The sequence below is a fragment of the Thalassobius sp. Cn5-15 genome (assembly GCF_022347685.1).
Lineage (GTDB): Bacteria > Pseudomonadota > Alphaproteobacteria > Rhodobacterales > Rhodobacteraceae > Thalassobius.
In genome coordinates this window covers 226,189-282,001 of the sequence record NZ_JAKRGF010000002.1, presented here as the reverse complement: position 1 = coordinate 282,001, position 55,813 = coordinate 226,189, and the positions used below count along the sequence as shown (strand labels likewise).

The 55,813-nt window shown below is 55.5% G+C and carries 62 protein-coding genes and 1 tRNA gene (2 of these 63 running past the window's edge); 39 read left to right on the top strand and 24 right to left on the bottom strand.

Translation table 11 applies throughout. The features are described from left to right. The 4 genes from MHM86_RS07240 to MHM86_RS07225 all read left to right on the top strand — a co-directional run. On the top strand, positions 1–479 hold the 3' portion of the coding sequence (locus tag MHM86_RS07240; protein WP_239197482.1) for a glycosyltransferase family 2 protein. Its footprint begins 391 nt before the window's first position; the window shows 479 of its 870 coding nt (coding positions 392–870); the start codon falls outside the window, past its left edge; its stop codon occupies positions 477–479. A gap of 134 nt (positions 480–613) precedes the next feature. Then, the gene (aroA, locus tag MHM86_RS07235; protein ID WP_239197480.1) at positions 614–1,960 is read left to right on the top strand and encodes a 3-phosphoshikimate 1-carboxyvinyltransferase; all 1,347 of its coding nucleotides are present in this window, start codon (positions 614–616) and stop codon (positions 1,958–1,960) included. A 147-nt stretch (positions 1,961–2,107) separates the two neighbouring features. Next, complete coding sequence (locus MHM86_RS07230; protein WP_239197478.1) at positions 2,108–2,713, top strand: d(CMP) kinase; 606 nt, start codon at positions 2,108–2,110, stop codon at positions 2,711–2,713. A 154-nt stretch (positions 2,714–2,867) separates the two neighbouring features. Beyond that, positions 2,868–3,500, top strand: a complete 633-nt coding sequence (locus MHM86_RS07225; protein ID WP_239197476.1) for an NAD(P)H-dependent oxidoreductase — start codon at positions 2,868–2,870, stop codon at positions 3,498–3,500. 93 nt (positions 3,501–3,593) lie between these two features. Here MHM86_RS07225 and MHM86_RS07220 read toward each other — a convergent pair whose 3' ends face one another. Further along, entirely contained in the window at positions 3,594–4,427 is an 834-nt protein-coding gene (locus MHM86_RS07220) for a glycosyl transferase (protein WP_239197474.1), read from the bottom strand. A gap of 309 nt (positions 4,428–4,736) precedes the next feature. Between MHM86_RS07220 and rpsA the strand changes: the two genes are divergently transcribed. From rpsA to MHM86_RS07165, 11 genes are all read left to right on the top strand, one after another. After that, entirely contained in the window at positions 4,737–6,416 is a 1,680-nt protein-coding gene (gene rpsA, locus MHM86_RS07215) for a 30S ribosomal protein S1 (RefSeq protein ID WP_239197472.1), read from the top strand. A gap of 190 nt (positions 6,417–6,606) precedes the next feature. After that, positions 6,607–7,641 (top strand): DUF1963 domain-containing protein, encoded by a 1,035-nt coding sequence (locus MHM86_RS07210; protein WP_239197470.1) that lies wholly within the window; start codon positions 6,607–6,609, stop codon positions 7,639–7,641. Positions 7,642–7,977: 336 nt separating this feature from the next. After that, positions 7,978–8,259, top strand: a complete 282-nt coding sequence (gene ihfB, locus MHM86_RS07205; protein WP_058318315.1) for an integration host factor subunit beta — start codon at positions 7,978–7,980, stop codon at positions 8,257–8,259. A 7-nt stretch (positions 8,260–8,266) separates the two neighbouring features. Then, the gene (locus tag MHM86_RS07200; protein ID WP_239197468.1) at positions 8,267–8,632 is read left to right on the top strand and encodes a lipopolysaccharide assembly protein LapA domain-containing protein; all 366 of its coding nucleotides are present in this window, start codon (positions 8,267–8,269) and stop codon (positions 8,630–8,632) included. Between the two features lie 7 nt (positions 8,633–8,639). Then, positions 8,640–9,284, top strand: coding sequence for a phosphoribosylanthranilate isomerase (locus MHM86_RS07195; RefSeq protein WP_239197466.1), 645 nt, complete (start codon positions 8,640–8,642; stop codon positions 9,282–9,284). A gap of 32 nt (positions 9,285–9,316) precedes the next feature. Further along, on the top strand, positions 9,317–9,745 hold the full coding sequence (locus tag MHM86_RS07190; RefSeq protein WP_239197464.1) for a GNAT family N-acetyltransferase: 429 nt from the start codon (positions 9,317–9,319) through the stop codon (positions 9,743–9,745). A 173-nt stretch (positions 9,746–9,918) separates the two neighbouring features. Beyond that, positions 9,919–11,172: a tryptophan synthase subunit beta gene (gene trpB / locus MHM86_RS07185; RefSeq protein WP_239197462.1), complete on the top strand. Its 1,254-nt coding sequence runs from the start codon at positions 9,919–9,921 to the stop codon at positions 11,170–11,172. Between the two features lie 125 nt (positions 11,173–11,297). Further along, positions 11,298–12,026 carry a DUF4344 domain-containing metallopeptidase gene (locus MHM86_RS07180; RefSeq protein WP_239197460.1) on the top strand — a complete coding sequence of 243 codons (729 nt, stop codon included), beginning with the start codon at positions 11,298–11,300 and terminating at the stop codon, positions 12,024–12,026. 208 nt (positions 12,027–12,234) lie between these two features. Then, positions 12,235–12,828 (top strand): PepSY domain-containing protein, encoded by a 594-nt coding sequence (locus MHM86_RS07175; protein WP_239197458.1) that lies wholly within the window; start codon positions 12,235–12,237, stop codon positions 12,826–12,828. 140 nt (positions 12,829–12,968) lie between these two features. Further along, positions 12,969–13,451, top strand: coding sequence for a hypothetical protein (locus tag MHM86_RS07170; protein WP_239197456.1), 483 nt, complete (start codon positions 12,969–12,971; stop codon positions 13,449–13,451). A 42-nt stretch (positions 13,452–13,493) separates the two neighbouring features. Further along, a complete protein-coding gene (locus MHM86_RS07165) occupies positions 13,494–14,027 on the top strand; it encodes a LuxR C-terminal-related transcriptional regulator (protein ID WP_239197454.1) in 534 nt (177 codons plus the stop codon). Here the strand turns inward: MHM86_RS07165 and MHM86_RS07160 are convergent. The 3 genes from MHM86_RS07160 to pth form a co-directional block, all read right to left on the bottom strand. Next, positions 14,012–14,386 (bottom strand): DUF2237 family protein, encoded by a 375-nt coding sequence (locus MHM86_RS07160; protein WP_239197452.1) that lies wholly within the window; start codon positions 14,384–14,386, stop codon positions 14,012–14,014. The genes MHM86_RS07165 and MHM86_RS07160 overlap by 16 nt on opposite strands. An 84-nt stretch (positions 14,387–14,470) precedes the next feature. Then, positions 14,471–15,637, bottom strand: a complete 1,167-nt coding sequence (locus tag MHM86_RS07155) for a serine hydrolase (protein ID WP_239197450.1) — start codon at positions 15,635–15,637, stop codon at positions 14,471–14,473. Between the two features lie 90 nt (positions 15,638–15,727). Next, a complete protein-coding gene (gene pth / locus MHM86_RS07150) occupies positions 15,728–16,465 on the bottom strand; it encodes an aminoacyl-tRNA hydrolase (RefSeq protein ID WP_239197448.1) in 738 nt (245 codons plus the stop codon). Between the two features lie 214 nt (positions 16,466–16,679). On the opposite strand from pth, the gene MHM86_RS07145 reads away from it, so the two are divergent. Continuing rightward, positions 16,680–17,003, top strand: coding sequence for an antibiotic biosynthesis monooxygenase (locus tag MHM86_RS07145; protein WP_239197446.1), 324 nt, complete (start codon positions 16,680–16,682; stop codon positions 17,001–17,003). Positions 17,004–17,099: 96 nt separating this feature from the next. On the opposite strand, the gene MHM86_RS07140 is transcribed toward MHM86_RS07145, so the two are convergent. From MHM86_RS07140 to MHM86_RS07120, 5 genes are all read right to left on the bottom strand, one after another. Beyond that, positions 17,100–17,726 (bottom strand): 50S ribosomal protein L25/general stress protein Ctc, encoded by a 627-nt coding sequence (locus MHM86_RS07140; RefSeq protein ID WP_239197444.1) that lies wholly within the window; start codon positions 17,724–17,726, stop codon positions 17,100–17,102. A 148-nt stretch (positions 17,727–17,874) separates the two neighbouring features. Beyond that, positions 17,875–18,504 carry a hypothetical protein gene (locus MHM86_RS07135; protein WP_239197442.1) on the bottom strand — a complete coding sequence of 210 codons (630 nt, stop codon included), beginning with the start codon at positions 18,502–18,504 and terminating at the stop codon, positions 17,875–17,877. Positions 18,505–18,609: 105 nt separating this feature from the next. Then, positions 18,610–19,773, bottom strand: a complete 1,164-nt coding sequence (locus MHM86_RS07130) for an alpha-hydroxy acid oxidase (RefSeq protein ID WP_239197440.1) — start codon at positions 19,771–19,773, stop codon at positions 18,610–18,612. Positions 19,774–19,984: 211 nt separating this feature from the next. Next, positions 19,985–20,776, bottom strand: a complete 792-nt coding sequence (gene trpA, locus MHM86_RS07125) for a tryptophan synthase subunit alpha (protein ID WP_239197438.1) — start codon at positions 20,774–20,776, stop codon at positions 19,985–19,987. Positions 20,777–20,864: 88 nt separating this feature from the next. Beyond that, positions 20,865–21,284, bottom strand: a complete 420-nt coding sequence (locus MHM86_RS07120; protein ID WP_239197436.1) for a VOC family protein — start codon at positions 21,282–21,284, stop codon at positions 20,865–20,867. A 168-nt stretch (positions 21,285–21,452) separates the two neighbouring features. On the opposite strand from MHM86_RS07120, the gene ychF reads away from it, so the two are divergent. The 3 genes from ychF to MHM86_RS07105 all read left to right on the top strand — a co-directional run bounded on the left by ychF (position 21,453) and on the right by MHM86_RS07105 (position 24,635). Then, entirely contained in the window at positions 21,453–22,550 is a 1,098-nt protein-coding gene (gene ychF, locus MHM86_RS07115) for a redox-regulated ATPase YchF (protein WP_239197434.1), read from the top strand. Positions 22,551–22,740: 190 nt separating this feature from the next. Continuing rightward, positions 22,741–22,830 (top strand) — tRNA-Ser (locus tag MHM86_RS07110). A 92-nt stretch (positions 22,831–22,922) separates the two neighbouring features. Further along, complete coding sequence (locus tag MHM86_RS07105) at positions 22,923–24,635, top strand: site-specific integrase (protein ID WP_239197432.1); 1,713 nt, start codon at positions 22,923–22,925, stop codon at positions 24,633–24,635. A gap of 12 nt (positions 24,636–24,647) precedes the next feature. Here MHM86_RS07105 and MHM86_RS07100 read toward each other — a convergent pair whose 3' ends face one another. Further along, on the bottom strand, positions 24,648–25,070 hold the full coding sequence (locus MHM86_RS07100; protein WP_239197430.1) for a helix-turn-helix domain-containing protein: 423 nt from the start codon (positions 25,068–25,070) through the stop codon (positions 24,648–24,650). A gap of 171 nt (positions 25,071–25,241) precedes the next feature. On the opposite strand from MHM86_RS07100, the gene MHM86_RS07095 reads away from it, so the two are divergent. Together MHM86_RS07095 and MHM86_RS07090 are read left to right on the top strand one after the other, a co-directional pair. After that, positions 25,242–25,538, top strand: coding sequence for a hypothetical protein (locus MHM86_RS07095; RefSeq protein ID WP_239197428.1), 297 nt, complete (start codon positions 25,242–25,244; stop codon positions 25,536–25,538). Between the two features lie 316 nt (positions 25,539–25,854). Further along, positions 25,855–26,229, top strand: coding sequence for a hypothetical protein (locus MHM86_RS07090; protein WP_239197426.1), 375 nt, complete (start codon positions 25,855–25,857; stop codon positions 26,227–26,229). A 479-nt stretch (positions 26,230–26,708) separates the two neighbouring features. Here the strand turns inward: MHM86_RS07090 and MHM86_RS07085 are convergent, their stop codons facing one another. Then, positions 26,709–26,894 (bottom strand): hypothetical protein, encoded by a 186-nt coding sequence (locus tag MHM86_RS07085; protein WP_239197424.1) that lies wholly within the window; start codon positions 26,892–26,894, stop codon positions 26,709–26,711. Between the two features lie 250 nt (positions 26,895–27,144). On the opposite strand from MHM86_RS07085, the gene MHM86_RS07080 reads away from it, so the two are divergent. Next, entirely contained in the window at positions 27,145–28,224 is a 1,080-nt protein-coding gene (locus MHM86_RS07080; RefSeq protein ID WP_239197422.1) for a recombinase family protein, read from the top strand. Here MHM86_RS07080 and MHM86_RS07075 read toward each other — a convergent pair. Further along, entirely contained in the window at positions 28,167–28,895 is a 729-nt protein-coding gene (locus tag MHM86_RS07075; protein ID WP_239197420.1) for a hypothetical protein, read from the bottom strand. The genes MHM86_RS07080 and MHM86_RS07075 overlap by 58 nt on opposite strands. A gap of 52 nt (positions 28,896–28,947) precedes the next feature. Further along, the gene (locus tag MHM86_RS07070) at positions 28,948–29,508 is read right to left on the bottom strand and encodes a recombinase family protein (RefSeq protein WP_239197418.1); all 561 of its coding nucleotides are present in this window, start codon (positions 29,506–29,508) and stop codon (positions 28,948–28,950) included. Between the two features lie 379 nt (positions 29,509–29,887). Here MHM86_RS07070 and MHM86_RS07065 point away from each other — a divergent pair, with 379 nt between their 5' ends. From MHM86_RS07065 to MHM86_RS07055, 3 genes are read left to right on the top strand one after another with little or no spacing between them, the layout of a single operon-like run. Further along, on the top strand, positions 29,888–31,474 hold the full coding sequence (locus MHM86_RS07065) for a hypothetical protein (protein WP_239197416.1): 1,587 nt from the start codon (positions 29,888–29,890) through the stop codon (positions 31,472–31,474). Between the two features lie 30 nt (positions 31,475–31,504). Next, on the top strand, positions 31,505–32,410 hold the full coding sequence (locus MHM86_RS07060; RefSeq protein ID WP_239197415.1) for a UbiA family prenyltransferase: 906 nt from the start codon (positions 31,505–31,507) through the stop codon (positions 32,408–32,410). Between the two features lie 35 nt (positions 32,411–32,445). After that, on the top strand, positions 32,446–33,066 hold the full coding sequence (locus MHM86_RS07055) for a hypothetical protein (RefSeq protein WP_239197413.1): 621 nt from the start codon (positions 32,446–32,448) through the stop codon (positions 33,064–33,066). A 333-nt stretch (positions 33,067–33,399) separates the two neighbouring features. Here the strand turns inward: MHM86_RS07055 and MHM86_RS07050 are convergent, their stop codons facing one another. The 4 genes from MHM86_RS07050 to MHM86_RS07035 form a co-directional block, all read right to left on the bottom strand. Beyond that, positions 33,400–34,122, bottom strand: a complete 723-nt coding sequence (locus MHM86_RS07050; protein WP_239197411.1) for an HNH endonuclease — start codon at positions 34,120–34,122, stop codon at positions 33,400–33,402. Positions 34,123–34,241: 119 nt separating this feature from the next. Then, entirely contained in the window at positions 34,242–35,078 is an 837-nt protein-coding gene (locus MHM86_RS07045) for a DUF4435 domain-containing protein (RefSeq protein WP_239197409.1), read from the bottom strand. Continuing rightward, positions 35,062–36,354 (bottom strand): AAA family ATPase, encoded by a 1,293-nt coding sequence (locus MHM86_RS07040; RefSeq protein ID WP_239197407.1) that lies wholly within the window; start codon positions 36,352–36,354, stop codon positions 35,062–35,064. The genes MHM86_RS07045 and MHM86_RS07040 overlap by 17 nt, the downstream gene beginning before the upstream one ends. Next, on the bottom strand, positions 36,351–36,593 hold the full coding sequence (locus MHM86_RS07035) for a helix-turn-helix transcriptional regulator (RefSeq protein ID WP_239197405.1): 243 nt from the start codon (positions 36,591–36,593) through the stop codon (positions 36,351–36,353). The genes MHM86_RS07040 and MHM86_RS07035 overlap by 4 nt, the downstream gene beginning before the upstream one ends. 85 nt (positions 36,594–36,678) lie before the next feature. Here MHM86_RS07035 and MHM86_RS07030 point away from each other — a divergent pair, with 85 nt between their 5' ends. Then, positions 36,679–37,056: a hypothetical protein gene (locus tag MHM86_RS07030; RefSeq protein WP_239197403.1), complete on the top strand. Its 378-nt coding sequence runs from the start codon at positions 36,679–36,681 to the stop codon at positions 37,054–37,056. Between the two features lie 10 nt (positions 37,057–37,066). Here MHM86_RS07030 and MHM86_RS07025 read toward each other — a convergent pair whose 3' ends face one another. From MHM86_RS07025 to MHM86_RS06995, 7 genes are all read right to left on the bottom strand, one after another. After that, positions 37,067–37,291: a hypothetical protein gene (locus MHM86_RS07025; RefSeq protein ID WP_239197401.1), complete on the bottom strand. Its 225-nt coding sequence runs from the start codon at positions 37,289–37,291 to the stop codon at positions 37,067–37,069. Next, positions 37,288–37,551, bottom strand: a complete 264-nt coding sequence (locus MHM86_RS07020; RefSeq protein ID WP_239197399.1) for a hypothetical protein — start codon at positions 37,549–37,551, stop codon at positions 37,288–37,290. Before MHM86_RS07020 ends, MHM86_RS07025 begins: the two co-directional genes overlap by 4 nt. A gap of 174 nt (positions 37,552–37,725) precedes the next feature. Beyond that, positions 37,726–38,001, bottom strand: a complete 276-nt coding sequence (locus tag MHM86_RS07015) for a hypothetical protein (protein ID WP_239197397.1) — start codon at positions 37,999–38,001, stop codon at positions 37,726–37,728. 106 nt (positions 38,002–38,107) lie between these two features. Next, on the bottom strand, positions 38,108–40,138 hold the full coding sequence (locus tag MHM86_RS07010) for an AAA family ATPase (protein ID WP_239197395.1): 2,031 nt from the start codon (positions 40,136–40,138) through the stop codon (positions 38,108–38,110). Between the two features lie 121 nt (positions 40,139–40,259). Continuing rightward, complete coding sequence (locus MHM86_RS07005) at positions 40,260–40,535, bottom strand: AlpA family transcriptional regulator (RefSeq protein ID WP_239197394.1); 276 nt, start codon at positions 40,533–40,535, stop codon at positions 40,260–40,262. Between the two features lie 108 nt (positions 40,536–40,643). Next, positions 40,644–41,087, bottom strand: a complete 444-nt coding sequence (locus MHM86_RS07000) for a hypothetical protein (RefSeq protein WP_239197392.1) — start codon at positions 41,085–41,087, stop codon at positions 40,644–40,646. Continuing rightward, the gene (locus MHM86_RS06995) at positions 41,087–42,361 is read right to left on the bottom strand and encodes a site-specific integrase (RefSeq protein WP_239197390.1); all 1,275 of its coding nucleotides are present in this window, start codon (positions 42,359–42,361) and stop codon (positions 41,087–41,089) included. Before MHM86_RS06995 ends, MHM86_RS07000 begins: the two co-directional genes overlap by 1 nt. Before the next feature lie 655 nt (positions 42,362–43,016). Here MHM86_RS06995 and MHM86_RS06990 point away from each other — a divergent pair. The 13 genes from MHM86_RS06990 to MHM86_RS06930 form a co-directional block, all read left to right on the top strand. After that, on the top strand, positions 43,017–44,138 hold the full coding sequence (locus MHM86_RS06990; RefSeq protein WP_239197388.1) for an MHYT domain-containing protein: 1,122 nt from the start codon (positions 43,017–43,019) through the stop codon (positions 44,136–44,138). Positions 44,139–44,249: 111 nt separating this feature from the next. Continuing rightward, positions 44,250–45,104, top strand: a complete 855-nt coding sequence (locus MHM86_RS06985; RefSeq protein ID WP_239197386.1) for a xanthine dehydrogenase family protein subunit M — start codon at positions 44,250–44,252, stop codon at positions 45,102–45,104. Positions 45,105–45,117: 13 nt separating this feature from the next. After that, positions 45,118–45,612 (top strand): (2Fe-2S)-binding protein, encoded by a 495-nt coding sequence (locus MHM86_RS06980; RefSeq protein ID WP_239197384.1) that lies wholly within the window; start codon positions 45,118–45,120, stop codon positions 45,610–45,612. Further along, the gene (locus tag MHM86_RS06975) at positions 45,609–48,038 is read left to right on the top strand and encodes an aerobic carbon-monoxide dehydrogenase large subunit (protein WP_239197382.1); all 2,430 of its coding nucleotides are present in this window, start codon (positions 45,609–45,611) and stop codon (positions 48,036–48,038) included. The genes MHM86_RS06980 and MHM86_RS06975 overlap by 4 nt, the downstream gene beginning before the upstream one ends. Before the next feature lie 57 nt (positions 48,039–48,095). Further along, positions 48,096–48,971: a MoxR family ATPase gene (locus MHM86_RS06970; RefSeq protein ID WP_239197380.1), complete on the top strand. Its 876-nt coding sequence runs from the start codon at positions 48,096–48,098 to the stop codon at positions 48,969–48,971. Further along, positions 48,968–50,149: a VWA domain-containing protein gene (locus MHM86_RS06965; RefSeq protein ID WP_239197378.1), complete on the top strand. Its 1,182-nt coding sequence runs from the start codon at positions 48,968–48,970 to the stop codon at positions 50,147–50,149. The genes MHM86_RS06970 and MHM86_RS06965 overlap by 4 nt, the downstream gene beginning before the upstream one ends. Continuing rightward, positions 50,146–50,928 carry an XdhC family protein gene (locus MHM86_RS06960; RefSeq protein ID WP_239197376.1) on the top strand — a complete coding sequence of 261 codons (783 nt, stop codon included), beginning with the start codon at positions 50,146–50,148 and terminating at the stop codon, positions 50,926–50,928. Before MHM86_RS06965 ends, MHM86_RS06960 begins: the two co-directional genes overlap by 4 nt. After that, positions 50,921–51,529, top strand: coding sequence for an NTP transferase domain-containing protein (locus tag MHM86_RS06955; protein WP_239197374.1), 609 nt, complete (start codon positions 50,921–50,923; stop codon positions 51,527–51,529). Before MHM86_RS06960 ends, MHM86_RS06955 begins: the two co-directional genes overlap by 8 nt. A 106-nt stretch (positions 51,530–51,635) precedes the next feature. Continuing rightward, complete coding sequence (locus tag MHM86_RS06950; RefSeq protein WP_239197372.1) at positions 51,636–52,088, top strand: CoxG family protein; 453 nt, start codon at positions 51,636–51,638, stop codon at positions 52,086–52,088. Then, complete coding sequence (locus MHM86_RS06945) at positions 52,075–53,055, top strand: XdhC family protein (protein WP_239197370.1); 981 nt, start codon at positions 52,075–52,077, stop codon at positions 53,053–53,055. The genes MHM86_RS06950 and MHM86_RS06945 overlap by 14 nt, the downstream gene beginning before the upstream one ends. 295 nt (positions 53,056–53,350) lie before the next feature. Then, entirely contained in the window at positions 53,351–54,526 is a 1,176-nt protein-coding gene (locus MHM86_RS06940) for a substrate-binding domain-containing protein (RefSeq protein ID WP_239197368.1), read from the top strand. A 126-nt stretch (positions 54,527–54,652) separates the two neighbouring features. After that, positions 54,653–55,417 (top strand): ABC transporter ATP-binding protein, encoded by a 765-nt coding sequence (locus tag MHM86_RS06935; RefSeq protein WP_239197366.1) that lies wholly within the window; start codon positions 54,653–54,655, stop codon positions 55,415–55,417. After that, on the top strand, positions 55,410–55,813 hold the 5' portion of the coding sequence (locus MHM86_RS06930) for an ABC transporter ATP-binding protein (protein WP_239197364.1). It continues 319 nt past the right edge of the window; the window shows 404 of its 723 coding nt (coding positions 1–404); the start codon lies at positions 55,410–55,412; the stop codon falls past the right edge of the window. The genes MHM86_RS06935 and MHM86_RS06930 overlap by 8 nt, the downstream gene beginning before the upstream one ends.

The following is a 55,813-nucleotide window of genomic DNA, read 5'->3' as shown; positions in this document are numbered from 1 at the left end:
CCTATGTGGTCGATCTTTACGCCGATAACCTTGATCGTCACCCTGACGCCGTTTCGCTGGACAGCGCGCATCTGGATAAATCGGGGTATTATGCGCTGGCCCGTCCTGATCCTGACAACCACAATCATCCCAAGGAACGGCAGTTGGATTTCTTCGGCGGCCTGCGTTGGCGTTATGAGGAACACATTCCCGCCAAACGACGCAAGATTGACCGGATCGCGCTGTTTCGCGCCAAAGAAGGCCTGCGCCTGCGCGAAGATCACACCTTCAATGACGAAGAATACAACACCTACGCCTGCCCGTGGCACCATAACCTGACCGCAGCGCTGTGTTCCTTCCGCACCGCCAAAGCGCTGAAGCGGAACCCGGGATCGACGTTTGAAATTGATACCTTCCGCTGGCACAACTCTGCCCCGTTTGAATGGCATTCGCGTCAGCTGCTGGATCTGGGCCTGATGGAGCCGGGGCAGTGGTTCTAAGGTCGGGAATTTGAGTATCTAGAGGGCATTGAAACGGTGCGCGTCGGGCGCCCTGTTTCATTTGTCCCTTTGGCCATATAGACGCACCTCTGAGTTTGCGCTATCAGCGCCTAAGACTATGAGGAGAGCGCACCATGTCCGGCCACGGCACCCCCATTCCGATGTCATCGCATAAATGCGGCCCGCTGAAGGGTGAGGCCCATGTCCCCGGCGATAAATCTATCAGTCACCGGTCGTTGTTGTTCGGCGCGATGGCAGTAGGTGAGACCGTGGTCACCGGCCTGTTGGAAGGTGAAGACGTGCTGGATACTGCGAAAGCCATGCGTGCCTTCGGCGCGGAGGTGACGCGCGATGAGGATGGCACATGGCATGTGCATGGCGTCGGTGTTGGCGGCTTTGCGGAACCCGGCAATGTGGTTGATTGCGGCAACTCCGGCACTGGTGTGCGTCTGATTATGGGCGCGATGGCGACGACGCCGATTACCGTGACCTTCACGGGGGATGCATCGCTGAACGGGCGGCCGATGGCGCGGGTGACGGATCCGATTGCTTTGTTCGGGGCGCAGTCCTATGGCCGCTCTGGTGGCCGGCTGCCGATGACCATTGTTGGCGCGGCTGATCCGGTGCCTGTGCGTTATGAGGTTCCGATGCCGTCTGCGCAGGTGAAATCTGCGGTTTTGCTCGCGGGTCTGAATGCGCCGGGGGAGACTGTGGTGATTGAGAAAGAGGCGACCCGCGACCACACCGAGCGGATGCTGGCAGGTTTCGGTGCTGATATCCGCACCGAAGTGACCGACGAGGGCCGCGTCATCACCCTGAAAGGTCGGCCTGAACTGACACCGCAAACCATCGTGGTGCCGCGTGATCCATCCTCGGCGGCCTTCCCTGTCTGTGCGGCGATCATCACGCCTGGATCGGATGTCTTGGTGCCCAACATTGGTTTGAACCCAACCCGGGCGGGCTTGTTTTATGCGCTGCAATCCATGGGCGCGGACCTGACGTTTGAGAACCCGCGCGAAGAGGGGGGCGAGCCGGTGGCGGATCTGCGCGCGCGGTTCTCGCCCGATCTGAAAGGGGCCGAGATTGACCCCGAAGGCGCGGCCAGCATGATCGACGAATATCCGGTGCTGTCCGTTGTCGCGGCCTTTGCCGAGGGTGATACCGTGATGCGCGGTGTGAAAGAGTTGCGCGTCAAAGAAAGCGACCGAATTGATGCGATGGCCAAGGGTCTGCGCCTCAACGGCGTTGAGGTGGATGAGGGCGAGGATTGGTGGATTGTCAAAGGGCGCGGCCACGGCAATGTGCCCGGTGGCGCCACCTGCGAGAGCCATCTGGATCACCGTATCGCCATGAGCTTCATGGTGATGGGCATGGCGGCAAGCGCGCCGGTGTCTGTCGATGACGGCAGCCCGATTGCCACTTCTTTCCCGATTTTTGAGGATCTGATGGGCGGTCTTGGTGCTGATTTGCGCCGCGACTGATCGCTGGCCGTTGTTTGTAGAGTGAAGCCCGGCCCAAGCGGCCGGGTTTTGCCGTTTTGAAGGGGCATCACGAGGGTGCGCCATAATTCCACCTTGAGGCAGGGCGGGGGGTGCAGTACCCCTCTGCTTGAGGAAGAGGAGCGAGACATGCCATTCACCATCGCAATCGACGGACCCGCCGCTTCAGGCAAAGGCACCATTTCCAAGGCTGTCGCAACGCATTTCGGCTACGCGCATCTGGATACGGGGCTGCTCTATCGTGCCGTTGGGGCGAAGGTTCTGGCAGGGGCCGATGCGATCGAGGCCGCACAAGCCCTGCGGGCAGAGGATCTGGAGAGCGGCGATCTGCGCACGGCTGATGTGGCGCAGGCCGCCAGCAAGGTTGCGGTGATCCCTGAAGTGCGTAGCGCGTTGGTGGATTTTCAAGTGGCTTTCGCCCGTCGCGATGGCGGTGCGGTGCTGGACGGTCGTGACATCGGCACGGTGATCTGCCCCGAGGCGGAGGCCAAGCTGTTTGTTACCGCCAGCGCCGAAGTGCGCGCGACCCGCCGCTTCAAGGAGCTGTCGGAAAAGGGCAGCGAACAATCCTATGACGATGTGCTGTCGGATGTGATCGCGCGCGACAAGCGAGACAGTGAACGTGCCACTGCACCGCTGAAACCGGCGGATGATGCGGTGTTGGTCGACACGTCTGATCTGTCGATTGCTGCGGCGATTGAGGCGGCGATTGCGACCATACGCGACCGTATGTAATTTTATCCGTAGTTCTACGGCGCGACGCTACGGCAGCTCTGCGCATTGGTATATGCTGTGCTGATGCCCCCTTGCACTGGGCGGGATCATCCCCAACTAACTGTTTCTGAATTTAATTGCCCTTATCGAAGGGCGTTTGCGGGATGAGACAGAGATGCTGATCGAAAAACTGAACTGGCGCTATGCGACCAAGAAAATGGACCCTTCCAAATCCGTATCGGACGAGAAGCTGGAAACCATTTTGAAGGCCATCGAACTGGCGCCGACCTCCAGCGGGTTGCAGCCGTTTGAGGTGCTGGTGGTGACCAACCCCGAGCTGCGCGAGAAGATCAAACCGGTGGCTTGGAATCAACAACAGATCACTGACGGTTCGCACCTGTTGGTGTTTGCCGCGTGGGATAACTATTCTGAGGCGCGCATTGATGCGGTGACTGATCAGATGGCGGATGAGCGCGGCGGCCGCAGCGAGTTGCTAGAGGCTTATTATACCAACCTGAAAAACAACTACCTGCCGCGTGACGCGCAGGTGAACTACGAACACGCGGCCCGTCAGGCCTACATCGCGCTTGGCTTTGCCATGGCTGCTGCTGCTGTAGAAGAGGTAGATTGCACCCCGATGGAAGGGTTCGATCCCGGAGCGGTTGATGAGATTCTGGGCCTGAAAGAGCGCGGCTTGCGGTCGGTTTTGTTGTTGCCGCTGGGTTACCGTGACGGTCAGGGCGATTGGCTGGTGAACCTGAAAAAAGTCCGCCGTCCCCGGGATCAGTTCATCACTGAGGTGAAGTAAACCGACCAGATCCGGCCAAACCCGGATAAGGGCATCAAAAAGGCCGCAGGGGATCGTCCGCTGCGGCCTTTTACATGTCTGCGATCCGGTGGGTCAGTCTGTCTTGCGCTCTGCTGCGGTGGAGGCGTCGGCCTTGCCCCAGATGTCACTGACCCACTTGGCGGGGAAATAGAACTGTCGCAGGGCCCGCAGTGGGCGCTTCATGCTGAAGGCGCGTTTGATATGGGCGCGTCGGGGCAGGTGTGGCAGGGTCTCTTTGTATTGGCCGACCATCGCGTCGGGCGGGTTCAGCGATCCGGCGAAAATCACCACGCGGCAATCCCGCGGCACCTTGGGGGCGGTGAAATAGTTCAGCGGGAACCGCGGTATGCACTGGATGCGGAAGTGTTGCACCCATGTGCGCGGCCAGAACTTGATGCCGTTCGGGGCGTTCTTGGTCACAAAATGCTGTTCAAACCGGTATTTGTCGGCGACGGCCTGCGGATCATTGGCAAAGATCTGTTGCAGCGGCGCCAGCGCCCCCACCGGCATCCGGTAGATCGAGGTCTGGCCCAGACGGTGCAGTGGTTTGGCGGCATTGCGGGCCAGAACCACATCGTCGGGGTCACCGTATTCAAAGAAGGAATCAAGCGACCCGGTGATCACGACATCTAGATCAATGAACAGAAACGCGCCTTTCAGATCACCTAATTCCGGCGCCCAGAGGCGGGATTTCGGCCATTTGCCCAGCGTGTTTTTGGGCATAAAGCCGGGCATTGGCGGCAGGTCAAAGCAATCAATTTCGGGCAGGAAATCGTCGCTGTTGTCAGTGAAGCAGACAAAGCGGAAGGGCGGGGTGATATTCGCCTCGACCATTTTGTAGAGGCGGTTCACATAAGGTGCGCCGTATTTGGTGCCCCAGTTGATGCAGACGATTTGCTTTTCCATGCGTGGTGGCTACCAGCGGCCCGGCTGTACCGCAAGGGCGTTCAGGGAACGACCGTTCGACAGGCGCGTCAGAGTCGTATTTTCCTTGCTATATTGGCTGTCAGGGCCTATACGCGCGATCAATCTTGTGACCGTAAAGAGTCGCGGATGAGGTGAGGAGGGTTTGAGGAATACTCAGGCCCTTGTTCTTTGTTTGTGTGTCGCCTCATGCCACTGCTCGGTTGCTGCGGCGCAAGATATCATGAACCCAAGACCTGCGGAGACAACCGTCGGCCAGTTAAAACGACTTGTAAAGGATTGATACGCCAGATGGCTATGACCTCGATGGAAGAGTTTGAAGCACTCTTGAACGAAAGCTTCGAAATGGACACCCCGACCGAGGGTTCCGTTGTTAAAGGCAAGGTAATCGCGATTGAAGCGGGCCAGGCCATTATCGACGTAGGCTACAAGATGGAAGGCCGCGTTGAACTGAAAGAATTCGCAAACCCGGGTGAAGCTCCTGAAATCGCTGTTGGCGACAATGTTGAGGTTTACCTGCGCGCTGCTGAAAACGCCCGTGGCGAAGCTGTTATCTCGCGCGAGATGGCACGCCGTGAAGAAGCCTGGGATCGTCTGGAAAAAGCCTATGCTGACGAACAGCGTGTTGACGGTGCCATCTTCGGCCGCGTCAAAGGTGGCTTCACCGTTGATCTGGGTGGCGCAGTAGCCTTCCTGCCCGGTTCGCAAGTGGACGTACGTCCCGTACGTGACGCTGGCCCGCTGATGGGTCTGAAGCAGCCGTTCCAGATCCTGAAGATGGACCGTCGTCGTGGCAACATCGTTGTGTCGCGTCGCGCGATCCTCGAAGAGTCGCGTGCCGAACAGCGTGCTGAAGTTATCGGTAAACTGGCCGAAGGCGATTCGGTTGACGGTGTTGTTAAAAACATCACCGAATACGGTGCCTTCGTTGACCTGGGCGGCGTAGACGGCCTGCTGCACGTCACCGACATGGCATGGCGCCGTGTGAACCACCCGTCCGAGATCCTGTCGATCGGTGAAACCGTTAAGGTTCAGGTCATCAAGATCAACAAAGACACCCACCGCATCTCCCTGGGCATGAAGCAGCTGCAAGAAGATCCGTGGGATCTGGTTGCCGCCAAGTACCCGCTGGAATCGGTTCACAAAGGTCGCGTCACCAACATCACCGATTACGGTGCATTTGTTGAGCTGGAGCCCGGCGTTGAAGGTCTGGTTCACGTGTCCGAAATGTCCTGGACCAAGAAAAACGTACACCCCGGCAAGATCGTTTCGACCTCGCAGGAAGTGGACGTCATGGTTCTGGAAATCGACGCCGGCAAGCGCCGCGTGTCGCTGGGCCTGAAGCAGACCATGCGCAACCCGTGGGAAGTCTTCTCGGAAACTCACCCCGAGGGCACCGAAGTCGAAGGCGAAGTCAAGAACATCACCGAATTTGGTCTGTTCATCGGCCTGCCCGGCGAAATCGACGGCATGGTTCACCTGTCCGACCTGTCTTGGGACGAACGTGGCGAAGACGCGATCCAGAACTACCGCAAAGGCGACATGGTTTCGGCCGTTGTCTCCGAAGTGGATGTTGAAAAAGAACGCATCTCGCTGTCGATCAAAGCCCTGGGTGGCGACAAGTTCGCCGAAGCAACCGGCGGCGTTAAGCGTGGCTCGATCGTAACCGTTGAAGTGACCGCAATCGAAGACGGCGGCATCGAAGTGGAATACGAAGGCATGAAATCCTTCATCCGTCGTTCCGATCTGTCCCGTGACCGTGCCGAACAGCGCCCCGAGCGTTTTTCGGTTGGTGACAAGGTTGATGTGCGCGTGACCAACGTGGACAACAAGACCCGTCGTCTGGGCCTGTCGATCAAAGCACGCGAAATTGCCGAAGAGAAAGAGGCCGTGGAACAGTACGGTTCCTCCGACTCCGGTGCGTCGCTGGGCGACATCCTGGGTGCAGCGCTGAAAGGCGGCGACGAGTAATCGTCCGACCCTGTGAAATTAGAAAGGCCCCGCGGTTTGCGGGGCCTTTTTTGTTTGGGCGGGGTGGGGCGGTGTGCGGGGATCGTTTGTCTTGTGTTGCCCTTCTTGGTTTCGCCTTTATCGTGTCTAAGTCGCGCCATCTGTCGTCCCTAGGCATAGGTGAATTTTTATCATTCCGAGGAGACCTTTTATGTCCCAGACCCCGACCGACCCAAAAGAAATTCGTGCTGAACGGGTGGAAGCGTTTCTTGCTCAGATCACACCGCTGATGGCGTTTGACGCATACGCCTCCGTTGATGGGCTTGACCCCACGATGAAGCGTTATGTGGATGGTGATTTTTCGCAGGTACATTTTGATGAAATGACTGCGCGGATGCTAAAATACTACGCGCCGATGACGGAGGAAGAGATCGCCAGCGAACTGGCGTTGCGCCGCCGCCCGGCCCTGATGTTAGACCTGATGCCCACGGCTGATCTACCGGGTGCGCCGGGGTGTTGGGCGGGCGGCTTGCCCAATTTGCCACCTGAAATGGCGTGGCCAATGGCGGATATCGAAGGGGATGAAAGCGTTCCGATGCATTTCATCGCCCAGATAGATTTAGCGCAGGTGCCGCGTCTGCCGGGGATGCCCGACATGCCGAAAACCGGGACCTTGTTCTTCTTCTTCATGCAGCTGTGGTATTATGACTTTGAGGGCGATCATGAGATGTGCTGCCGCGTGCTCTATTCGCCGGATGCTGCCGACACCCACCCCCCAAGGGACATGCCGCAGATGCCAGATCTGTCACAGTTCGAGGTCGAGTGGGAATTCCTAGAAGCTTACGAAGAAAGGGGCGCGACCACCGGTCCGTTCCGGCAGTGGAATTTTGATTTCCACCCGTTCGAAGATGTGTCGGGCGTCGATGTGCAGCATCGCCGGCTTGACGTTGCCATCACAGATGAGAACCATGAGGTATGGGAGGCCTTGCAGGCGCGTGCCGACGAACGGCTGAAGCCCTTTGCCGAGACTGTTGAAGACGGAGATTTCTGCGCCCCTGTGCAGCAGTTTCTGGGCAGTCATTATCAACTCAACACTGGGTCCCCATTCCATCTGCTCAGCATGGAGCCAAGCATCACAACCGGATTTTTTGATGAGATCTGCAGTATTGATTTCGCCTTCGAGGATCAGGAGGCTTACGATAATTTTGATGTCTCGCGCGTGACCATCAAGGTTGTGGTGTCCTGAGGACTATGAGGGCATGCCAATGATGGTATGCCTGCCTCCTCACACTATTGAGGGGGGGCGGCGCAGCACGGTTTTACAGTCGGGTGTGTGTCAGGAACGACCATGGTTTGGCACCACGAATCATCAATGCCCGCGGAACAGGTAAAGATCGCGCGCCAGTGGCGCTCTGCATTCCTGTTCCGCTTTTGGTGAGAATGTGGTCGCTGATCGCCTTTTTCGCCCGCGAAAACTTGCCATACACCGTAAAGGTATGTTTTCGTCAAAGGAATTTCTTTCTATAGTCCAATGAATTGGGCTGCATTTAGCCAGATATTTTTCCCGGGGGAGGACTTGCCGATGATCCGTTCGGAATTGATCCAGAAGATTGCAGACGAAAATCCACATCTGTTCCAGCGGGACGTGGAAAAAATCGTGAATACGATTTTTGACGAGATCACCGGTGCCATGTCGCGCGGCGATCGTGTGGAATTGCGCGGTTTTGGCGCGTTTTCAGTAAAGAAGCGGGATGCCAGAACGGGACGTAACCCGCGCACCGGCGAGTCTGTTGAGGTAGAAGAGAAACACGTACCCTTCTTCAAGACGGGTAAGCTGCTGCGTGACCGACTGAACGGAAAGTAAGATACTGATGCGTTACATCCGCTATGCCTTCCTTGCGACTCTGGGCTTTGTTCTGGTGTCTGTTGCCTTTGCCAACCGTGGCACTGTGACATTGTCCCTGATGCCTGAGGCGTTCGAGCGCCTGCTGGGCATTAGCCAGTCAATTGAACTGCCGCTCTTTGTGGTGATCTTCGGGGCTATCATCTCGGGTCTGTTGATCGGTTTCGTCTGGGAATGGCTGCGCGAATACAAGCACCGCGCCGAAGCGGCCCGTAAGACCCAAGAGGTGCAGGTGCTGAACCGCCAGTTGAAACGCGAAAAACGCCGTAATGAGGCAGAGGCACCGTCGGCCCAGAAGGACGACGTGCTGGCCCTGCTTGATAAGGCGTCCTGAGGCGACAATGCCCCAAGACACTAAGGTAAAGATCTGCGGGCTGCGCCAGCCTGACCATGTTGAATTGGCTGGCCGTCTGGGCGCAGCCTATGTCGGCTTTGTCTTTTTCCCAAAATCGCCGCGCAATGTCAGCGTTGCTGAGGCGCGCGAACTGGCCTGGGCGGCGCCTGTCGGGCTGGCCAAGGTTGCACTGGTTGTAAATGCCGATGATGCGACGCTTGATGCGATCAACGACGATGTAGCCATCGACATGTGGCAACTGCACGGGAGCGAAAGCCCCGAACGTGTGGCCGAGGTAAAAGCCCGCTATGGGCTGCCTGTCATGAAGGCCGTGGGCATTGCCACGGAGGCGGATGTTGTTCAAATAGACCGCTATTCTGATGTCGCTGATCAACTGTTGATTGACGCCAAGGCCCCAAAAGGGGCCGATCTGCCTGGTGGCAATGGTCTGTCCTTTGACTGGCAATTGGTGAAGCGCAAATACTGGTCGCTGCCGTGGATGCTGGCGGGAGGGCTCACGCCTGACAATGTCGGGCGGGCGCAAAATCTCACGGGTGCACGTCAGGTCGATGTCAGTTCTGGTGTTGAAACTGCGCCCGGCGTGAAAGATCCTGCCTTGATGGACGCATTTTTGCGCGCTGCTCTGGCGTGACAATTCTTTTTCGCCCAGCAAAGCGCAGTGAAGTGCCTGAAATTGTCGCCCTGCTGCGCGACGATATTCTGGGGCAGGGCCGGGAAGGTGACAGCTTGGCCCCTTATTTTCAGGCCTTCGATCAGATTGGGGCCGAGAGTAATAATGCGTTGCTGGTTGGTGTGGACGAGACACGCGCTGCCGGGATGCAGGTTGTGGCCACCTATCAGTTGATTTGCATGTCCGGCCTCTCAATGCAGGCCGCACGGCGGGCCGAAATTGAAAATGTACGGGTGCATAGTGACCTGCGCGGTCAGGGCGTCGGGGCCTTGATGTTTGCCGATGCTGAACGGCGCGCCCGGGACGCAGGCTGCATTATGCTGCAGCTGACCACCAATAAAGCGCGTGAAGATGCCCAACGGTTTTATGCACGACTTGGATTTTCAGCAGACCACATCGGGTACAAGAAGTTGCTTGGCTGATCTCTTGTGTTTTTTTGCGGCACGCGTGGGGTAAACTCTTGCCTCTATTGCGGGGCAATATAGCTTGCGCTACGTGACAACCCGTTGATGCAGCCTGTAAAACAGGCTGGTAAAAATCACCCATGCGGCCTATGCACATGGGGATTATGACCTTCTGAGCTGAGGAGCCACCGATGGCCAATGACCTTTTCAACAGCTTCATGAAAGGCCCCGATAAAAAGGGCCGTTTTGGGGATTTTGGTGGACGTTTCGTGTCTGAAACGTTGATGCCGCTGATCCTGTCGCTGGAAGAGGAGTATGAGCGCGCCAAAGAGGATCCCACCTTCTGGTCGGAGATGGAAGATCTGTGGAAACACTACGTCGGCCGTCCTTCGCCGCTCTACTTTGCCGAAGGCATGACCGCACGTTTGGGCGGGGCCAAGATCTACCTGAAACGCGATGAACTGAACCACACAGGCGCACATAAGATCAACAACGTGTTGGGTCAGATTCTGCTAGCGCGCCGCATGGGGAAAACCCGTATCATCGCCGAAACTGGTGCTGGTCAGCACGGCGTGGCAACCGCCACCGTCTGTGCAAAATTCGGTTTGAAATGTGTGGTCTACATGGGCGCGCATGACGTTGCACGTCAGAAACCGAACGTGTTCCGCATGAAATTGCTGGGGGCAGAAGTCGTCGCAGTGGAATCGGGCCGCGGCACGCTGAAAGACGCGATGAACGACGCGTTGCGCGACTGGGTGACCAATGTCAACGACACCTTCTACTGCATCGGTACTGCCGCAGGTCCGCACCCCTATCCGGCGATGGTCCGCGATTTTCAGTCGATCATTGGCAAAGAGGTGCGCACGCAATTGCAGGAACAAGAGGGCGAGGGCCGGTTGCCCGACACCATCATCGCAGCGATCGGCGGCGGATCAAACGCCATCGGTTTGTTCCACCCCTTCCTTGACGATGAAAGCGTCAATGTTATCGGCGTAGAGGCCGGCGGTAAGGGTGTGAACGACGATATGGAACACTGCGCCTCGCTGACTGGTGGGCGCCCGGGTGTGCTGCACGGAAACCGTACCTTCCTGTTGCAGGATGACGATGGCCAGATACTTGATGGCTATTCAATCTCAGCAGGTCTCGATTATCCGGGTATCGGGCCGGAACACAGCTGGCTGCATGAGATCGGTCGCGCCAAATACGTGTCTATTACCGACAAAGAGGCGTTGGAGGCGTTCCAATTCTCTTGTGAAAGCGAAGGCATCATTCCTGCGCTGGAACCCTGCCACGCGCTGGCCCATGTGATGAAGATCGCGCCAGAACTGCCCAAAGACCATATCATCGTGATGAACATGTGTGGTCGTGGTGACAAGGATATCTTTACCGTGGCGCGTCACCTTGGCGTTGACCTTGCTGGTCTGGAAGGTCGCGACGCCGACTGATCGGCGTGGCATAGATGAATGTTCTTGCGGCCCGGGGGCAACCCGGGCCGTTTTCGTGTGACGCCTTCTTGCAACCTGCGCGCAGCCCTTGGCATAGTCGGGCCACGTTCTGAAGGAGGACCATCATGAACCGTTTTATCCCCGCCGCACTGGCCGCATTGATGCCGTTCGCCGCCGTGGCCGAAGAGGCCGAGAGCAGCTTTGTTGAAGCCAATATCCTTGGCATCTTCTACCACGAACTGGCCCATGCGCTGATCGATCTGGAACAGGTGCCGATCTTTGGTCAGGAAGAGGATGCGGCGGATGTGTTTTCCATCCTGATGATCCACACCCTGTTTGAAGAAGAGGCAGCGCAGGCGCTGGCCTATGACGCAGCCTGGGGCTTCATCGGGGAGGCAGAAATGCGTGAGGGCGGCGTGGAAGAGATCGCCTGGTGGGACACGCATGGTCCTGATGAACAGCGGTTTTATAATACGGTTTGTCTATTCTACGGTGCCAATCCTGATGCGCGGGAAGAGTTCGCCAAGGAGTTTGACCTGCCGCAGGAACGTGCGGAGTATTGCCCGATGGAATATGAGCAGGCGGATGCCAGCTGGGGCGTTTTGCTGGATGAACTGACAGCGCGGGGCGCGGGGCAAACGATCACCTTTGAGGGTGACACAGACAGTCTGACCGCGCAGGTGATTGCCGAAGAGGTAAAGGCCCTAAATAATGAGCTGTCGTTGTCCACGCAGCTAACCGTGCGCGAAGAAAGCTGCGGCGAGGCCAACGCCTTCTACGACCCCGAAGCGCGTGAAGTGGTGTTCTGTTCTGAATTTGAAGATCACCTGCGTCAGATGGAGGCGCAGCTGTAACCCCGCGCTGCAAAACCGAAAATCTGCCATAAACCAAGGTTTATGCCCCTAAACCCGCGTTCTGAGAGCGCGGGTGTAATCTTTGGGGTGATGGTCTTGTGCTGCCTCTCGCGCTTTGGTTCCGCTGTGGCAGGCGCTTTGTCCGCTTGCCGTCACATATCGGACCCGACATCGAAAAGGCGTCCGCCAACACGGAAGAGGAGCAGACATGAAACGTATTCTGATCACCACCACCACCATCGCCTTCGGGTTCACTGCACAGGCGCACGCTCAGGTGCCCGCAACGCCTGATGATTTCGTCGCAGCGGTGGTCGAGCACTTCAACCGCGAAGGCTATGACGAGGTTGAAGTCTACGCCGACGGTATGGAAGTCACCGTCGAAGCGGTGCGTGACGGCTACGCCATTGAAACCACCTATGACGCCCGCGACGGGGATGTGTTGTCTCATGAGGTGGAACGCTACGACGAGGATGACGACGTCGGAGAAGGGGACGACGATATCGACGACGAGTTCGACGATTTGGACGATGACATGGATAATGACATGGATGACGGCATGACTGACGACATGGACGACATGGATGATGATATGGACGGGGACATGGGCGACGACATGGGCGACGACATGGACGGCGGCGTTGACGACGATTTTGATGACAGTGATATGGACGACAGCGATCTTGATGATGCCGACATTGAAGACGACGAGGACGAGGACGAAGACGACGAAGACGACGAAGACGATGACGGCGATGATGACAACGGTGACGACGATTCTGATGACGGTCGCGATGACCTCTGATCGGGACACCTGATAGCCCCACAATCACATGGCTGCCCCACTGGGGCAGCCTCCTGCGTCCAGCCCCCTTGCATCCGTACGTCATGCCAGCGAGGGTGGGGCGCAGCCTGTGTGACTATAACCGTGCAGAGGACCGAACATTGATCCGCCGAACTTTTGCCATTCTGGCGCTGGCTGCGTTTGCTGCGCAAGCACAGGCCAACCCGATTGTCGATCATGTGACACAGCAGTTGATTGATCAGGGCTATGACCGGGTCGAAGTGTCACGCACCTTTCTGGGACGTATCCGCATTGAAGCCACCGGTAAGGGGGCGGAGCGCGAGGTGATCGTGAATCCCCGCACAGGTCAGGTGCTGCGTGACCATTGGGAGGATGAGAAGGACGAGGGCGACCATCGCACCATTGCGCCCACATGGGATGATGATGACGATCGCGATGATGACAAAGGGGACTGGAAGGACATGGACGATGATCCGGACAGTGATCTTGAAGGCGATCTTGAAGGCGATCTTGACGGTGATCTGGATGACGACCGCGACTGGGACGATGACGGCGATGCCGACGATTTTGATGATGATGACGGTGGCGATGATGACGATGACGGCGGTGACGATGACTATTAACCTCCATCGCCCCGCCGTTATCTGCGCGCCGGAGAGTGCCGCATGACCAAATCTGTCCCCCTGATCATTCTGATCCTGCTGCAGGCGATCTGCGCTGTCTTCTTTGTGTCTGACATTCTGGCCACCGTGGTGGGGCTGCGCGCCTCGCCGATCAGTTGGCAAACCCGCGAATTGCTAGAGGTGGGGGCCGCCCTTGGCCTGATCCTTGGCGTGGTGCTGGGCTGGATTGCCTTCCGTCGATCCATGCAGCGCACCCAGCAGGCAGAGGAGAGCCTGCGCGTGGTGCAGAGCGCCTTTCACGACCATTTGGAAGAGCGGTTCCGCGGATGGGCGCTGACGCCGGCGGAACGCGAGGTCGCACTGTTTTCGCTGAAGGGCTGCAGCATCGAAGAGATTGCCAGCCTGCGCAACACTTCTCCCGGCACTGTGAAGGCGCAAAGCAATGCGATCTACCGCAAGGCAGAGGTCAGCAATCGTGCGCAACTGCTGAGCCTGTTCATCGAGGATCTGCTGGACGGCACGCATGAAGCTGGCGAGGCAGGGCAGGGGGATCGCAGCGCTCAGTCGATTGCGTAACGCTGCAGCAGCTCCAGCGGTACCACTTCCAGCGCACGCTGGTGAGTGGCGGCAAGGCGAACCTGGGGTGCACAATCCTCCACATGGGCCTGCATGAAGCGGCTTGCGCACAGGCACCATTGGTCCCCCGGTTTTAGACCGGGGAAGTCGTATTCCGGCACCGGCGTGCTGAGGTCGTTGCCAAGATATTTGGAAAACGCCAGAAACTCTGCCGTCATCACCGCGCAGACGGTGTGGGATCCCTGATCCTCGGGGCAGGTGTTGCAATGACCATCGCGAAAAAAGCCGGTCACAGGATCGGTTGAACAGGGCGTCAATGTGGCGCCCAGTACGTTGATTGCGGGCAGGGGATGAACCATGCATTTTCTCCTTCGCGTGCGCTCTGACAGAACCTGCAGGCCCGTCCCTTTTCCTCTTCTTCCCGAGTGGGAAGACCGTGAGGGTTAGCTCTGCGCTGCTGCCACGATCTGGCGCAACATATCGACCATTTCGTCGCTGACGCCTTTTTCTCGGAACAGGCGGTCGGCCGAGGTGACGACCACCACAACATCCTGCGGTCTGTTGATGTAGACATATTGACCATAAATCCCGCGCGCGAAAAACTCACCTTCGCGTGGGTCGCGTGCGCCCCACCAGTGCAGGCCATAGGCTTGTTGCCCTTCGGCGGTGGGGGCGGTGAACGTGCCGGACCGTTTGACCCAGCCTTCAGGCAGGATGCGTTTGCCTTGCCAGACACCGTCCTGCAGCACCATCTGGCCAAACCGGCCATAGTCGCGCAGACGCATGTTGAGGCCGCCCAGAACGAAGCTGTCGCCCAGACCATCGGTGATCATTAGCGCGTCATCTTCCAGACCCAGCGGCGCGATCAGCTTTTCCTGCATCAGGCTGGGGATGTTGCGCCCCGTCGCACCACGGATCGCCATTGCAATCACATGTGTGTCGATCGAGACATACTTCCAGCTTGCCCCCGGTGCATCGCGCACACGGTCCTGACTGGTGGCGAAACTGTCCATCGACGCGCCCAGAGCCAGCACGCGGCCCATCTTGTTGATGTCGGAATAGAAATCCAGATAGTCCTCGTTGAACGCGATCCCGCTGGCCATGTGCAACGCGTCGATCACGCGGGCGCCTTCATAGGCTGATCCCTTAAGCGCAGGAACGTATTGGGTCAGCGGATCCTCCAGCGCCAGTGCCCCTTCGTCCACCAGAATGCCCAAGAGCGCCGACAGGAAGGATTTTGCCACCGACCAGCTGATGCGGCGATCTTGTGGCGTGGTGCCTTGGTAGTAGTTTTCATGCCGGATCTCGCCGCCTTTCAACACCAAAAGGCCAGTGAGCGCGCGCTGTTTGATCCAATCGTCCGATCCAGCAGGTAGGGTCATAGCTGCGCCTTGGGGCAGCGGGCTGACAGGGCCATCACCGCGCAGAACGGGTTTGGTCCAGAACAGTTGGTCCATGTTGGAAAAGTTGCTGACGATCTTGTCTTCGGCAAAGAGGCTGTTCACCGCCAAGAGACGTGTGACCTCTTCGCGTTTCCAGACACCTACGACCAAAACGGCCAGACACGACAAAAGAACGAGCCGTGCAGCCCACCTAAATACTATACGCATAAGCAATCCTCCCGACCCGCAGATGACCATGCGGGACTGGCATGGGGCAAGGGGGTGAGGTGGTGCCGTTAGGTAAAGCGTTTGCGCGGACTATTTGAATTTGTCCAGCAACCGTTCCATCGCGGATCGGGTGTCGGGCTGATCCGCAGCAGGTTTGGTGGGTTTCGCGGCAGGTTGGTCAGCCTTGGGTGTGTCTGCCTTCGTCGATGCGCCCTGAGGCTTGCCGCCCTGTTCGCCCTTTTGCCCACCAGAGCTGCGCGGTGGGTTCACCCGCAGGGCAACGGCGTTCTGAAACTTGCCATTGTCACCTTCGGCCAGATGCGCCGCACCATCGGAAATGCCGCGCATCAGATCGTCCAGCCAGGTTTGCTCGGCCTTGGCAAAATCGGCCAGCACATAGCCCGACACGCGGTCCTTGTGACCGGGATGACCGATGCCCAGACGCACGCGAGTGTACTCGGGGCTGATATGCTGGTGAATAGAGCGCAACCCGTTGTGCCCCGCGTGGCCGCCCCCCTGTTTCACCCGGCATTTGCCCGGTGCCAGATCCAGTTCGTCGTGAAAGACCACCACATCGTCATGGGTTAGTTTGTAAAACCGCATCGCTTCGCCGACCGACTGACCGGAAAGGTTCATAAAGGTTTCTGGCTTTAGCAGGATGACCTTTTCACGGCCCAGGCGACCTTCGCTGACCTGCCCCTGAAACTTGCCGCGCCACGGAGCAAAGTTATGATCGCGGGCAATCGCATCCAGCGCCATAAAGCCGATGTTGTGGCGGTTACCGGCATATTTTGCGCCCGGATTGCCGAGGCCAACGAAAAGCTGCATGGGGTCATTCCTCTGGGTTTGAACAGGGGGCCGGATCAATGGGGCCGGGTCATTCGGGTGTTTGGGCGTTTTACGTCAAATGGCTGGCACACAAAACCCCTGCCTGCGCCGTCGCGTCCCGTTGACCTTCGCCGCGCATCAGCGCAAAGGTGCGCGTAGCCAGCCGAACGTGTGTTCCTGCCAGCCTCTCCCCCATTTCAGTAAAGGAAAAGGCATGTCCTATATCGCGATGAACCGTTTCAAGGTGGTCCTTGGCAAAGAAGAAGAGTTTGAAGAAGTCTGGCGCCAGCGTGAAGGCCGCCTGAACGAGCTGAAAGGCTATCAGGAATTTCGCATGCTGAAAGGCCCCGCGACTGAGGACTACCGCCTCTATTCGTCCCACACCCTGTGGGAGACTGAGGAAGACTTTATTGCGTGGACCAAGTCCCAGCAGTTCCGTGATGCCCACAAGAATGCCGGCAACAGCGGCACCAAAGGCCTGATGGCTGGCCCGCCGCAGTTTGAGGGATTCCAGACCGTGCTGCACGAAAGCGCCTGATTGCCCATCCGAATTTCAGGCAGCTGCACAAAGAAAAAACGCGGGACAGTGATCTGTCCCGCGTTTCTTTTTGTACGATCAAAAGTCGGGTGAAGATTACTCTTCGCCGCCTTCTGCTTCGCCGTCTTCCGCTTCGTTCTCATCCGAACGCAGGCCCGACGGAGCCGAGATGTTCGCGATAACGAAGTCACGGTCGATGGTCGGCTTGGCGCCTTCGGGCAGGGTCACGTCGGAGATGTGCAGAACGTCGCCGATGTTGGCTGCTGCCAGATCAACGGTGATCGACTCAGGGATGTCGCCAGCCAGAACTTCCAGTTCAACTTCGGGACGTACAATGGTCAGTACGCCACCTTTTTTGATGCCGGGGCAGTCATCTTGGTTTTCGAAGTTCACGTTGATGAACAGGTTGATGCGGGTGGTGCGGCGCAGACGCATCAGGTCGATGTGAGTCGGCAGGTCTTTGACAACATCACGCTGAACGTCGCGGCAGATCACGCGCACGTCTTCTTGACCTTCAACCTTCAGGTTGAACAGGGTCGACTTGAAGCGGCCAGCTTTCAGGCGCTTCAGCAGGTCGTTGAAGGGGATGTTGATTGCCAGCGGCTCTGCTTCGCCACCGAATACGATACCGGGGACTTTGCCATCGCGACGTGCTTGACGAGCGGCGCCCTTGCCTGTCCCCGTGCGGACCTCTGCGTGAAGGTCAGGAATAGTTCCAGCCATTTGGAATTCTCCATAAATAAGTTAGAATCGCGGGCATCCTCCAAGGCTGTATGCCCGCATGAAGCCGCGCGTATAGACCAGCTGGGAGGATTTTGAAAGGGCTTATTTTATTGGGGCAGGGAAGGGATGGCGCGGGCGTCGTGCCCCGTCACTCGACAATCCGTGTTTCCAGATGGCCGCCTGCTTGCATCACCCGATCATAGAGTGCGAATTCCTCCGATCGCGCGGCACGCAGATCCGCCTCCATCGCGGCACTCAGCGGCGCATCACGGTGGGGGGAGACGTTTTTCTGCTGCGTTTCAACGGGGGTGCCGATCCGGTCCTGCAGGAAGCGGATCAGTTTTAATGGCCGCTCATAGGCAAAGAGGTGATCGGTGCGCAATTCACCTGCGTCATTGGTCAAAAAGGTGAACTGGCTGCCCAGTTTAGCGCAGGGCGCCGGTTTGCGGGAAATCACCTCTGCCACGAAATCGTCAAAGCGCATGCCCGCGGGCACCGCATTGGCGCCGCGCACCTTGTCGCGGCTGCGGTATTTGTACCAGCTGCGGATTTGTTCCACCGGATGGCGCATCACCGCGACCCGTTCCGGCGTCATCCCATAGGCGCCTTTGAGGAAGGGAGCGAAATGCTGATCATACTTGCGCAGTGGCATATGTTTGAGCGCCTGTTTGCCCACCAGCGCGATGTCTGCCTTGCTTTTCAGCGCCAGATGATAGGCGGTGGAGCCGGTTTTCGGCACCGCAAACAGTGCGATATTCGCATCAACAAAAACCAGCATGCCCAGCCTCTTGGTGTTTTTAACTGGCGGCACCCTGCACCAAAAAGGCCCGGGGTGTCAAAACCCCGGGCCTTTCTTTCTAGGGCCGTGAGTGGTGGGTGCCGGCTATTGCCAGCGGCCTTCGAAATCTTGTGGGATCAGTAGGATATCACGGTCCAGCTCATCAACGCGGCGGCGTCCGCACAGCGCCATTGAGGTGTCCAGTTCCTTGTGGATGACCTCCAGCGCCCGTGTGACGCCAGCTTCGCCCATCGCGCCTAGACCATAGACAAAGGCGCGGCCGATATAGGTGCCTTTGGCGCCCATGGCCAGCGCCTTCAGCACGTCCTGACCGGACCGGATGCCGCTGTCCAGATGCACCTCGACCTGATCGCCCACGGCGTCCAGAATGGACGGCAGCGCTTTGATCGAACTCATCGCACCATCCAGCTGGCGACCGCCGTGGTTTGACACAACGATAGCGTCGGCGCCAACGGACATAGCCATCTTGGCATCTTCAGCGTCCAGAATACCCTTCAGGATAACAGGACCGCCCCATTCTTCCTTGATCTTGGCGATCTTTCCCCAATCGAGCGTCGGGTCGAATTGTTCTGCGGTCCATGCACCAAGGTTCGCAGCGTCCGAGATACCTTCGACGTGGCCAACGATATTGCCGAAATTGCGACGTTTCGCGCCCAGCATCTGTAGGCCCCATGTCCATTTGGTCATCAGGTTAGCGATGGTCGACGGCGTCAGTTTCGGCGGCGCGGACAGGCCGTTTTTCAGATCCTTATGGCGTTGGCCAAGGATTTGCAGGTCCAGCGTGATCACCAGCGCCGAGCATTTCGCATCCTTGGCGCGCTGGATCAGGCGACTGACAAAATCCTGATCCTTCATGGTGTAAAGCTGGAACCAGAAAGGTTTTGTGGTTGCCTCTGCCACATCCTCGATCGAGTTGATCGACATGGTGGACAGGGTGAAGGGCACGCCGAACTTTTCTGCAGCGCGGGCGGCTTTAATCTCTCCATCCGCGTGCTGCATGCCGGTCAGGCCGACAGGCGCCAGAGCAACTGGCATTGTCACATCCTGACCGATCATCTGCGTTGCGGTCGAACGGCCCGACATATCAACCGCAACACGCTGGCGCAGATACAGCTGATCAAAATCCGAGGTGTTTTCGCGAAACGTCTGTTCTGTCCAGCTGCCGCTTTCGGCGTAGTCGTAGAACATCCGCGGGGCACGGCGTTTGTAGATGCGTTTCAGGTCGTCGATGTTGGTGATGACAGGCATGATGAGTCGAAACCTTACATTTTGGTTAGGTTTCTTTACCGCCTATGTGCTGCTGCGACAATCCCTTTCCATTAAAATATGACCAATTCGATCTGTAGGGGTGGTTTTGTGTCCAAATTGGTCCGGTTTCTTCTGTGCTATGGGCCGGCGCGCGCAAAGAAAAACGCGCCACAAGGGCGCGTTTGCGGGTGTTCAGAGATAGGGTTGGGGATCAGGCGCGGTGCGCGCCGTCCGCCAAAGAGGCAACAAAGGCGCTGACCTCTTCGACCGATTTTCCCTCGCCGATTTCCTTCACGATGGCAGACCCCACAACGCAGCCATCGGCGACGGAGGCGATGTTTTCAGCAGCCTCCGGCGTGTTGATGCCGAAGCCGACGATCACCGGCAGATCGGTTGCGGCCTTGATGCGCGCCACCTCGGGACCGACGTTGCCTGCCTGCGCCTCTGCCGAACCGGTGATGCCGGTGACGGAGACGTAGTAAACAAAACCGCTGGTGTTTTGCAGCACGGTGGGCAGGCGTTTCTCATCGGTGGTCGGTGTGGCCAGACGGATGAAGTTCAGGCCAGCCTTCTGGGCGGGAATGCACAGTTCGTCATCTTCTTCGGGCGGCAGGTCGACCACGATCAGACCGTCGATGCCCGCCTCTTTGGCGTCTGCCAAGAATTTGTCCACGCCACGGTTATAGATCGGGTTATAATAGCCCATCAGCACGATCGGGGTGGTGTCATCATCTTTGCGGAATTCTGCCGCCAGATCCAGCGTGGACTGCAGGGTCTGGCCCGCATCTAGCGCACGTTGGCCCGCCAGCTGGATGGTCGGGCCATCAGCCATCGGATCGGTGAAGGGCAGGCCCAGTTCGATGATGTCTACGCCCGCCTCGGGAAGGGCTTTGACGATCTCCAAAGAGGTGGCGTAGTCTGGATCCCCTGCCATGACATAAGAGACAAAGGCCTTTTTACCTTCGGCTTTCAGGGCGGCGAACTTGGCGTCAATGCGGGTCATGCGGCTGTCCTTCAAAATCACTGACTTTGCATGTGCCTGCTTTGGGGCGGAAAATCAATGCCGCTTGGGCCGGACTGTGCAGCTGTGTTTATTCTGATGCAGGCTCTTCTGGTGGAACGCCGATCATCCAGTGGGTGCCGAACCGGTCCTTCACCATGCCAAACGCCTTGGAATAGAACACCGGCCCATAGGGCATCGTCACTGCGCCGCCGTCGCACAGGCGGTCAAACAGCTGCTGCCCCTCTTCGACGGTTTCAACCGGAAAGTTGATCGCAACGGCCTGTTGCGGCCCCGCTTCTGTGCCCGGCATGACATCGGAGGCCATCAGGCAGGCATCGCCCAGCATGATATGGCCGTACATGATCCGGTCAGATTTTGGCAGGCCCTCCGCCTCCGGCGCCTCATGATAGGGCATCAGGGTCAGGTCGCTGGCGCCAAACACCTCTGTATAATAGCGCAGTGCCGCTTCGGCCTGACCGTCAAAGTATAGGTAGGGGGTAAAGGTCATGGTCATTCCTTTGATCTGGCCTCTGGTTGGTCCACAGGGGGGGGCAAGGGAGTGGCAATCTGCGTTGATCGCCGTCAGGCTGTGGTGGTTAGGATAACACGCATCTTGCCACGGCGTCAGCAACTGCCTAGAAGCCCCGTAAAACATGGATTTCAGAAAGGGCCGGTCATGGGCTTCAAGATGGGTATCGTGGGTCTGCCGAACGTGGGCAAGTCGACCCTGTTCAACGCGCTGACGAAAACCGCTGCGGCGCAGGCGGCAAACTTCCCCTTCTGCACCATCGAACCCAATGTGGGTGAGGTGAACGTGCCGGATCAGCGCCTGGACGCGTTGGCAGGGATCGCCAAATCGGCCAGCATCATTCCGGCGCGGATGACTTTTGTGGATATCGCCGGTCTGGTGAAAGGGGCTTCCAAAGGTGAAGGCCTGGGCAACCAGTTTCTTGCCAATATCCGTGAGGTTGACGCCATCGCGCACGTGCTGCGTTGTTTCGAGGATGGCGATGTGACCCATGTTGAGGGGCGCGTTGATCCGGTGATGGACGCCGAAACCATTGAAACTGAGCTGATGCTCGCCGATCTGGAATCGATCGAAAAGCGCCGCGCCAATCTGGTGCGCAAGCTGAAGGGTAACGACAAAGAGGCGCAGCAGCAGGAGCGCCTTCTGGCCGCCGCGCAGGCGATGCTGGAAGATGGCAAGCCCGCCCGTCTGGTTGAGGTTGATGATGAAGACCTGAAAGCATGGAAGCTGTTGCAGCTGCTGACCACCAAACCGGTTCTCTATGTGTGCAACGTGGCCGAAGATGAATCGGCCACCGGAAACGCCCATTCCGTCCGCGTCGCCGAAATGGCGGCCGAGCAGGGCAATAGCCACGTCATCATCTCTGCCCGCATCGAGGAAGAGATCAGCCAGCTTGACGGCGAAGAGGCGGAGATGTTCCTGGGCGAAATGGGGCTGGAAGAGCCGGGTCTGGATCGCCTGATCCGAGCCGGCTACGGCCTGTTGCATCTGGAAACCTATTTCACCGTCGGCCCGAAAGAGGCCCGCGCCTGGACCATCAAGGTCGGCACCATGGCTCCGCAGGCCGCAGGCGTGATCCACGGCGATTTCGAGCGCGGTTTTATCCGTGCAGAAACCATCGCCTATGATGATTATGTCGCCAACAACGGTGAGCAGGGCGCCAAAGAAGCGGGCAAAATGCGCGCCGAAGGTAAGGGGTATGAGGTGCAGGACGGCGACGTGATGCACTTCCTGTTCAACACCTGATCAGGACTGTTCGGCTATAAAAGTATCGAAAGGGGTCGCGCTATCGCGACCCTTTTCTTTTGTTTGTTGGGGGCTTCACCCGTGCCACAGGTCGCGGTACCCGCAGATCTGCGACCCACGTGAAAGCTTTGTGAATGGTGATGCGTTTTTCCTCTTGTCCCTGCCGCCAAGCCTAGATAAACGGGTCAGCGGAGACGTGGCCGAGTGGTCGAAGGCGCTCCCCTGCTAAGGGAGTAGGCCCGGAAGGGTCTCGAGGGTTCGAATCCCTTCGTCTCCGCCATCAACACAAATTACCCATATTTTTCAGAATGATACTGTAAAATAGGGTTTTTTGCAACTTGCTCTGCTACAATAGGCTGCTACAGTTGATGCATGAATCCACGTGTATCTGTTCCTAAAATCTTTCTACGAGGTAGCCGTTGGTACGTGCGTGTGCAGGTGCCAAAGTCGATGCAAAAGAGGCTAAAGCGTAAGGAATATTGGGTTTCTTTGAATACTTCAGAAAAATCTGAAGCCCTTCAACGTGCCACAGCCAAGACCCAAGAGAAGAGACGTGAGATAAACGCAGTATACCGTCGCCTAGAGGAAATCCGTGAAACGATCACAGAGTTAACGGATGAGCAGGTTACGGCGTTGATGCGTGAAGAGTATTCTCTCAACCGCATTGATCCCGATGCTTTGATCGTAGAACAACAGAGCAGTGGCTTAAGTTGGGACGACTTCGTGGATAAGATCGCGAGTCGCAACAAGGCGATAGTGGCCTCACTGAGGGCTGAGGGTTACGACAACCCTGCACTTCGTATTCGGGCGCATCGTCTGTTGCAAAGAAATGGCGTTACCTGCCCTAGATCATCTAGGGCTTACCAGCAGGTCTTAGAAATCTGTGGTCATGCGTTTGCAGAGGCAAAGCGGGCAGAGTTGGCACTGCTAGAGGGGTATCCAGTTCACGAAAACCCAAATCCCCAGATCATTAATCTGCAAACTGGCCGTCCTTATCCTATTGTAAGTCTCGGTGAACTGCTGGCTGCACCACCTGAACCAACTCCTAGCTTAACCACGATGATGGAGAAGTTCCTGGCAAATCCTAACAAACATCGAACGAAAAAGACTAAGGACTCCATCAGGGGTTATCTTGATGTCGTGTTCCAGATCATTGGAGACACTACACCTGTCAACGACATCAGTGAGGGAACGATAGAGGAAGTACGTGATCTGATTATGAGGCTTCCGCCGAACTTCAAGAAGCTTCCTGGTGCTGAGCGTCTTACCCTCCACGAACTGGCAGACGTTGCTGAACGCAAAAGGATGGCAAAGCTGTCACCCACAGGGGTGAACAACTATCTACGTTGGCTGATGACGTTCCTTGCGTGGTGCCATCGTAAAGGCATGATGGATCGAATGCCTACGGCCTATGGTGAGATCAAAGTTGCTGATCCTGTGCGCAAAGAAGATAAGAGAGAAGCGTTCAGCAATGATCAGCTAAGCACCATCTTCACCAGCCGTGTGTATGTTGATCAGGACCGCGATAGCAGCTTGTTCTGGGTGCCGTTGATAGCCTTGTGGAATGGTATGCGTTCAAACGAGATTTGCCAATTGGACGCCGCTGACATCAAGTTAGAGGAGAATGTCTGGGGCTTTGATGTGACCCACATCAGCGCCACTGGTGAAGATGATAAGTCGGTTAAGACTGGGAGTTCGATCCGCTTTGTACCGATCCATCCACGCCTGATCGACTTTGGTTTACTTGAATACCATGGAACCCGCCCAATTGGGTCAAAACTGTTTGGTGATATCACTCGTGGTGCAGATGGTTATTATTCCACAAACTTCAGCAAGAAGGTGAATAGGTACCTTAAGTCCATCGGCACTCATGGTCCGCGCCATAAGTTTCACTCTTTCAGGCACAACTTCAGAGATGCGATGCGTAAGGGACGAGTCGACCCCGAGATTGGCCGTGCATTGGGTGGATGGACGCGGAGTAATACTGATGCGTTTGATATCTACGGTAACGGGTTCGGCGTGGAAGAACTCAAGGATGAGATCGTAAGGGTGGACTATCCGCAGGTTGATTGGTCAAAAATTTAGCTGGTGACATCATCAATTCCCTAGAGCTTTCACCATACCTTCGAAGCGTTTGAGGTTCACCACATGATCGGTCAGGGCTTCATCGGTAAGCCCGTCCACTTCCAGTCGGTACAATTCCACCGTTAAATCACCACGCTGTTGTGGTGTAAGGCTGACATCCAGACGGCTTATCATTTCGTCCAGTTGGACGATCACATCACGCATAACATTCAACTCAAGCCGCTCCTTGGATGTCGCGTTGCGGTACAGATCGTGTGGTTCTACTGCGAACACTTCTGCCAACTGGTTCATCCGCGCCTGTGTCAGAGATGATAACCCGCGCTCCAATCTGGAGAGTTGGGTCACCGAAATTCCCAGACGGCCTGCCAAAGTATCCTGTGATAACTCCATCTGTTTGCGGAGTTTGGCAATGTTGTTGGGGACCTTGGTGTCCATAGGTATCAGCCTCAGGATGTTGCTTGATCGTCATCATCACCGAAATTCATCTCCCTGTGCAGTCAATTGATATGGCGGATAAGGATTAAAGCCGTCATATAATGACGTATATGATTCCAAAATAGTCCTTAGATGACGTGTTTTGGAAAATCCGTCATCTAAGGAGCCTGAATGACTGCCGAAACCCTAGCCCTGATCGCATCATACTTCCTGTGCAGTGAAGCTGCCGAGACACGCCTGTTGGGTCGTGCTGAAGTCGAATCCTGTACCAGTACATATACTGCGGTGAAACTCAGCTTTCTTCCTGATGTTGATGTAACCGACTATGCTGCAATGACAGCAACGGAACGGGCTGAAGTTAACCAGCGTGGTTATGCGGCTTATGTGGCATGGAGGGCTGCGAACCCGACACTGGTTTTAGAGATGGAAGCAGAAGCACGTCATCAGCTATCCACATCAGATAGTTAAGTGCAGAAGGTCCGTATCAGTCATAACTGGTTACAAAGGATCATACGCCGCTATGGTGGTTCGTTCCTAAATCCGAAATTACCACCTGACACCATACCCCGCTTCACCACAGAACGCTGGGTACAGGAAATCGACATAGCCCTTATCAACCTGCGTGATGAGTATCGTGGTAGCTTCTATTATTCCTGGTGCCGTATGTATGCTGATGAACGGACAGCATGGGTACAGCGTCGTAAAGCGTCACTGATGATCATATGGGTCCGTGGTGGGTCAGAAGGTCTACAGGGGCTTCCAGAGGGGCTGTGTGAGGCTTTGGGTGACATTGATCATTAGTACCACCACTACCCTTACGACCAGTGATCAGCGTCAGCAGGTTTACGAACGTCTTCTCCATCGCAACCACATCCGTTTTCAGATGGGGATGAGGCCGATTGATATCACCAAGATGTACCGCAGAAAGGTCCACACCATGGAAGTCGCAGAATACGAAGACTTGCTGGAACAGTATCTGGTTGATGCCTTTGCCGACATCGCTTGGCCAGACAGTTTGACAGGCCGTATACTCATTGCAGTTCGTCTGTACAAAAGATGCGTAGATCAGGTTCACATTGACCATGGTGTGGCTGATCCAAGAGATCGTCAGCCCGACATTATTGCCGTCATCAATCGTCTGGTACCGCAATTGCGATAAATTGGACGATACGTCCTCAAATTAGTGGTCGCAGATTCGGGGTATATTTACATCAGCCGTGCGCCAGTGGCGTTAGAGCAGGATTCAAATGTTACAGTTTTCAATGGTGCGTGGCAGTTTTCATTTGTGACGAATGAAACCACTTCAGGAAAGTGGCCGACTGGGTGAATCCAGAAGGCCATATTTTATTGGGACTTCTGTGCTTTACAAAACCGTTCTTGAAGAATGAAACTTCATTCATGAAGAATGAAAAGTGTTTATTCTTCAAGAACATAAGTTCGATCACGAAATCAAAACAACCAGCCATTTTCCTTGAACGGAAGCACCTATACTCCTACCTTGATGCTGCGCGGTGCACATTCACCGATGCCATCCATCTGGTCCGATTCCAGATAGTGTCCACACAGGGATTTATGCGATGTCAAAACTCGTCACAGAGGGTATTCCACCCCCACGGTATATTATTGCCTTGTACTTAATCACGCCGATGGTGTGTGAGGATCAGCCATGGAAGTATCGTCACTGGTCTCGTGATCTATCAACAGTTCAATTGCATCTGTGACCAATTCCCCCAATGTACGACGGCCTGTCTGAAGGACATGCACTTTGGCTTCGGTCACAAGATCGGGGTCCAGATTACGGATGGTATTGCGGGTTCCTGACATGGTTTTTCTCCTGATGGATTACACCCATATTTAGTCTCACACGCCGTTCTGGACTTACCTTGCATCCAAGTCAGCGATGTCATCGTCGGATCACATAAATACCAGTTCACCGTGGTGCGTCATGATGCACCAGACCAACGAAACCTTGCCCAATGACCACCAGACTGAAGGCCACCGATACATGCAATTCCAGCGCCATATGCGCTGAGGTGACCCTACCTATAGTCAAGGTTTTACATATGGTAGTGTGATGCACTCAGACGTTATCCGAAAGGCAATCATAGCAGGGAAAGCCAATCTATATCGAAGGGTAAGCACACCTAAGCAGGCAGAGGATGGTTATAAGTATCAACTGGAGTGCATTAAGGATCACTATCCAGAATTTACCATATCCAATTCTACCAACATCAGCGTTAAGGAAGTCATATCTGGTCGTTGTGATACAGAAGTCCGAATGGCCACAGGTCTGCGTAAATGCCTTCGACACCTGAAGCGTCATCAATCCGAAATTCTTCTGGTATCCAGTGATGATCGCATTTCCAGACGGGCTGAAGTATTTGAACTCATACAGAAGCAAGGCTTAGGTAAGCGTATCTATGATGCATCCACTGGGATGAACGTGGATGACATCATCGAACTAAATCATCACCACAAGGTGGAAGAACTGACAAACGCCAAACGTGAAGCGCAGTTCAAAGCAATCGCACGACTTATGGCGGATGGACAGGCATTTGGTTCTCCTGACATCGCCAAACATTCAAAGAAAGGATCAATCACGAAGACACGCTTGGCTGATGAAAGAGAAGCACAGGTTCTATCCGTCATAGCCAACATGACCTATCGTGGTGGTGGTCAGAAACCTTCATATGAAGAGATAAGCGATGAGTTAGACCTTCAGGGTATCCGTACTGGGCAAAACCGTTTCCTGACACCGAAACGTCTTTGTCAGCTTAGGAAAAGATCACCAGAGAAGTGGGACTACGCCTTTGATACATACCATAGACCACGACGGCGTATTCGTGAACTGGTACAAGCTGCCAAGACGGAAGTCTCCACCAAGCGGATACATCGCAGACGTAGGATATGGCTGTCCAGTAAGACCATCATTGATGCGCTGCTATATGGCCTGACATGGCGTGACTTACGATCCCTGACCGTCGGTGATAATCACCTGTGTGATCAAATCAGAACGCAGGCAGGTGAAGTTGGTTGTCGTAGTCCTCCGACCATTTGGCTGTGCCTGAGAAGGGTTCAGTGGAACGTCAGACGTGATCAACTGATGACATCAAAGACCCAAAGATACGACATGGTTTTCCGTGCATGTTTCTGAGTGGACCAGTGATTGTTTGGCATTCTGCTGGTTGCATCCAGAATGAACAGATCACGACCTCGTAGCCCCAAAGCTTCTGCATCCTGCAATAGGTGGACGTGTAAAAAACGTTGTCGTGGTCCTTCTACTGTATCCTTACACTTGACCCAAATCTGCCGCCTGGCGACCCGTGCGGCCTCCTTAAGGCCATCATGGTACAGTTGACGGATGCCCTTGTAGTCGATGCCCTTGGTGGTCTCAGCGTTGCGGTAGCGGTCATCAGACATATGGTTGCCAGGCCATACAAGATACGGTGGATCAAGAACGACAATATCAAAAGAACTGTCGTGATAAGGAAGATTGCGAAAGTCATATGGCCGTTCTGGTACGGTCAACAAATCTGATCCCGTGACGTTTAGATGCGGGGTCTTACGCCAGAATGCGCCTTTGCCATAAGTGACATCCGCAATGGTAACACCAGTATCAGCATAGAGCCTTGCCACTTCTCTGATCAGATCGGCATTGTTACCACGTACCAATGCTTCAACGGGATTATCTTTGACCTTCCGTCTGCGTCGATAGTCAGCTTGCTTGCACTTGTCAGAACAAAATTTCCGATCAGAGCGATGTGTTTCTGGTGACAGTTCAGCATTGCAATGCCTACAAGCCGTAACGATTTTTGGTGCATTCATGCGTTACGGATATGTCTAGATTAGCGGGCGCACAACCACTTTCAGAACGTCTTTAACGTGCTGATGCTGGTAGCCACCTGTACAGTGTCGGTACTGATACGCCCATGGCTTCTGCTACGTCTCTCACGGCGGTACCGTTTGTTAAAAGTTCCTTCGCAGCCATAATCTTTTCCTGAGTCATCTGACGAGGCCGCCCACCAACACGTCCCTTTTCCCGTGCAGCCTTCAGGCCAGCATGAGTACGTTCGCGGATCAGATCACGTTCAAATTCTGCGATGGCTGCAACCACATGGAACAACAAACGTCCACCAGGTGTGGTGGTATCAATGGCCTCAGTGACGCTTTGGAACTCAATGCCGTTGGCCTTCAGGTGATCCATGATTTCGATAAGATGTGGAAGGCTACGTGCAACCCGATCCAGCTTATAAACGACCAATGTGTCATCTGAGTTCGGACGCAGGTAAGTCATGACTTCTGCCAGCACAGGACGATCTTTTCGTGATCCAGACGCAACCTCAGTAAATATCCGTTCACACCCTGCCGCCTTCAATGCTGCGATCTGTGCGTCATGTGTTTGTGAATCTGTACTGATACGAGCGTAGCCAACCTTCATGTATTCCCCTTCTCGAAACTCAACCTCATCATAACAGGATGGAGTAAGTGTTTCGATAGGGGGTAATGAGAATGTCATAGGCAGTGTTATATGGGCCAGGATTTCACGTAATCCTGGTGGTATCGAGAACCTCAAAACCGACCGTTTGTGATTAATTGATCTGCATTAAGAATGGGGTAGGAAGAGTGGGAGCATCAAATGATAATGGCCCACCTAGACAAACAGCCCTGCCAGACGCCTGCAGGCCTAATACCCAGAATATCTGACTGAATTTCAGTGGAACTGATCGGCCCATGAGGTTGACTAAATCACCTATTTCATAGGTCTAGCAGATATTGTGGAAGATGTTTAAGCTGTCCCCAAGTCTAACTCATTTTTTATGGTCGTTAAATTGCTAAAAAACTTTTTGGAACAGCTGGGACGTGCGATTTTCTTAGGTGTCGTTGGGCTCCTCAGTTGGGCTACAGGTCTGATAGTTGCCTTGAGTGAACTTACCGTACTGGACCATCATGTCGTTTATTTGATGGATAGCCTGCGTAGGCTCGATATTGGACGCTTAGCAGCCACACCAATTTACTTAGTGGTGTTTGTGGGAGCGTGGCAGATTTTGGCATCTCCTAGGCGGACAGATGCTACGACAAAGATTATTTTGATTGCCGCGCCTTCTGTTCTTTTCTTGATGGTTGGAGCATCGGTTTTCACGCTTATTATGGTCGAGACAGACCTCAATCGGTTCTCATCCGTATTAAATGGATTAATGATCCATTTCTGTCTAAGCCTTCCGTCGATAGGGTATTTTATCCTTGCTTATATCACTAAATCGAAAACCACGGACCCAGCCAAGGGGCGTACTGGTTCGGCTTCCTCGGCCAGTTTTAATCTGTCAGAACTGGACTTGATACACTTAGGTTTTTTGAACCAGGTCTTTATTCCATCAGTCGTGTTTATGTTGTCCGCATTTTCAATGGGGCTGTATGCGGCGATGCCTTTGTCTGGAGACCCCACTACCATCAAACTTGCCATAGTTATCATAGTGCTAAGCACCTTCTATTTCGACTTCTTGTTCTGGAGGTTCATTGAACGAAGTGTTCGCTTGCAGCTATACACGTTGGTGTTAGTAGTGACGCTTATCTCTGCCGCAGTCCTTACACCAGTCGTTGTCGACGCGCCGATTGCTAAATTTATAGGGATTGCTTTTGCGTTAACACTGGCGACGGGTGTTGCAAGAGTTGCGATGATGTATAGCGGTATCGTCGCAAACAAGTATCAAGATTTTTATGACAGCCATGCAGAGTTTTTCCTTTTGGGATCAAATTGGTCGTCAGTGATTTTTCCCGTCTTAGGTCTAACGATGCTGTCGGCATTTGACGATTTTTACTACGTCCCTACAGCAATTGTTGTGGCCGCTTTTGTGGTAGCATGGCTGCACTTTCCAAAGCACATCAAGGCGGGTCGCATCGGCTTTCTGTTTGCCTTTGCTTATGGGTGCGTATTGCCCGTAACAATCATTTGGGGTTTTGTCGTTCCCGTTACAAGCGGTGCAACTAGCAAAGATTGGTTCAGTGCCGAGGCTAATGTTTCTGACTTAGTATTGGCCTTACTTGCACAGGTGGGCTTCGCTGTAGGTCTCTTGCGCCTTGCAAAGGACACCCTGGGTCTTGATCTGGCCGACTTCTTCCGTAAGCTTTATGTACCCACAAATTACTTGCTAAGAGGTCATTGCCTGTTTTTGCTTCTAACGGCAAATTCACTTATCGTGGTAGCCTTACTCTTCCTGTTCGTGTTGGTTCTCTTTAATGTAACATCTGCCGACGCCGTGACTAAAGCAGCTGTATTAGGGCTGGGCCGCAACCTGGCAAACGCGGGTTTCGTTGTGACGTTTATCTCCCTGTTAGCACTAATTGGAACATTTACTGGCCGTGGTAGTGTGGAGAGGCTCAAATCGGAAGCTGGGGTAGCCCAGTAGCCAGACGATGCTCCTAAAATGTGAATGAGAGTGGAAACTGCCTTCAATGGTGAACCGACAAGTGTTAAAGTGATGTCTAACGAAAAATACTCAAAGGAAGCCGTTGTGGTGAACTTGAATCGAGTGCTGCCAGTGCGGACGCTAGAATATTTCCTCGATTGCATAAAGAGTGGCAGATTGGGCGTGAGTTGGATCGCAGGGTTTGCTGCGGGAACCACGGTCTTTGTGGCTGATAGCGGCGGCTTTTTGCTTGCAGCCTTGGTGGCTGTTTGCATGACGATGTTGACGATGGCTGGGTTTATTTCAAACGATATTTCTGATCGCCAAAAAGACAAAATAGCGCAGAAGTCGCGGCCGATCACAACAGGAAAGCTTCCCGCTAAAGTAGCTGCATTGTTCGCCATTTGTCTGTTTGCGTTTGTGGTGTTTGTGTCTGGATTTTTAGGTATAGCCGCTGTCGTTGCGTCTATTCTCACCGCTGCGGCACTTGTATTCTATTCGGCTTTCTCAAAAAAGTTCCCCTTGTTCAAAGGGGTCTATACCGCATTGCTATGCATAGTGCCGTTTGGGTTTGCAGCTGCTGCATCCGAAGCCAGTGTGCAACCAGATTTAGTATCAATTGTATTTTTCTTTATAGTGTTCAGAGAAATCCTACTGGACACACTCGATGCAAGCGGCGACCGCGCTTTTGGTTTAAAAACGGTGGCGCATGTTCTGGGTGAGCAAAATGCTAGAACCGTAGGATGGTTGGGCATGTTTGGCAGTCTTATGGCTGGCCAAGTATTATTACATAATCCTGTATCAATACTAGTGCTTTACCTTGCGCTGATTTCATTAGCGGTGTCTGCATGCTTGTATCTCTCAAATGAGGAAAAGGGGTTGAGGTCTACACGATTAGCAATGTTTCTTGGTGTTTTCTCGATTGCAGTTGCTTAGAAGTGAGGCCATCAGCGACACCAATCAGCATTCTTTTGCTCATCAGCATCGTAGACCTTTTATCTTATTTTTCAGTCCTGCCCAGTAAAGTTGTTGCCTTTGAAGCTCTTTCCTCATGGCTTGCAACCAATGGCCTGTTGCTTGTGGGTGTATTGTCATTCTTGGAGAACATCGCTGTTGCTAATGCATACTTCCCTGGCTCGGTTGCTATATTGGCCGCGATGCATGGAGCATCATCAGACTATGCGTTGATCTTAGAAGTTTGGTTGATAGTTACTGTTGGCGGCATTGCAGGCCAAATTGTAACTTTTAAGTTTGGGGGGGCGCTTCTCTCACGCTTTTCGTCGAGGGATGCAGTCGGAAGCAACAAGGCTAAAGTGAGGCCGCTGGCATTGGCGCTTTCAAGCTTCTGGCATCCACACTTAGCTTCTATTGCCTGTTTGCGTTTAGCTGAAATTAAGATGCCGACCATCAATTTTATTGGTGTATCTATCGTCGCGTCGTCAGCTTGGAATACCTTTTGGACCGTCTTCGTTATTAATTTCGGAAACATCTTCGCTGAAGGTATAGTAGGTTCGGCTCTCGTATATGGTTATCTGTTGGTGTGGATAGCATTGGCAGAGCGCAAACATTTCATGAATCGTGGGGGGAGCTGATTGTAACATTTGGATGTTCGTGTGAAATGGCACATTGATCGCGAAACCCGTAACCGAATGACTGTAATAGGCTCGAATATATCAAAGTGATGGGTGATTGCGGGAATATTTGCTACAATTATATGCTACACTAATTATGATGACGATCTTTAAGATATTGTAAAATATAACACAAATTAACACTCGCGTAAGCTCCCTTCGTCTCCGCCATTACCCGCTGATTTTATTGGATAATTTGGCGATCTGCCAATTCTACCCACGAAGTACCCACGCACAAAACCTGCCTAGAAACCGGTACTTTGCGCTCACGAAAGCGTGATCGCAGATCGTAAACTAAAACGTTTCCTCGTAGCCGACGCGTTCGAAGGAACATAGTTCTTCGGCCTCCAGAGCCGTAACCATCGGAACGTCGTAGAGGCGGCAGTAGTGGCCCCGGCTAGCGTGAAGGCAACTGCTGCAAGCGGCCACCAAGGCTTCGTGGTCGCCTTTCGCATGAATGCGGTCGTGGCAGTCGCCGCACAAGGCAACAAGTTCAAACAGGAATTCATGCCCCCAATGCTCATAGCTTAGGTGATGCACTTCCCTCGCAGGGGAAAGCCTGCAACCCTCACAAAGCCCGTTCGCACGGTCCATGACGCGTTTGCGAAGGTCGCGCCATTCGGGCGAAGCTATGTACGCATCATGGGCTTGACGATAGTAGCTATCGCCTTGCTCTTTCGCCCGCCACCGCCGCAACTGAATTTCGACGTATCTTTGGTCGATCTTTTCTTTCTCTGCGGTTCGCATTGCGTCGTAGGCGTCGCGCATAGCGTCGTCGAATTCAGGCAGTTCATCGGCGTTGGGTGGACGCTTAACAGGGTTTCCGACGCGAAGGCCGCAGTCCAAACACTGCATACGGACAACAGGCGCACCGCCTTTGTTCAGACCGCGTCGCAGTTCCTGCCGCTCATGTTCACACTCTTGACCCGACCACGCGGAGAACTCTTTTGCCCAGCGTTGTGCCAAATCGACGTCTAGTGGTGCTTGCTTGCCATTGCGCGGGTCAGTAACTCTCATTCGTTTTTCTGGCCCCGTTTGCCACTGTTTTGTATGGCAGAAGCTGCGTCCTGCCAGAAGGTTTGCGTTTGATGGTGAAACTCACCGTCGGAGTGACAAAAGAAGCCAAAGCCGATAGCTCAGAGCCTTGCAATCGCGTTAGCATAGTAGTCGTTTCTTGGGCGACCTCCACTGGTGACATCAAGCGTGTTGGTTAGAACGTCCATGAATGCCTCATAGACTACCTTTCGTGACCCGGTGATGCGCTTCGTTCGGTAAGCAAACCAATGAAATACCAGACGGGCAACCACCTTGCCAAAGAACGACTTAACGCCACAAAGCGTATTGTATTGCTCAGTCGGAAGCGGCGCGGTCTGAAAGTGCCCTAGAGTCTTGGCTTTTTTCAGCATGGATGAAGCCCTAACGAAGGGTTCGCTGCTACCGGGCGTTGCTATTATCGACATAGGTTTTTGACGATCAAACAGTTTCTCATGATGGCCGATGTACTTATAGTCCAGTGCGCAAATTCGCCTTAGCCCTTGCGACAAGCCGTCTCGGAAGGTTACGAACTCCGCTCGTATTGTTTGCCTTCGAGTGGTTGTTGCAAAAAGTGACAGCGCTGGTGAGAACTGGAAATCTAACACCACGTCCGATTCCCAACTGTATCCAAAGGTGTAGAACACCTGTGGATGGTCTATGGCTAGGCCACGTAAATCGTCGTAGTCACGGTCCATAGCCACAATGACATTGCGTATGCCTTCCGCTACAACTCTTTCAGCTAGGGGCCGCACCACAGATTTCCCGCCCATACTTTTGCAGTGGACCGATTTGCCGTTTTCCCGAAAAACACGCTCCCAAAACACTTCGTCCAACGACGAGCCTTCTCCTTCAATCTCTTTGCCTTCGCAATAGACAACAAAATCCACGCCATGAAAAAGATGCTCGTTCTCAATTCCTAAATTAGTTCTGGTGAACATCCGAAATGCACTGCTCAATTTGAATTACTCGATCTTGAAATGCCCCTACAATATCGGGCGAATGCGTAGCGGAAATTATCTGGCAAGAGCCATTTAGACTTCGGATGTTTTCAAACAACGAGCTTTGCCAGCTTACATGTAGTGAAAGCTCTGGTTCATCAGAGATAAAAATCACAGGCTTTTCTTCTTGAAGAAGGGCTTCACCCAACAGGATGAACAGTTGCTTCTCACCGGACGAAAACACATCAATGTCAACTGTATCCCCTGAGGCAAGATGTACCTTGGGATTGTTGCGGGCATCAAAGTGAAGCTCTTTTCCCGATAGTAGGCTATTTATGATTTTTTCGAATTTTATGCGCGGCTCGAAGATGGCAAGCCGCTTCGATTGAAGGTCTCGCCACTCATTGATCATCTCACTTACGCGACGGGCGTCCGACAATGTAATTGCATCTTCAAGTTTGAACGCGTCTTCGTCCGCCCATCGCTTTTTGGCATCGTCCAGCCTAGAATAGTGTGTGTTCACACTCTTTGTCGCCTTGGTGTTGCTAACGCCCAAGTCACGTAGAACCCCTACGACTGTGCTCTTGTCTTCGGGTTCTGCTATAACCTGCTTTAGCACTTCACCACCTGAGTGGTTTTGTTCCAAGAGCGACAAGAAGACATGTTCTTGAAAATTCTTACTTTCAGATTCGGCCTTCGAACTGAGTAGAGAAAAGTATTGCGAGAACGCTTGTGAAATATCATGCAGTTTCTGGTCTATGGAGGATTCATAGCCTTCTTCACGACGGTTCCTTCGCTCCATTTCTGAGTTTGAGCGATGGATCGACAACCAGTTTACTTCTACCAAATTGGACAGAATGCTACTTAGCCTAGCGCCTTCTTCCATGTACCTACGTGGGCGATTGTAGCGGTAGTCTCTGTATATCCTTTCGTCGTATGGGCCTTCGACACCGTACGTTCGCCCTTTGTCACTGGACTTCTCCTTGACTGTGTATCGCAGTTCAAAGCTGCCCATTTTTTTATCAACAACCTTTGCCACCTCAATGACAGGCTTTCGATTTGCTCCAATTGCTTTAAGCCGAACCGTCACTTTCTCAAATTGAACAGAATACAGGGCGGGAATATCCGCTCGCAAGACTGCTGAAATCAGGTTGATGATTGTTGTTTTGCCACTTCCGTTTGGGCCAATGAGAAAGTTCAAATCCTCTTGAAGCTTTAGCGAGACGTTCTTCCGCCCCCAAAAGCCCTCTATTTCCACGCTTTCAATGTAATTCAACTATCTGGTTCCGCTACTGTCTTGACAAATTCGGAGGCTTCAAAGCCAAGTGCCTTTCCGATTTCGATCAACTCTACGACGTCAATACGCCTTTGACCACTCTCCAAACGTGCGACAAATGACTGATACTCCCCCAGCCGGTTCGCCAACTCCGTTTGTGTCATCCCTGCGGCCTCCCGCTTGTCGATCAACATGCGAACCAACTTGGCATGTGCTTTTGAAGTAAGTGTTTTCTCCACGTACGCCCATCCTTGCTTCGAATGGGCACTTCACCTATATCTGAAAACCAGTTATCTAAAATTCAGATATTTTTGTGAGGCTTCCATGAGACGTACTTCCCCTATACTTGTCGCATTCACGGCACTGGGCGTTGCCGCGTGCAACGTCACTCCTACGGTATCCAACCCGGTTGACCGCACGCCAAACTGGTACAAAGAAACCGCCGTTTCTACGGTGCAACAAAGTTTGTTGGACCCGCAGTCAATGCGACTACACAACGTGTCGGAACCTTTTGCGATTGAAGCCGCACTTCAAGGTCAAACAGGCGTTTGCGTGACTATCAACGCGACCAACAGCTACGGCGGGTATGCGGGCGTGCGAACGTTCCTTGTGTCTTTCTTGGGCGGCAATCTGCGTCGCTGGGGCGGCACAAGTCCGGTGACTGATATTTCCCCGTCTGCGGGTAGCATCTGCCCGCGCTAAACGTCTTCGGTCACTTGCCCGCGTTGGGCGTAGTAAGACTTCGTTGCTGTTCGGCAAGGCAGTCTTCCCATTCCGTGTCTGTCCCGTGGTCTGTGACGGCCATGAAAGTGCCCTTGGGCAGGTCATCCAGCAAAACACCGGCAGGCGAGAAGCGAACCACATGGTGACGCGTTGTAGGGGGTGCGTGGCGCTGGGCTTCAAGGCGCTTTAGCCGGGATAGGGCGGTACGGGTCATATGTGTTCTGCGGCTTCTAGGGCCTCTAAACGCCGTTCGAAGTCGCTGCCTTCGATCATTCGCCCTATCAGCATGAGAATGTTTGCCAACTTGGAGGCATCTGCAATGTCGATCTTGCCCGCGCGTGCTTCGCGGTACAGCTTCGACATTTCTTTTCGGGCGTCAGTCACGGTATCGAGTTTGACCCGAACACGGCGGGTTGTCTGCCCTTGGGGGTGGGGGGCTTTGTCTACCCCGCTTTGTGTAGGTGCGTTTGCCATCGTCTTAACCTGCCAATTTCAGCCCTTTATCGGTGTCTTTTCGCCAGTTAGGGCGGAGTTTTGCGGGACGTCAAACCAAATTGTGCCGCAGCCTGAAATTAGACTTATACGGACGGAAATTCTGGGTTGATGACTCTTGGGTGCCCCGGAGGCTATTGGCCGGGACAGTCTTGCTCAGTTCCCACATTGGGCTTGCGCTGCTTCAATGCGCTCGAAGAATTCCTTGATGCTGCCTGCAACCAAGACGCTATCTGAATACGAAGCTGAAGCGCCATAGGTTTCAGCCGCTATCAGGTCTATTGAGAGTTCCTTGGTCGTAATCCTGCATCCTTTGAGTTCGCCAATTATCGTTTCTTCGCGGATATTGATGATGGCTTCGAGGTTGATAACGATACGTCCTTTGGGTTGGCCGTGTCGTGTGATTTCCAAACATTCTATGATTACGTGCATCGTCTTCCCCTTTGTTATTGCGGCATTCTCTTGGTCGGATAAACTCCCGACCGTGCCGGACAAGTGGACACCCCCTAAAGGGGTGTGTCCTGTCCGTCCGGGTAACTCACGGTCTCGCCATTTGGACATGTCCGGTAATGTCCGTGTCCTGTCCGGCGGTCCGGGTGGCCGTAACCGCTTGATTTTTCACCCAAGCGAACGAGCCTACGTAGCGGAATACGTCGTCGGCCACGTCCAGTTCGCCTTTCTCGACAAGATCGGTACAGGCACGGCGGAAAGCCTTGCTTTTGCTGTCGTCGTTGTCCTGCGTTGCGATGCGATAGAACGCCGTACGCCAATCGTCGCGGTGCACGCCGACAAACGAGCCGTCGTCAGCAAACTGCCCATGCTCTTTGGCAGCGTCTTCGAATGCCTTCATGGCGCGTTGCTGCGACCGGGTTAGCTTAATGGCGCGTGTCACTTGTTCTTCGCGCTCAATCAGCACCGCAGACGTAAACGGTGCGCCGTTTTTTCGGGTTCCTAATTCGATGCTTTCTAGGCTGAAACGTATAGGTTCGCTTTCTGGTGCGTCCTTTGCTTTCGTGTGGACAAGCGTCACAGTGCTGTTGTCTTTCTCCACACGGAATTCGGCGTCGGCTGCTGCCCGCAATGCGCTTGAACCGCGACCGCGTGAATTGTCGCCATGCCCGCTATGGTGAACCACGACAACGGTGCAGCCGAAGCGCTCAATCATCCGACCTACCGCCATAACAAAACGGTTCATGTCGCCTGTGCTGTTTTCGTCGCCGTCTCCGAAGTTCCGGGCAAGGGTGTCCAGCACGATGATCTTGATGGTGAATTCGCCTGTCGCTTCGGCAATGGCGTCGCAAGCCGCTTTGACGTCCGACGCGTTGAGCATTTCGATTGGCGATTGAATGACGAACAATGGCTTGCTCTTATCCAGTTCTTCGCCCGTGTGCTTGCTCCAAGCCTGTAGCCGCCGCTTGATACCAGCCCCGCCTTCGCCTGCGACGTAAACAGCGCACCCTTGCTGCACTTCCTTGCCGTGGAATTCTCGACCCGAAGCTACGCAGGCGGCGACGTCCAGTGTGACAAAGGATTTTCCAGAACCCGGTGCGCCAAACACGACGACGCAGCTTCGGGCTTCAATTAAATCGCCAACTATGAAGTCGGGTTCGCGGGCTTCGATATCCGACACATGCTGCACGCGGAAACGGGGGCGCTGTGCCGCTCCGCCCCGTTCGTTCCAGCCGGTCAAGAGGGTTTGGGCGACCTGTCGGCCATGATCGACCCCCAGCGCCCGTTCCTGCCGTTCTACGGCCCCTCTCCGAGCCAAGGCGGGCCATATCCTATCGAAGTCCCGTGCCGACTTCTCAGGGCGGGTGCCGCTGCTATGCGGCGGGCCGTTGACAACAAGCGGGCTGGACAGGGCGAGGCGCTTTGCCTGTTCACGGCTGCACCCCACTAGGGCGAGTGCGCCGACGACGGCCCCGAACGCCTTGGATTGATCGGCTACGCCTTCACCATCCCAATTGCGGCGATTGGCTTCCGACTTGCGAACGAAGGCTACGGCCTCTGCGTCACACACTAGCGATACATCGTCCGGGGTTTCGTGCGTGTAAAAACTAGCCGGGTCCGGGGGGCGCAGCCGGGCATAGAGCGCGTCCAGTGCCTCTTGCATTTCCAAGGGGCGTTCTTTCCGCACCACGTCGCCTGTGAATGTGAAGTATCGCCGCGTCGAATAGGCTTCGATACCTTGGGCGCTATCCTTAATCGCAGCGGGCACACGGCCCTTTACGATGATGTGCACCCCGCGACCGCTAGGCGACCGTTCGGCATAGCTTGGAAACGCCGCGAAGACTTGTTCTTGAAGCGGCGTCGCTGTGCCGCACTCTGGTACGTCTAGGTCAATCCCTGTGAGCGGATCGTTTTCGGTGAACACGAAACCAATACCCACACCCCTGCCAGCATCATGCGCGGCGCACGCTTGATCGAAGGTGCCCCATGTCGTCGGGTCTGATACGTCCGCAAATCGGCCTGTGTGGGGGTTGATCGGGCGCTTGTCTGTGTCGTGGCATATCCATTGGGAATACGACCGCAGTTCTTCGGGTATGTTCTTGCGTGTGGCTACGGTCATTTTGTCGTTGGCCTGTGGGTAGGTGCGTGGGTAGCCACAGTCTTTTGCGTGACCGTAAGCTAGAGCTTTGAAATTAAGTGGATTTGCGGCAGATTCGACGGACTGTGCATCCGTCGAATGCTTAGGCTGCGTCCTTGCGGGCTTCGACCAAGGACACGATCAAGGCTTTGATTTCGTCTTCGGACTTGCCCGCGATTTGCGCTGCGCACCATGCGGAGATTTCGGAGCGGACCCACAGGGCCAGCTTCGGCCCGGCCTTGATCGGCGGCGGGAAAAGGCCGCGCTGCACAAGGTCGTAGATCGTGCTGCGGCTCAAGCCGGATTGGTCAATCGCGGCGGGCAAGCGGGCGAATGAGTGGTGGGCCGGGACGGCGGGTGCTGTGGTTGCGCTTTGCATTGGTCGGTTCCTTTGAAGCCATGCGGATGCATTGGGACTGACCTTGGCCGAAAACGAACGGCCCGGCATCAAAAGCCGATTGCAATTATTAGGGCAGTAATTGCAGCCCTATTGGGTTGACAGATTGGCAGCATCTTTCAGCCGGGCGCGGGCGGCGGCTATACGCTGGCGTGCCGTGCGTTCCCCTACGCCTAGGGCTTGCATGACGTCTGAAACTAGTTCCTTCGCCTGCGGCTTAGGTTGGCATTCCGACTTGGCATCGTGCTTGACCACTAACAAGAATACGTCGAATTCGCGTCCCTTGATTGGTGCGTTGGCGCTTTGCTTCACCCACAGTTCGGTTGCCAGCACATTTGATCTTTCCGCGCTTTCGGCTTTGGCCGCTTTTGCAAGTGCGTTGGCGAGATAGTCGGCAAGGGGTTGGGGCAATGCTTGCCCTTCGCGCAGGTAGTCCGCTGCGAGGGCCATTAGTCCCGCTGCCGCGTCGGGGCGATTGGGCGCTTCGTGCAACAACACGGCAAGCTGCCCTTCCTTTGACCCGATGCGCGCCATTAGACCGCGCCCCGGATCGGAACAACGCCCGCGTCTTCGACGTTCCTACGGTCCACGGCGCAATACTTGCCCCAATCGGCCATGAGCCGCGCCCGCTTCGCCATGAGGGTTCCGCGTGCGTACGCAGCTTCGGCCTTGTCCTTGAGGCTGTGGGCAAGGGCATGTTCGATCACTTCGCGCGGGTGTGCGGTTGTTTCGCCAGCCCAATCGCGGAACGTAGACCGGAACCCATGTTGCGTAAGTTCGCTGCGGTCCATGCTACTAAGAACGTTGTTCATGGCGTTCTCGGAAAGTCCGCCCGTCTTCGCGGTGCCGACGAAAACAAGCGGGTTGCCTTCTTCGCGCGGCAGGGCTTCTAGCAAAGCAATCGCTTCGTCGCACAACGCGACGCGGTGTTCCTTGCCCGCCTTCATGCGTGACCCGTCGATAGTCCAGACCTTCGCGTCGAGGCCGATTTCATCCCATGTCGCGCCTCGCACTTCGCCGGATCGCGCGGCGGTCAAGATGCTGAATTCCAGCGCTCTTGCGGCGACGCCTTCGCGCCCACGAAGGTTTGCCATGAATGCGCCGACTTCCACATATGGCAGGGCGGCATGATGCTTCGGCTTGCGCAGGTCTTTGCGGGCAACAAGTTCGGTCTCAAGGTGCCCTTTCCACCTTGCCGGATTGTCGCCTTTGGCGCGAAGCCCGCGAAACGCGGCCCACGACAAGACCTTTTCGATACGCCCACGAAGGCGCGATGCGGTTTCGGTCTTCATATTCCAAAGCGGCCCGGCTTTGCCCTTTGCCGTCGTTTCCTGTTGAAGTACGCGCAAAACTAGATCGGTGTTCACGTCTGCGACGGGCACGTTGCCAATAATCGGGTTGGCGTACGTCTTAAGCGTATTGCGCCATTGTTGGCGGTGCTTCGGGTTCTTGAAGCCGCCTTCGTCTACGTCAACTTTCGCGTCGATATATGCCGACGCAGCTTCGGCAAACGTCATGGGCTTTTCGGCCTTGGTGTTCTTGCGACGTTTGGCTTGGCGTTCCTCTATCGGGTCTTCGCCCTTTTCCACTTTGGCCGCTAGAAGCTTCGCCTTGGACCGTGCATCTGCCAGCGACACTTTCGGGTATGGACCAAGCCCCATGCTGCGGGTGCGACCGTCAAGCGTGAACCGGAATTCGAACGATTTGGTGCCCCACTTCGATACCTGTAAGTACAACCCTTCGGAAACGCGCAGCCGACCACGCGTGTTGAACGCGTCTACCTCAAGCTTGGTGATCTTCTTCGACATGGTGGCAATCCTCTACCCACAGCCCTACCCACGCAATATGGGCGGCTGTAGGGGGATTTATCAAGACCTATCTGGAAGAGTATTTCCATAAGCCATTGATCTAAAATGTTAATGGTAGATGCACTTGGACCCCTCTGGACCCTACTTAGGCGGACTTCGTCTCCGCCATTTTACATTTTTGGCTGGAAAATCCCTCTAACACCTTGGATGGCAAGGTGGTTTGGGGTGTTCGAAGTCCGTCTTCGCGTGAGTAAGAAATCCGATCCGCAAAGCGCCTCAGCCTGCTGCAGCTTTGCGACACTCTTTTTCGGCTTGTGACACTTTCTTCCCATTCTTGGTCCTCCGTTTCTTAATTATACGGGTCTTAATTATACGGGCGGGTCAATTCAGTGGGGGAGGATCAGATTTTACTGCCCCCTCCTAAAAATTGGGGGATTACCCCACGACGATCTCATCAAACGGTTTGGCGGTGTCTGGGACTTCTGCGGTTTCCTCAGGACCAGACGGATCAAGCAACTCAGATGCGTTTTGCTCCATTTGGTCGATCAAAACTGCTGACAGGCTGGGGCAAAAAATTGGGGTTTTCTCGCAAAATTGTGTGATCCAAATCGTCACAGCGTTTGCCAAGTGTGGTATTTTTGGTCACTTTGCAAACATGGATTTCTTAGACGTCAGTCATAACACCCTCCTCGTTACGCTGTCATGTTTGGTGGCTCTGGTTGCAGGGTTCACTGGTCTGTCTCTGACACGGGATCTTGGATCAAAACCGGACTTCGAGAAGAAGGTATTGATTGCATTGGCCGCAATCGCGCTCGGGGGTGGGATATGGGCTATGCACTTCGTGGCGATGCTGGGCCTACAGATGCCCATTTTGTTCTATTACGATGCCGCAATCACGTTGATTTCAGCCCTAACGGCAATTCTGATTGTCGGGGCTGCGCTGATTATCCTGCATTTCACCGTCCGTAACCGTTTTACGGTGTGTCTGGCAGGCGGGACGATTGGTGTGGGTATCCTGGCGATGCATTACATCGGTATGGCCGGGCTTGAATTGTGCCGCGCGGTCTATACGCCGTTTGGTGCTGCGATTTCATCACTTGTGGCCATTGCGCTGTGCATTCTGGCCATTGGCATTGCATATGGCCAGAGGACCAACCGGAATATCTTCCTTGGCACCGCGTGTTTTGCAAGTGCAGTGGTCAGCGTGCATTTCCTAGCCATGAAAGGGACCAAATTTGTAGTGGTTTCAAACGGCTCTGAGTTTGGTCCATTGATGAGCAATGAAACGCTTGCGCTTGGTGTCATCTTCTTCAGCTTCGTCATGTTCGGCGCCTGCCTTTGGGTTGGGGTGACGTATCTGCCGCGACCTGTTCAGGGGGCGCAGCCGGTTGAGGATGACGTTGCTGCTGATCCCGAACCTCTGCCGTTGCAGGTTCCTTGCGAACGGGAGGGGGTGAAGGTTTTTGTGTCTGCTTTGGATGTGGTCTTTGTCCGTGCGGATGCGCATTACACCCAAGTCTATACGCAGGACGAACGGTTGTTCTGCGCGTGGTCAATGACCGATGCAAAAAAGCGTCTTGTCTCGCAGGGCTTTCTTCAGACCCATCGGAGCTATCTGGTCAATCCGCAGCACGTCGTCCGGTTTGAGCGGACGAAAGACAGTGGTAAATGTGTGTTCTCTGGCCCCGACACGCCCCCTGCGCCTGTGAGCCGTTCCAAGTTGAAGGCAATACAGGACGCATTGGCGTCGCAGGTCAGCGCAGTTCGTGCGACCTGACGCGCATTTCGTGCAAAAACCCTGTTTTTCATTGATTTTCTGAAGCGTCTGCATACCGCCGTGTGCGTTGATCCTCCTCAGCAAGTTGAATCGCTTTGAGGAGGAGAGCAGATGATACCAGCTAGGTTTGAGTACTATCGACCCAAGGATATCGCAGGTGTTCTGTCTATCCTGGAAGAACACGGCGACGATGCCCGCGTTATGGCTGGCGGGCACAGCCTTATTCCTATGATGAAGCTTCGTATGGCGGATGTGCCGCACCTGATTGATCTTCAGGATGTCGGTGGGATGTCTGACGTTGAGATCAGCGCCGCAGGCATCCGGATCGGTGCCATGGTCACCCAGCACGATATTATCGACAATGAGGCGCTTGCGTCCGTCGCACCGATCCTTCGCGAAGCTGCGTTGCAGATTGCGGATCCGCAGGTGCGCTATATGGGGACTGTTGGTGGCAATGTCGCAAATGGCGATCCCGGCAATGATATGCCGGGGTTGATGCAATGCCTTGATGCGACCTTTACAGTCATTGGCGCTGATGGCGAGAGAGAGATCCCCGCGCGGGCGTTCTATGAGGCCGCGTATATGACAGCGCGAGAGGACGAGGAAGTTCTGACCGCAGTTACGGTTCCGATCCCGAAGGGCGGCTACGCCTATGAGAAGCAAAAGCGCAAGATTGGTGACTATGCCACCGCAGCGGCGGCTGTTCAGATCGTGAAAGAGGGCGGATCCTGTGTGTCGGCCTCCATCGCGATGACGAACCTCAGCGACATACCGATCTATTCCGAGGCCGCAGGTGCTGCGCTGGTCGGCACATCCGTTGACGACGCTGCGATCCGCACCGCGATGGAGGCAATGCTCGGCGATATCGACCCGACCGAAGACAATCGTGGTCCTGTCGCTTTCAAGAAACATGTCGCAGGCGTGATCCTGCGTCGCGCGATCGAACGCGCCTGGTCACGCGCCTGAGGGAGAGAGCGAAATGGGAAAGAAACAACATTACTCAATCACGGTGAACGGCAAGGAGGAGGAATTCCTCACTGAACCGCGTGAGTTGCTGATTTATACTTTGCGCGAGCGGCTCAACATCACTGGCCCGCATATTGGGTGCGATACCTCACATTGCGGGGCCTGCACCGTCACCATTGATGGCAAATCGGTGAAAGCCTGCACGATGTTTGTGGCACAAGCGAACGGCAAGGATGTCACAACGATCGAAGGACTGGGTGGGCCGGATGATCTGCATCCGCTGCAAACCGCCTTCAAAGAACACCACGGTTTGCAATGCGGCTATTGCACCCCGGGGATGATCACCCGTGCGACCAAGCTGCTGGAGGAAAATCCCGACCCGACCGAAGAGGAAATCCGCTTTGGTATGGCTGGCAATATCTGCCGCTGCACGGGCTATCAGAACATTGTGAAGTCCATTCAGGCTGCTGCTGCAGAGATGAATGCGGCCAAGGAGGCGGCAGAATGAAAGACGAAGCAACAACTCGCGAAGAGCGGATAGAGAACCTCAAAGGCATGGGCTGTTCGCGCAAGCGCGTCGAGGATGCCCGTTTTACGCAAGGCAAAGGCAACTACGTCGACGACATCAAGCTGGACGGTATGCTCTTTGGTGATTTTGTACGGTCCCCTTACGCTCATGCACGGATCAAGAATATCGATACTGCGGCAGCGTTAGAGGTGCCGGGCGTTCTGGCAGTTCTGACCGCGAAGGATCTTGAACCACTTGGCTTGCACTGGATGCCAACACTTGCCGGCGACAAACAGATGGTACTGGCCGACGGAAAGGTGCTGTTTCAGGGTCAGGAAGTGGCCTTTGTTGTCGCCGAAGATCGGTATGCAGCGGCGGACGGGATCGAAGCGGTTGAGGTGGACTACGAAGAACTGGAGGTTCTCGTTGATCCGTTCAAGTCGTTGGAGTCCGATGTCGTCCTGCGCGAAGATACGGTTGATGAGGCTGGCAAAGCCCTCGACGGTGCGCACGGTCCCCGAAAGCACCATAATCACATTTTTACGTGGGAAGCTGGTGACAAGGACCCAACGTTTGAGGTGATTGATGCCGCCGAAGTTGTCGCGGAAGAAAGCATGTACTATCACCGCACCCACCCGTGCCCGCTGGAAACCTGCGGCAGTGTGGCGTCTATGGACAAGGTGAATGGCAAGCTGACGCTCTGGGGGACGTTTCAGGCGCCCCATGCAATCCGCACCATTGTGTCCCTGATCTCGGGCATTGAAGAACACAACATCCGTGTAATCTCTCCTGATATTGGCGGCGGTTTCGGAAACAAGGTGGGGGCCTATCCGGGCTATGTCTGTTCGGTTGTGGCCTCCATTGTGACCGGCAAGCCGGTCAAGTGGATCGAAGACCGGATGGACAACCTGATGACCACGGCCTTTGCGCGTGACTACTGGATGAAAGGCCGGATTTCGGCGACCAAGGACGGCAAAATCACCGGTCTGCACTGTCACGTCACCGCCGACCACGGCGGGTTCGATGCCTGCGCCGACCCGACGAAATTTCCGGCCGGTTTCATGAACATCTGCACCGGATCCTACGATATCCCGACCGCCTTCCTTGAGGTTGATGGCGTCTACACCAACAAGGCGCCGGGCGGGGTCAGCTATCGCTGTTCCTTCCGCGTGACCGAAGCGGTCTACTTCATCGAACGGATGATCGAGGTGCTGGCGATTGAGTTGAACATGGACGCGGCAGAGCTGCGCCGGATCAACTTCATTCGCAAGGACCAGTTCCCCTATCAGGCCGCACTGGGCTGGGAATACGACTCCGGTGACTATCACACCGCTTGGGACAAGGCGCTGAAGACCGTAGACTACGACGGCTTACGCAAGGAGCAGGCAGAACGTGTCGAAGCGTTCAAACGTGGGGAAACCCGCAAATTGATGGGCGTTGGTCTCAGCTTCTTTACCGAAATTGTCGGCGCGGGTCCGGTTAAAAACTGCGATATCCTCGGGCTTGGGATGTTTGACAGCTGTGAAATCCGCATTCATCCAACAGGGTCGGCGATTGCGCGGCTGGGCACGATTTCACAAGGGCAGGGGCACGCGACGACATTTGCGCAGATCCTTGCGTCGGAAATCGGTCTGCCTGCAGACTCGATCACGATCGAAGAGGGCGACACCGACACGGCGCCCTATGGGTTGGGCACCTATGGCTCTCGGTCGACGCCGGTGGCGGGGGCTGCAACAGCGATGGCCGGTCGTAAAATCCGTGCCAAGGCCCAGATGATCGCCGCCTACCTGCTGGAGGTGCACGACGACGACGTTGAATTCGACGTGGACCGCTTTGTGGTCAAGGGCGCGCCTGAGCGGTTCAAGACGATGAAGGAAATCGCCTTTGCGTCCTACAATCAGGCCATCCCCGGGATCGAACCAGGTCTGGAAGCGGTCAGCTACTATGATCCGCCGAACATGACCTATCCGTTCGGGGCCTATGTCTGTGTCATGGACATTGATGTGGATACAGGTGTCACCGAAATCCGCCGCTTCTATGCACTGGATGACTGCGGGACGCGGATCAATCCGATGGTGATCGAAGGGCAAGTGCACGGCGGCCTGACCGAAGCGCTGGCCGTCGCGCTGGGCCAAGAGATTGCTTACGACGACATGGGCAACGTGAAAACGGGTACGTTAATGGATTTCTTCCTGCCAACAGCTTGGGAAGTGCCAAACTACGAAACCGACTACACTGTGACGCCATCGCCGCATCACCCCATCGGGGCAAAAGGTGTGGGCGAAAGCCCGCACGTCGGCGGCGTCCCATGTTTTTCGAACGCAGTGCAGGATGCCTTCCGTGCCTTTGGCCTGCGGCACACCAATATGCCGCACGATCACTGGCGGATCTGGAAGACTGCCAATGAACTGGGTCTGCATGACTAATCCATAACGGGGGGCGCGCAGAAACTTTGTCTGCGTGCCCCAGCCTCGGAGCTTTAGATGACTTGGCAAACACTTCAATCCGCGCTGGCTGCGGAAAGCTATGTCGCGTCCGACGATCTATCTGTGGCGCTGCACCTTGCGCTCTCGCTGGAGCGGCCTTTGCTGCTGGAAGGCGCGGCGGGTGTCGGCAAAACAGAAATCGCCCGCACGCTCAGCCTGACGCAGGACACGACGCTTATCCGCCTTCAGTGTTACGAAGGTCTGGATGCTTCGCAGGCCATCTATGAATGGAACTACCAACGCCAGCTGTTGACGATCCGCTCTGCCGCAGAGGATGGCCAGACCGGTAAAGTGGTCGAAGATCGTATTTTCTCCCGCGATTTCCTGCTGGAACGTCCGTTGCTTGCGGCGATCACTCAAGACAAGCCTCCTGTGCTTCTGATTGATGAAATCGATCGCGCGGATGAAGAGTTTGAGGCCTACTTGCTGGAGGTCCTGTCAGATTATCAGGTCTCGGTGCCCGAACTGGGCACGATCACAGCCACCTGCAAGCCGATCGTGATCCTGACATCAAACGGAACACGGGATTTATCAGACGCGTTGCGCCGTCGCTGCCTTTACACATACGTTGATTACCCTGATCGTGCGACGGAGTTGGCGATCCTCAGGGCGCGCTGTCCGCAGGTCGAGGTGCGGTTGGCACAGCAGATTGTCGGCTTCGTACAAAAGCTGCGCGAACAGGACCTGGAAAAGACACCCGGTATCGCCGAAACGCTTGATTTTGCAGCGGCGCTGATGGGACTTGGAATTGCCGACCTAACCGATAGTCCGGCGGTCTTGCAATCGACACTCGCCACACTTCTGAAAACCCAAAGCGATCAGGCGCAGATCACCGCCGACGTTGCCGTCCGCATTGCGGGGCAGGCAGCATGAGCAGGGTCACCCGCTTTGCCGCCCGCGATCCGGGGCCAGCCGCGCGCGTCGTCGGATTTATGGCGCATTTGCGCGACAACGGAATGAAATTGGGTGTGACGGAGGCGGATCTTAGCCTGACTGCCCTGACGCAGGTAAATGCTGCAGCTTCGGACGAATGTCGCCGCGCGTTACGCGCGATCTGTACCGGTTGCCAAGACGAGGCAGCGCGGTTTGATGCCCTCTTTGACAGCTATTGGATGGATGCAGGACGGGTAAAACAACGTATCATTCCTAAACCGCAAGAGACATTGAGCGACGCTGTTCACAGTTCGCGTGATGCCGATGGGAAGGATGCCGGGGCGCAGGGCACCTCAACGACACCAGATGCAGACGACGCCGAGACGGACAGTGATGGCACTGGCAAGCTGATCGCGACCGAACAGCGTAACCTCAGCCGTCGCGATCTGCGCGACCTTGTGCGGGCCGAGGAAATTGCCGAGGCAGAGGCCGTCGCGCGTCGCCTGGGGGCCTCTCTGCGCGACAAACGCTCGCGGCGTCGTATCGCCGCCCGCAAGGGCGACAGGCTGCATTTCCGCAAGACCATCCGGCGTAGTCTTGCGACCGGCGGGGAACCTTTGCGTCTTTTGCGTAAACGCCGCCCCGATCGCACGCGTAAGATCGTGGCCCTGTGTGATGTGTCCGGGTCCATGAATGTGTATGCGCAGGTGTTTCTTGCGTTTCTGGCTGGTCTGATGCGGGCCGACAAAGACGCGGATGCCTATCTGTTTCATACCCGCCTTGTCCGGATCACCGAAGCCTTGCGTGACAAGGACGCGATGCGTGCGATCGGGCGTATGTCGCTCATGGCCGACGGGTTTGGTGGCGGGTCCAAGATTGGTCCATCGCTGCAGCAGTTCGCGGAGACATACGCCAAACGGTTTGTTAATGGCCGCAGCGTTGTCGTGATCTTGTCTGATGGTTGCGATACCGAACCGCCGGACCAACTGGATGCTGCACTGGGCAAACTTAAAAAACGAGGCTGCACAATCATCTGGCTTAACCCGCTGAAAGGATGGCGTGATTACGCGCCGGTCGTCGGTGGCATGGCAGCGGCGCTGCCGCATCTTGACCTGTTCAAGGCGGCCAATACGCTGGACGATCTGGCGGCGCTGGAAACCGAATTGGGGGCGCTATGAGTCCGGCAGAGATCCTTGATACCGGTTTGGCCGATGCAGCACAGGAGTTACGCGCGCGGCAAGTGCCCTTTGCCTTTGCAACGATCGTGCGGACGGCGGGTGCCACGGCGGCCAAGCCGGGTGCAAAGGCGCTGCTGAGTGCAGACGGCACGATTGTCCATGGCTGGCTGGGCGGGGGCTGTACGCGCGGCGCGGTCAAGCGTGCTGCTCTCAAGGCCCTGCAAAGCGGCGCGCCGCAGCTGATATCTGTCGCGCCAGAAGACCTGCTGGCCGAAAAGGGAATAGCCCCCGGAGATACCGTTGACGGCACGCATTTCGCGCGCAATGGGTGCCCGTCACGTGGCACCGTCGACATCTTTATTGAACCTTGCCTGCCGATGCCCGCATTGGTGGTCATGGGAACCTCTCCTGTTGCACAGGCGCTCAGTACACTTGCCCAGCAGTTTCACTGGTCTGTCTCGGCCACTATTGCGCCCGAAACTGCCAGTGCGCAGCAAACGTTTATCGTGATTGCGACACAAGGGCAGGGCGACCTTGACGCGCTGAAGGCGGCGCTCTCGGGTGAGGCAAGATATGTTGCCTTTGTCGGCAGCGGCCGGAAATTCGCGACCCTTGCCCAGAAGCTTCACAGTCTAGGGATTGGGCCGGATAAAACCGGCCGCGTAAATGCGCCTGCCGGATTGGATCTGGGCGCTGTCACGCCAGAAGAAATCGCTCTGTCGATACTGGCGCAATTATTGCGCGTGCGCCGCGCAGAAACGGTGGCCGCAGATGGATGATGTTGCCGCAATCCTGCTGGCCGCCGGCCTGTCTCGCCGCATGGGGGACCGCAACAAGCTGTTGCTGCATGTCGCGGGTAAACCCATGGTGCGGCATCTGGCAGAAACCTATCTGTCGGTCGTGACATCCCCGCTGACTGTTGTCACTGGACATCAAGCGTGCGAGGTGCGCGCAGCACTGGCCGGGCTGCCGCTTGTCTTTGCCCACAACAACGACTTTGGCCAAGGTCAGCCCGGGTCTGTCGCAACTGGTCTTGGGGTGGTATCTGATGCGGATCTGTTGCTGATCGGATTGGCGGATCAAGCCTATCTGCAGGCAGACGACCTCAGGCAGCTGATGCGTTGGCATCGTTCCAACGATTCCCGTAAAATTACCGTGCCCAAACAGGGCGCCGTGCGCGGGAACCCCATCATTGTGCCGCGCGTTCTACGACCCCGTCTGACAGAAAACCCCGACCGTCCGGGCTGTATGCGCCTCACGCGGGATCGACCGGAGCTTGTCCAGTTCGCGCCGCTGCGCGCGCCGGGTTTCTATACAGATGTGGACACCCCGCACGACTATGCCGCGTTGAGACAAAAAGAGATGGAGGGCGCCCAATGACCCGATTTTTCAAACGGCTGAGGGCCCTGCGGAAAAGGTGGAAAATGACACCTGAGCAGGCTGACAACATCCGATTTCCCTGTTGCTAACAAAGGATACCCAAGACATGGAACTAAGTGACGAAATCACCATCAATGCCCCTGCAGACCGCGTGTATGCGGCCTTGAATGATCCAGAGGTCCTTAAACAGTGCATTCCCGGATGCGAAGAGCTGATCAAACATTCTGATACTGAATTGGAGGCCAAGGTTGTGCTGAAAGTTGGGCCTGTCAAAGCGCGCTTCGGTGGCAATGTTGTTTTGGACCAAAGCGGCGCGCCGGATGCTTTTTCGTTGACCGGTCAGGGCAATGGCGGCGCAGCAGGTCATGCGAAAGGCGGTGCGGATGTGACGCTGACCGCTGATGGTGACACGACTATTCTGCGCTATGAGGCCAAGGCGGAAATCGGTGGCAAACTGGCCCAATTGGGCAGCCGCCTGATCCAAAGCACAGCAAGAAAGCTGGCGGCGAAGTTTTTCAAGTCCTTTGCCGATGTGGTCAATCAAGATGTTGCCGTTTGAAACTGGCCCCTACGCTGAATGCGTGGCCGACATCATAGATGTGGCCGCGCGTCTCATTCAGGGCGACGGACGGTTTGCCCTGATCACCTCCATCGCGATCGAAGGGGGCGCAGCACGCGAAGTGGGTTCACTGGCCATTGTCGAGGCTGATGGAACGATGACGGGTTACTTGTCCAACGGTTGTATTGATCGTGACATTCAGCACCGTGCGCTTATGGCCTTGGTGGGCAATCGCAAGGAGGTGGTGCGCTATGGCGAAGGTTCGCGTTTCGTCGATTTGAAGTTGCCCTGCGGTGGCGCGCTGGAGGTGCTGATCGACCCGGACCCAGACCGCGACATGCTGCGCCAAGCAAAACGTGATTTTGATGCGCGCAGACAGGCGAGGCTGTCCTGTCGGGCCAACGCGACAGACCAGAACACGCATTATTTCACCTACGAACCCCGGGTGCGGCTTTGCCTTGCTGGGCGCGGTGCGATCTTTCGCTCGATGGCGCAGCTGGGTCACGCGACGGGATATGAGGTTTTTCTGATCTCGCCGGATACCGAGGATCTGGAGGCCACACAGCATTTTTCAACGCAGCCGTCAGTGCACCTTCGGTCCTTTGATCAGGCTGTGGATCTCAGTTTGATCGATCGTCGGACTGCATTTTTGACCCTGTTCCATGATCATGACTGGGAGCCACACCTCCTGCAAAAGGCACTACAGCGCCCTGCTGGATTCATCGGATCGCTGGGCAGTCGGCGGACGCATATGATGCGATGTGACACGCTGCGGGGCATGGGGGCTACCGAAGAAGATATCAGTAGGCTGAATGGTCCGATTGGTTTGGTGGGATCACTGAGGGACGCATCATTGATCGCTGTTTCTTCTCTGGCTGAGATTGTTTCGATGTTCCCGTCGCAGCTTGTATCGGCTCGCCAATCTGGCGCGGCACCTGCCGAGAAGGCTGTTGCCCACACGGTTTAGGGCATTGCACTTTCTTCTTTTTGCCTGCTCCGGCGGGTTCTACGGCCAGTCTGGCGACTGGCGGCACACTTTGCTGCGAAGGCGCGGCTTAACGCAGCGTGTCTCTGTGTGTGCTCTGCTCTGTCAGTCAATCAACTGAAATCAAAATAAATTTCGTACATTGCTCGCAGGTTTTCCTTTGCAAGCGGTGATCTGTCTGGCCTGTGGGAAACACGGTGTTGGCGAAAATGCCGTTGACATGAATCATGATTCATATTTCACATTGAGGCAGAGGAGAACCCAGGGAGGAAGACAGATGTTTCGCACATTTGCGATGACGGCGATTGGTGCCTTGATGGCAACCGCGAGCACTGCGGAAATCCGCATTGCCCATGTTTACGGAAAAACCGGCCCGTTTGAGGCCTACGCCGCGCAGTCCCATAACGGGCTGAAGCTGGGGCTGGAATACGCCACCGGCGGCACCATGGAGGTGAACGGCGAAAAGATCGTGTTGATCGAAAAGGACACCCAACTGAAGCCGGATATCGGTCGCGCTCAATTGGAAGAGGCTTACGGCGATGACGACGCGCATATCGCTGTGGGTCCGGTCAGTTCCGGTGTGGCACTGGCGATGCTGCCGGTGGCCGAGGAATACGAACGGGTGCTGATTGTCGAGCCTGCGGTGGCAGATTCGATCACCGGATCTAACTGGAACCGCTATATTTTCCGCACCGGGCGTAACTCCTCTCAGGATGCGATTGCCAATGCGGTGGCTCTGGGCGGCGAGGGTGTGACAATCGCGACACTGGCGCAGGATTATGCCTTTGGCCGCGACGGCGTTGCCGCCTTCAAGGAAGCGCTGGAAGCCACGGGCGCCAAGGTCGCGCATGAGGAATACGTGCCCACCGACACCACTGATTTTACCGCTGCGGCAGAGCGTATCTTTACCGCGATGGGGGATGTTGAGGGTGAAAAGAAGCTGTTCATCATCTGGGCCGGCGGCGGCAACCCGATGAGCAAGATAAACGCGATGGAACCTGGCCGCTTCGGGGTGGAGATCGCGACAGGTGGCAACATTCTGGCCGCTCTCAAAGCTTACAAAGAGCTGCCGGGTATGGAGGGTGCGACCTACTACTACTACGAAATTCCGCAGAACCCGGTGAACGACTGGTTGGTGAAAACCCATTTCGAACGGTTTGACAGTCCGCCGGATTTCTTCACCGCAGGCGGCATGGCATCGGGCATGGCGATTGTTGAAGCAATCAAAAAAGCCGGTGGCGCAGATGACGCAGAGGCCTTGATCGAAGCGATGGAAGGCATGAGCTGGGACACGCCCAAGGGCCAGATGACTTTCCGCGCAGATGACCATCAGGCGATGCAGACCATGTACCACTTCCGCACCGAGGTGCAGGAGGGCAAGGACTACGGCGTGCCGGTTCTGGTGCGTGAGATCGGAATGGACGAAATGGCGATCCCCGTGCGCAACAAGTAACCCCGTTTCTTGGATGCGATGGACCTGCGGCGGGCGAACCTGCGTGCCGCAGGTCACATATCCGGCACGCGCTATGTGCCGTTCGAAAGACAACACCCCAAACGCAGGATCGCTGAGAGCAGGACCATGACACAGACACTTCTTCAGACGGACGGGTTGACCGTGCGCTTTGGGGGGCATGTGGCGGTGGATGCCGTTTCATGCAGCTTCCACGCGGGCGAGTTGACCGCCATTGTCGGCCCGAACGGCGCGGGCAAGACCACCTATTTTAACCTGATCTCTGGTCAGATCCCCGCCAGCGCAGGCCGCGTCACCCTGATGGGTGAGGATATCAGCCGTCTTGGCGTTGCGGACCGCTGCCGTCGTGGGTTGGGCCGTGCCTTTCAGTTGACCAACCTGTTTCCCAGCCTGTCGGTTCTGGAAAACATCCGGCTGGTGATCCAGTCGCGTCAGCACAAGGGCTTTGGCCTGTTTTCCATGGCCGACAGTCACACCGAACTGACCGTCGCCGCGATGGCCATTTTGGAACGGGTGCGGCTGGACAACCAGAAGGACTTGCTGGTGTCGGAACTGTCGCATGGCGATCAACGCAAGCTGGAGGTGGCGCTGATGATCGGGCTCGACCCGATGGTTTACATGTTCGATGAACCCACCGCCGGGATGAGTGTGGATGAAGCCCCCGTCATTCTGGATCTGATTGCCGAGATTAAGGCCGACCGTGAACGCACGGTTCTGCTGGTTGAGCACAAGATGGACGTGATCCGCACCCTCGCAGATCGGATCATCGTTTTGCACAACGGCGCGCTGGCCGCAGATGGCGATCCGGAAACGGTGATGGCCTCGGATGTGGTGCAAGAGGCCTATATGGGCAAGGAGCTGGATCATGTCTGACCCGATCCTGACACTGGACAACATCTATACCGACATCGCGCAATACCACATCCTGCAGGGCGTGAATTTCACCGTGCCACGCGGGCAGGTGACGATGCTCTTGGGCCGCAACGGCGTGGGCAAGACGACGACGCTGAAAACCATCATGGGGCAGTGGCACGCAAAATCGGGTGCCATCCTGTATGAAGGGCGCGATATCAACACCCTGCCCACCGCAACGCGTGCGCGTGCTGGTATCGGATTTGTGCCCGAAGACATGGGTATTTTTGGCGACCTGACGGTGGAGGAAAACATGATCCTTGGCTGTACCTCAGGCCCGCTGGACCCTGCGCGCAAGGACTGGCTTCTGGCGGCCTTCCCGGCGCTGGCAACCTTCTGGAAGAGCGAGGCAGGGAA

Coding starts and splice junctions, on each gene's coding strand:
- MHM86_RS06935 (WP_239197366.1), top strand. CDS start 54,653: ATGACACAGACACTTCTTCAGACGGACGGGTTGACCGTGCGCTTTGGG.
- MHM86_RS07005 (WP_239197394.1), bottom strand. CDS start 40,535: ATGCAAAGCGCAACCACAGCACCCGCCGTCCCGGCCCACCACTCATTC.
- MHM86_RS07075 (WP_239197420.1), bottom strand. CDS start 28,895: ATGAATGCACCAAAAATCGTTACGGCTTGTAGGCATTGCAATGCTGAA.
- MHM86_RS07130 (WP_239197440.1), bottom strand. CDS start 19,773: ATGCCTGTCATCACCAACATCGACGACCTGAAACGCATCTACAAACGC.
- MHM86_RS07050 (WP_239197411.1), bottom strand. CDS start 34,122: ATGAGAGTTACTGACCCGCGCAATGGCAAGCAAGCACCACTAGACGTC.
- MHM86_RS07200 (WP_239197468.1), top strand. CDS start 8,267: ATGCGTTACATCCGCTATGCCTTCCTTGCGACTCTGGGCTTTGTTCTG.
- MHM86_RS07160 (WP_239197452.1), bottom strand. CDS start 14,386: ATGGTTCATCCCCTGCCCGCAATCAACGTACTGGGCGCCACATTGACG.
- aroA (WP_239197480.1), top strand. CDS start 614: ATGTCCGGCCACGGCACCCCCATTCCGATGTCATCGCATAAATGCGGC.
- MHM86_RS07165 (WP_239197454.1), top strand. CDS start 13,494: ATGACCAAATCTGTCCCCCTGATCATTCTGATCCTGCTGCAGGCGATC.
- trpB (WP_239197462.1), top strand. CDS start 9,919: ATGGCCAATGACCTTTTCAACAGCTTCATGAAAGGCCCCGATAAAAAG.
- MHM86_RS07120 (WP_239197436.1), bottom strand. CDS start 21,284: ATGACCTTTACCCCCTACCTATACTTTGACGGTCAGGCCGAAGCGGCA.
- MHM86_RS07105 (WP_239197432.1), top strand. CDS start 22,923: ATGAATCCACGTGTATCTGTTCCTAAAATCTTTCTACGAGGTAGCCGT.
- MHM86_RS06985 (WP_239197386.1), top strand. CDS start 44,250: ATGATACCAGCTAGGTTTGAGTACTATCGACCCAAGGATATCGCAGGT.
- MHM86_RS07000 (WP_239197392.1), bottom strand. CDS start 41,087: ATGGCGCGCATCGGGTCAAAGGAAGGGCAGCTTGCCGTGTTGTTGCAC.
- MHM86_RS06940 (WP_239197368.1), top strand. CDS start 53,351: ATGTTTCGCACATTTGCGATGACGGCGATTGGTGCCTTGATGGCAACC.
- MHM86_RS07095 (WP_239197428.1), top strand. CDS start 25,242: ATGACTGCCGAAACCCTAGCCCTGATCGCATCATACTTCCTGTGCAGT.
- MHM86_RS06975 (WP_239197382.1), top strand. CDS start 45,609: ATGAAAGACGAAGCAACAACTCGCGAAGAGCGGATAGAGAACCTCAAA.
- MHM86_RS07085 (WP_239197424.1), bottom strand. CDS start 26,894: ATGTCAGGAACCCGCAATACCATCCGTAATCTGGACCCCGATCTTGTG.
- MHM86_RS07045 (WP_239197409.1), bottom strand. CDS start 35,078: ATGTTCACCAGAACTAATTTAGGAATTGAGAACGAGCATCTTTTTCAT.
- MHM86_RS06960 (WP_239197376.1), top strand. CDS start 50,146: ATGAGTCCGGCAGAGATCCTTGATACCGGTTTGGCCGATGCAGCACAG.
- ychF (WP_239197434.1), top strand. CDS start 21,453: ATGGGCTTCAAGATGGGTATCGTGGGTCTGCCGAACGTGGGCAAGTCG.
- MHM86_RS07230 (WP_239197478.1), top strand. CDS start 2,108: ATGCCATTCACCATCGCAATCGACGGACCCGCCGCTTCAGGCAAAGGC.
- MHM86_RS07220 (WP_239197474.1), bottom strand. CDS start 4,427: ATGGAAAAGCAAATCGTCTGCATCAACTGGGGCACCAAATACGGCGCA.
- MHM86_RS07020 (WP_239197399.1), bottom strand. CDS start 37,551: ATGGCAAACGCACCTACACAAAGCGGGGTAGACAAAGCCCCCCACCCC.
- MHM86_RS06965 (WP_239197378.1), top strand. CDS start 48,968: ATGAGCAGGGTCACCCGCTTTGCCGCCCGCGATCCGGGGCCAGCCGCG.
- MHM86_RS07210 (WP_239197470.1), top strand. CDS start 6,607: ATGTCCCAGACCCCGACCGACCCAAAAGAAATTCGTGCTGAACGGGTG.
- MHM86_RS06945 (WP_239197370.1), top strand. CDS start 52,075: ATGTTGCCGTTTGAAACTGGCCCCTACGCTGAATGCGTGGCCGACATC.
- MHM86_RS07140 (WP_239197444.1), bottom strand. CDS start 17,726: ATGGCTGGAACTATTCCTGACCTTCACGCAGAGGTCCGCACGGGGACA.
- MHM86_RS07065 (WP_239197416.1), top strand. CDS start 29,888: ATGGTCGTTAAATTGCTAAAAAACTTTTTGGAACAGCTGGGACGTGCG.
- MHM86_RS06950 (WP_239197372.1), top strand. CDS start 51,636: ATGGAACTAAGTGACGAAATCACCATCAATGCCCCTGCAGACCGCGTG.
- MHM86_RS07010 (WP_239197395.1), bottom strand. CDS start 40,138: ATGACCGTAGCCACACGCAAGAACATACCCGAAGAACTGCGGTCGTAT.
- MHM86_RS07180 (WP_239197460.1), top strand. CDS start 11,298: ATGAACCGTTTTATCCCCGCCGCACTGGCCGCATTGATGCCGTTCGCC.
- MHM86_RS06995 (WP_239197390.1), bottom strand. CDS start 42,361: ATGTCGAAGAAGATCACCAAGCTTGAGGTAGACGCGTTCAACACGCGT.
- MHM86_RS07195 (WP_239197466.1), top strand. CDS start 8,640: ATGCCCCAAGACACTAAGGTAAAGATCTGCGGGCTGCGCCAGCCTGAC.
- MHM86_RS07100 (WP_239197430.1), bottom strand. CDS start 25,070: ATGGACACCAAGGTCCCCAACAACATTGCCAAACTCCGCAAACAGATG.
- MHM86_RS07080 (WP_239197422.1), top strand. CDS start 27,145: ATGCACTCAGACGTTATCCGAAAGGCAATCATAGCAGGGAAAGCCAAT.
- MHM86_RS07015 (WP_239197397.1), bottom strand. CDS start 38,001: ATGCACGTAATCATAGAATGTTTGGAAATCACACGACACGGCCAACCC.
- ihfB (WP_058318315.1), top strand. CDS start 7,978: ATGATCCGTTCGGAATTGATCCAGAAGATTGCAGACGAAAATCCACAT.
- MHM86_RS06990 (WP_239197388.1), top strand. CDS start 43,017: ATGGATTTCTTAGACGTCAGTCATAACACCCTCCTCGTTACGCTGTCA.
- MHM86_RS06955 (WP_239197374.1), top strand. CDS start 50,921: ATGGATGATGTTGCCGCAATCCTGCTGGCCGCCGGCCTGTCTCGCCGC.
- MHM86_RS07225 (WP_239197476.1), top strand. CDS start 2,868: ATGCTGATCGAAAAACTGAACTGGCGCTATGCGACCAAGAAAATGGAC.
- MHM86_RS07025 (WP_239197401.1), bottom strand. CDS start 37,291: ATGACCCGTACCGCCCTATCCCGGCTAAAGCGCCTTGAAGCCCAGCGC.
- MHM86_RS07175 (WP_239197458.1), top strand. CDS start 12,235: ATGAAACGTATTCTGATCACCACCACCACCATCGCCTTCGGGTTCACT.
- MHM86_RS07145 (WP_239197446.1), top strand. CDS start 16,680: ATGTCCTATATCGCGATGAACCGTTTCAAGGTGGTCCTTGGCAAAGAA.
- MHM86_RS07135 (WP_239197442.1), bottom strand. CDS start 18,504: ATGCTGGTTTTTGTTGATGCGAATATCGCACTGTTTGCGGTGCCGAAA.
- rpsA (WP_239197472.1), top strand. CDS start 4,737: ATGGCTATGACCTCGATGGAAGAGTTTGAAGCACTCTTGAACGAAAGC.
- trpA (WP_239197438.1), bottom strand. CDS start 20,776: ATGACCCGCATTGACGCCAAGTTCGCCGCCCTGAAAGCCGAAGGTAAA.
- pth (WP_239197448.1), bottom strand. CDS start 16,465: ATGCAGCTTTTCGTTGGCCTCGGCAATCCGGGCGCAAAATATGCCGGT.
- MHM86_RS07030 (WP_239197403.1), top strand. CDS start 36,679: ATGAGACGTACTTCCCCTATACTTGTCGCATTCACGGCACTGGGCGTT.
- MHM86_RS07070 (WP_239197418.1), bottom strand. CDS start 29,508: ATGAAGGTTGGCTACGCTCGTATCAGTACAGATTCACAAACACATGAC.
- MHM86_RS06970 (WP_239197380.1), top strand. CDS start 48,096: ATGACTTGGCAAACACTTCAATCCGCGCTGGCTGCGGAAAGCTATGTC.
- MHM86_RS07155 (WP_239197450.1), bottom strand. CDS start 15,637: ATGCGTATAGTATTTAGGTGGGCTGCACGGCTCGTTCTTTTGTCGTGT.
- MHM86_RS06980 (WP_239197384.1), top strand. CDS start 45,118: ATGGGAAAGAAACAACATTACTCAATCACGGTGAACGGCAAGGAGGAG.